At 57.5% G+C, this 56,392-nt stretch carries 55 protein-coding genes and 1 pseudogene (2 of these 56 running past the window's edge); 23 read left to right on the top strand and 33 right to left on the bottom strand.

Going from position 1 to position 56,392, the window contains the following annotated elements:
- From RHM68_RS11780 to RHM68_RS11815, 8 genes are all read right to left on the bottom strand, one after another.
- On the bottom strand, positions 1–242 hold the start of the coding sequence (locus RHM68_RS11780; RefSeq protein WP_322223132.1) for a hypothetical protein. Its footprint begins 505 nt before the window's first position; 242 of the gene's 747 nt are visible here — the first part of the coding sequence; the start codon lies at positions 240–242; the stop codon falls past the left edge of the window.
- A gap of 44 nt (positions 243–286) precedes the next feature.
- Positions 287–967, bottom strand: a complete 681-nt coding sequence (locus RHM68_RS11785; RefSeq protein WP_322223134.1) for a C39 family peptidase — start codon at positions 965–967, stop codon at positions 287–289.
- 65 nt (positions 968–1,032) lie between these two features.
- Complete coding sequence (locus RHM68_RS11790) at positions 1,033–1,986, bottom strand: heme utilization protein (protein ID WP_322223136.1); 954 nt, start codon at positions 1,984–1,986, stop codon at positions 1,033–1,035.
- A gap of 62 nt (positions 1,987–2,048) precedes the next feature.
- Positions 2,049–2,627, bottom strand: coding sequence for an adhesin (locus RHM68_RS11795; RefSeq protein ID WP_322223138.1), 579 nt, complete (start codon positions 2,625–2,627; stop codon positions 2,049–2,051).
- Position 2,628: 1 nt separating this feature from the next.
- Positions 2,629–3,084: a hypothetical protein gene (locus RHM68_RS11800; protein WP_322223140.1), complete on the bottom strand. Its 456-nt coding sequence runs from the start codon at positions 3,082–3,084 to the stop codon at positions 2,629–2,631.
- 358 nt (positions 3,085–3,442) lie between these two features.
- On the bottom strand, positions 3,443–3,967 hold the full coding sequence (locus RHM68_RS11805) for an AAA family ATPase (RefSeq protein WP_322223769.1): 525 nt from the start codon (positions 3,965–3,967) through the stop codon (positions 3,443–3,445).
- Entirely contained in the window at positions 3,964–4,527 is a 564-nt protein-coding gene (gene pnuC, locus RHM68_RS11810; protein WP_322223142.1) for a nicotinamide riboside transporter PnuC, read from the bottom strand. The genes RHM68_RS11805 and pnuC overlap by 4 nt, the downstream gene beginning before the upstream one ends.
- Positions 4,528–4,730: 203 nt before the next feature.
- Complete coding sequence (locus RHM68_RS11815) at positions 4,731–6,365, bottom strand: methyl-accepting chemotaxis protein (protein ID WP_322223144.1); 1,635 nt, start codon at positions 6,363–6,365, stop codon at positions 4,731–4,733.
- Positions 6,366–6,657: 292 nt separating this feature from the next.
- Between RHM68_RS11815 and RHM68_RS11820 the strand changes: the two genes are divergently transcribed.
- On the top strand, positions 6,658–7,488 hold the full coding sequence (locus RHM68_RS11820) for an undecaprenyl-diphosphate phosphatase (protein ID WP_322223146.1): 831 nt from the start codon (positions 6,658–6,660) through the stop codon (positions 7,486–7,488).
- The gene (locus RHM68_RS11825; RefSeq protein ID WP_322223148.1) at positions 7,485–7,913 is read left to right on the top strand and encodes a DUF1294 domain-containing protein; all 429 of its coding nucleotides are present in this window, start codon (positions 7,485–7,487) and stop codon (positions 7,911–7,913) included. Before RHM68_RS11820 ends, RHM68_RS11825 begins: the two co-directional genes overlap by 4 nt.
- 10 nt (positions 7,914–7,923) lie before the next feature.
- Here the strand turns inward: RHM68_RS11825 and RHM68_RS11830 are convergent, their stop codons facing one another.
- Both RHM68_RS11830 and RHM68_RS11835 read right to left on the bottom strand, forming a co-directional pair.
- Entirely contained in the window at positions 7,924–8,283 is a 360-nt protein-coding gene (locus tag RHM68_RS11830) for an MmcQ/YjbR family DNA-binding protein (RefSeq protein WP_322223150.1), read from the bottom strand.
- Positions 8,280–9,188 (bottom strand): LysR substrate-binding domain-containing protein, encoded by a 909-nt coding sequence (locus tag RHM68_RS11835; RefSeq protein ID WP_322223151.1) that lies wholly within the window; start codon positions 9,186–9,188, stop codon positions 8,280–8,282. Before RHM68_RS11835 ends, RHM68_RS11830 begins: the two co-directional genes overlap by 4 nt.
- A 128-nt stretch (positions 9,189–9,316) precedes the next feature.
- Between RHM68_RS11835 and RHM68_RS11840 the strand changes: the two genes are divergently transcribed.
- The gene (locus RHM68_RS11840) at positions 9,317–9,928 is read left to right on the top strand and encodes an FMN-dependent NADH-azoreductase (protein WP_322223152.1); all 612 of its coding nucleotides are present in this window, start codon (positions 9,317–9,319) and stop codon (positions 9,926–9,928) included.
- Positions 9,929–10,176: 248 nt separating this feature from the next.
- Entirely contained in the window at positions 10,177–11,214 is a 1,038-nt protein-coding gene (locus RHM68_RS11845; RefSeq protein WP_322223153.1) for a dienelactone hydrolase, read from the top strand.
- A 15-nt stretch (positions 11,215–11,229) separates the two neighbouring features.
- On the opposite strand, the gene RHM68_RS11850 is transcribed toward RHM68_RS11845, so the two are convergent.
- The 5 genes from RHM68_RS11850 to RHM68_RS11870 all read right to left on the bottom strand — a co-directional run bounded on the left by RHM68_RS11850 (position 11,230) and on the right by RHM68_RS11870 (position 16,136).
- Complete coding sequence (locus RHM68_RS11850) at positions 11,230–12,267, bottom strand: DNA topoisomerase IB (protein ID WP_322223154.1); 1,038 nt, start codon at positions 12,265–12,267, stop codon at positions 11,230–11,232.
- A 74-nt stretch (positions 12,268–12,341) separates the two neighbouring features.
- Positions 12,342–13,421 (bottom strand): molybdenum ABC transporter ATP-binding protein, encoded by a 1,080-nt coding sequence (gene modC, locus RHM68_RS11855; RefSeq protein WP_322223156.1) that lies wholly within the window; start codon positions 13,419–13,421, stop codon positions 12,342–12,344.
- Between the two features lie 3 nt (positions 13,422–13,424).
- A complete protein-coding gene (modB, locus tag RHM68_RS11860; protein ID WP_322223159.1) occupies positions 13,425–14,105 on the bottom strand; it encodes a molybdate ABC transporter permease subunit in 681 nt (226 codons plus the stop codon).
- Entirely contained in the window at positions 14,106–14,873 is a 768-nt protein-coding gene (modA, locus tag RHM68_RS11865) for a molybdate ABC transporter substrate-binding protein (protein WP_322223162.1), read from the bottom strand. It abuts the gene before it with no gap.
- Positions 14,874–15,071: 198 nt separating this feature from the next.
- Complete coding sequence (locus RHM68_RS11870; RefSeq protein ID WP_322223164.1) at positions 15,072–16,136, bottom strand: nitronate monooxygenase; 1,065 nt, start codon at positions 16,134–16,136, stop codon at positions 15,072–15,074.
- 670 nt (positions 16,137–16,806) lie between these two features.
- Between RHM68_RS11870 and RHM68_RS11875 the strand changes: the two genes are divergently transcribed.
- Positions 16,807–17,790: an MDR family oxidoreductase gene (locus tag RHM68_RS11875; RefSeq protein ID WP_322223166.1), complete on the top strand. Its 984-nt coding sequence runs from the start codon at positions 16,807–16,809 to the stop codon at positions 17,788–17,790.
- A gap of 60 nt (positions 17,791–17,850) precedes the next feature.
- A pseudogene (locus tag RHM68_RS11880) lies at positions 17,851–18,290 on the top strand (GyrI-like domain-containing protein).
- On the opposite strand, the gene ada reads toward RHM68_RS11880, so the two are convergent.
- The 4 genes from ada to RHM68_RS11900 all read right to left on the bottom strand — a co-directional run bounded on the left by ada (position 18,287) and on the right by RHM68_RS11900 (position 20,824).
- Positions 18,287–19,354 carry a bifunctional DNA-binding transcriptional regulator/O6-methylguanine-DNA methyltransferase Ada gene (ada, locus tag RHM68_RS11885; protein WP_322223168.1) on the bottom strand — a complete coding sequence of 356 codons (1,068 nt, stop codon included), beginning with the start codon at positions 19,352–19,354 and terminating at the stop codon, positions 18,287–18,289. The pseudogene RHM68_RS11880 and the gene ada overlap by 4 nt on opposite strands.
- A gap of 88 nt (positions 19,355–19,442) precedes the next feature.
- Entirely contained in the window at positions 19,443–20,123 is a 681-nt protein-coding gene (gene alkB / locus RHM68_RS11890) for a DNA oxidative demethylase AlkB (protein WP_322223170.1), read from the bottom strand.
- 191 nt (positions 20,124–20,314) lie between these two features.
- Positions 20,315–20,491, bottom strand: coding sequence for a hypothetical protein (locus RHM68_RS11895; protein WP_322223172.1), 177 nt, complete (start codon positions 20,489–20,491; stop codon positions 20,315–20,317).
- A gap of 30 nt (positions 20,492–20,521) precedes the next feature.
- Positions 20,522–20,824 carry a DUF1883 domain-containing protein gene (locus tag RHM68_RS11900; protein ID WP_322223174.1) on the bottom strand — a complete coding sequence of 101 codons (303 nt, stop codon included), beginning with the start codon at positions 20,822–20,824 and terminating at the stop codon, positions 20,522–20,524.
- Between the two features lie 212 nt (positions 20,825–21,036).
- On the opposite strand from RHM68_RS11900, the gene RHM68_RS11905 reads away from it, so the two are divergent.
- Together RHM68_RS11905 and RHM68_RS11910 are read left to right on the top strand one after the other, a co-directional pair.
- On the top strand, positions 21,037–21,393 hold the full coding sequence (locus RHM68_RS11905; protein WP_322223771.1) for a hypothetical protein: 357 nt from the start codon (positions 21,037–21,039) through the stop codon (positions 21,391–21,393).
- A gap of 75 nt (positions 21,394–21,468) precedes the next feature.
- Positions 21,469–21,699, top strand: a complete 231-nt coding sequence (locus tag RHM68_RS11910; RefSeq protein ID WP_322223175.1) for a hypothetical protein — start codon at positions 21,469–21,471, stop codon at positions 21,697–21,699.
- An 11-nt stretch (positions 21,700–21,710) separates the two neighbouring features.
- Here RHM68_RS11910 and RHM68_RS11915 read toward each other — a convergent pair whose 3' ends face one another.
- Both RHM68_RS11915 and RHM68_RS11920 read right to left on the bottom strand, forming a co-directional pair.
- Positions 21,711–21,992 (bottom strand): hypothetical protein, encoded by a 282-nt coding sequence (locus RHM68_RS11915; protein ID WP_322223178.1) that lies wholly within the window; start codon positions 21,990–21,992, stop codon positions 21,711–21,713.
- 140 nt (positions 21,993–22,132) lie between these two features.
- Positions 22,133–22,321 carry a hypothetical protein gene (locus RHM68_RS11920; RefSeq protein ID WP_322223179.1) on the bottom strand — a complete coding sequence of 63 codons (189 nt, stop codon included), beginning with the start codon at positions 22,319–22,321 and terminating at the stop codon, positions 22,133–22,135.
- 290 nt (positions 22,322–22,611) lie between these two features.
- On the opposite strand from RHM68_RS11920, the gene galU reads away from it, so the two are divergent.
- Together galU and gorA are read left to right on the top strand one after the other, a co-directional pair.
- Positions 22,612–23,451 (top strand): UTP--glucose-1-phosphate uridylyltransferase GalU, encoded by an 840-nt coding sequence (gene galU / locus RHM68_RS11925; protein WP_201196763.1) that lies wholly within the window; start codon positions 22,612–22,614, stop codon positions 23,449–23,451.
- Positions 23,452–23,582: 131 nt separating this feature from the next.
- On the top strand, positions 23,583–24,941 hold the full coding sequence (gene gorA, locus RHM68_RS11930) for a glutathione-disulfide reductase (RefSeq protein ID WP_322223182.1): 1,359 nt from the start codon (positions 23,583–23,585) through the stop codon (positions 24,939–24,941).
- Here the strand turns inward: gorA and RHM68_RS11935 are convergent.
- Positions 24,938–25,954: a DNA-binding protein gene (locus RHM68_RS11935; RefSeq protein ID WP_322223184.1), complete on the bottom strand. Its 1,017-nt coding sequence runs from the start codon at positions 25,952–25,954 to the stop codon at positions 24,938–24,940. The genes gorA and RHM68_RS11935 overlap by 4 nt on opposite strands.
- Before the next feature lie 176 nt (positions 25,955–26,130).
- Between RHM68_RS11935 and RHM68_RS11940 the strand changes: the two genes are divergently transcribed.
- The 4 genes from RHM68_RS11940 to ltrA all read left to right on the top strand — a co-directional run bounded on the left by RHM68_RS11940 (position 26,131) and on the right by ltrA (position 31,362).
- Positions 26,131–27,075 (top strand): site-specific integrase, encoded by a 945-nt coding sequence (locus tag RHM68_RS11940; RefSeq protein WP_322223186.1) that lies wholly within the window; start codon positions 26,131–26,133, stop codon positions 27,073–27,075.
- A 133-nt stretch (positions 27,076–27,208) separates the two neighbouring features.
- Positions 27,209–27,772 (top strand): alkyl hydroperoxide reductase subunit C, encoded by a 564-nt coding sequence (ahpC, locus tag RHM68_RS11945; protein WP_322223188.1) that lies wholly within the window; start codon positions 27,209–27,211, stop codon positions 27,770–27,772.
- Positions 27,773–27,896: 124 nt separating this feature from the next.
- Positions 27,897–29,462, top strand: a complete 1,566-nt coding sequence (ahpF, locus tag RHM68_RS11950) for an alkyl hydroperoxide reductase subunit F (protein WP_322223190.1) — start codon at positions 27,897–27,899, stop codon at positions 29,460–29,462.
- Between the two features lie 478 nt (positions 29,463–29,940).
- A complete protein-coding gene (ltrA, locus tag RHM68_RS11955; RefSeq protein ID WP_322223192.1) occupies positions 29,941–31,362 on the top strand; it encodes a group II intron reverse transcriptase/maturase in 1,422 nt (473 codons plus the stop codon).
- Between the two features lie 98 nt (positions 31,363–31,460).
- Here ltrA and gloA read toward each other — a convergent pair whose 3' ends face one another.
- Positions 31,461–31,982, bottom strand: a complete 522-nt coding sequence (gloA, locus tag RHM68_RS11960; RefSeq protein ID WP_322223195.1) for a lactoylglutathione lyase — start codon at positions 31,980–31,982, stop codon at positions 31,461–31,463.
- Between the two features lie 140 nt (positions 31,983–32,122).
- Here gloA and RHM68_RS11965 point away from each other — a divergent pair, with 140 nt between their 5' ends.
- Positions 32,123–32,647: a DUF4946 domain-containing protein gene (locus RHM68_RS11965; RefSeq protein WP_322223197.1), complete on the top strand. Its 525-nt coding sequence runs from the start codon at positions 32,123–32,125 to the stop codon at positions 32,645–32,647.
- Positions 32,648–32,910: 263 nt separating this feature from the next.
- On the opposite strand, the gene RHM68_RS11970 is transcribed toward RHM68_RS11965, so the two are convergent.
- The gene (locus RHM68_RS11970; RefSeq protein ID WP_322223201.1) at positions 32,911–33,276 is read right to left on the bottom strand and encodes a histone-like nucleoid-structuring protein, MvaT/MvaU family; all 366 of its coding nucleotides are present in this window, start codon (positions 33,274–33,276) and stop codon (positions 32,911–32,913) included.
- Between the two features lie 233 nt (positions 33,277–33,509).
- On the bottom strand, positions 33,510–35,045 hold the full coding sequence (locus tag RHM68_RS11975; protein ID WP_322223203.1) for a cyclic diguanylate phosphodiesterase: 1,536 nt from the start codon (positions 35,043–35,045) through the stop codon (positions 33,510–33,512).
- Between the two features lie 499 nt (positions 35,046–35,544).
- Here RHM68_RS11975 and hppD point away from each other — a divergent pair, with 499 nt between their 5' ends.
- The gene (gene hppD, locus RHM68_RS11980) at positions 35,545–36,621 is read left to right on the top strand and encodes a 4-hydroxyphenylpyruvate dioxygenase (protein WP_322223205.1); all 1,077 of its coding nucleotides are present in this window, start codon (positions 35,545–35,547) and stop codon (positions 36,619–36,621) included.
- A gap of 65 nt (positions 36,622–36,686) precedes the next feature.
- On the opposite strand, the gene rarD is transcribed toward hppD, so the two are convergent.
- The 3 genes from rarD to RHM68_RS11995 all read right to left on the bottom strand — a co-directional run bounded on the left by rarD (position 36,687) and on the right by RHM68_RS11995 (position 40,117).
- Positions 36,687–37,568, bottom strand: coding sequence for an EamA family transporter RarD (gene rarD / locus RHM68_RS11985; RefSeq protein WP_322223207.1), 882 nt, complete (start codon positions 37,566–37,568; stop codon positions 36,687–36,689).
- 109 nt (positions 37,569–37,677) lie between these two features.
- Positions 37,678–38,691, bottom strand: coding sequence for an aldo/keto reductase (locus RHM68_RS11990; protein ID WP_322223209.1), 1,014 nt, complete (start codon positions 38,689–38,691; stop codon positions 37,678–37,680).
- A gap of 115 nt (positions 38,692–38,806) precedes the next feature.
- Positions 38,807–40,117 carry an MFS transporter gene (locus RHM68_RS11995; RefSeq protein ID WP_322223210.1) on the bottom strand — a complete coding sequence of 437 codons (1,311 nt, stop codon included), beginning with the start codon at positions 40,115–40,117 and terminating at the stop codon, positions 38,807–38,809.
- A gap of 169 nt (positions 40,118–40,286) precedes the next feature.
- Here RHM68_RS11995 and RHM68_RS12000 point away from each other — a divergent pair, with 169 nt between their 5' ends.
- The 4 genes from RHM68_RS12000 to RHM68_RS12015 all read left to right on the top strand — a co-directional run bounded on the left by RHM68_RS12000 (position 40,287) and on the right by RHM68_RS12015 (position 45,809).
- A complete protein-coding gene (locus tag RHM68_RS12000; RefSeq protein ID WP_322223211.1) occupies positions 40,287–41,399 on the top strand; it encodes a sugar diacid recognition domain-containing protein in 1,113 nt (370 codons plus the stop codon).
- Positions 41,400–41,536: 137 nt separating this feature from the next.
- On the top strand, positions 41,537–42,679 hold the full coding sequence (locus RHM68_RS12005) for a glycerate kinase (RefSeq protein ID WP_322223213.1): 1,143 nt from the start codon (positions 41,537–41,539) through the stop codon (positions 42,677–42,679).
- Positions 42,680–42,955: 276 nt separating this feature from the next.
- Positions 42,956–44,581, top strand: coding sequence for a methyl-accepting chemotaxis protein (locus RHM68_RS12010; protein ID WP_322223215.1), 1,626 nt, complete (start codon positions 42,956–42,958; stop codon positions 44,579–44,581).
- A 40-nt stretch (positions 44,582–44,621) separates the two neighbouring features.
- A complete protein-coding gene (locus RHM68_RS12015; protein ID WP_322223217.1) occupies positions 44,622–45,809 on the top strand; it encodes a pyridoxal phosphate-dependent aminotransferase in 1,188 nt (395 codons plus the stop codon).
- A 77-nt stretch (positions 45,810–45,886) separates the two neighbouring features.
- On the opposite strand, the gene RHM68_RS12020 is transcribed toward RHM68_RS12015, so the two are convergent.
- The 5 genes from RHM68_RS12020 to RHM68_RS12040 form a co-directional block, all read right to left on the bottom strand.
- Positions 45,887–46,870 carry an NAD(P)-dependent oxidoreductase gene (locus tag RHM68_RS12020; RefSeq protein ID WP_322223218.1) on the bottom strand — a complete coding sequence of 328 codons (984 nt, stop codon included), beginning with the start codon at positions 46,868–46,870 and terminating at the stop codon, positions 45,887–45,889.
- Between the two features lie 26 nt (positions 46,871–46,896).
- On the bottom strand, positions 46,897–48,195 hold the full coding sequence (locus tag RHM68_RS12025) for an MFS transporter (RefSeq protein ID WP_322223219.1): 1,299 nt from the start codon (positions 48,193–48,195) through the stop codon (positions 46,897–46,899).
- 76 nt (positions 48,196–48,271) lie between these two features.
- On the bottom strand, positions 48,272–49,219 hold the full coding sequence (locus tag RHM68_RS12030; RefSeq protein WP_322223220.1) for a sugar kinase: 948 nt from the start codon (positions 49,217–49,219) through the stop codon (positions 48,272–48,274).
- The gene (locus tag RHM68_RS12035; protein ID WP_322223221.1) at positions 49,212–49,994 is read right to left on the bottom strand and encodes an AP endonuclease; all 783 of its coding nucleotides are present in this window, start codon (positions 49,992–49,994) and stop codon (positions 49,212–49,214) included. The genes RHM68_RS12030 and RHM68_RS12035 overlap by 8 nt, the downstream gene beginning before the upstream one ends.
- Before the next feature lie 92 nt (positions 49,995–50,086).
- A complete protein-coding gene (locus tag RHM68_RS12040) occupies positions 50,087–51,112 on the bottom strand; it encodes a LacI family DNA-binding transcriptional regulator (protein ID WP_322223222.1) in 1,026 nt (341 codons plus the stop codon).
- 270 nt (positions 51,113–51,382) lie between these two features.
- On the opposite strand from RHM68_RS12040, the gene RHM68_RS12045 reads away from it, so the two are divergent.
- From RHM68_RS12045 to RHM68_RS12055, 3 genes are all read left to right on the top strand, one after another.
- Positions 51,383–52,255, top strand: coding sequence for a hypothetical protein (locus RHM68_RS12045; RefSeq protein WP_322223223.1), 873 nt, complete (start codon positions 51,383–51,385; stop codon positions 52,253–52,255).
- A gap of 205 nt (positions 52,256–52,460) precedes the next feature.
- Positions 52,461–54,599 (top strand): hypothetical protein, encoded by a 2,139-nt coding sequence (locus RHM68_RS12050; protein WP_322223224.1) that lies wholly within the window; start codon positions 52,461–52,463, stop codon positions 54,597–54,599.
- A 253-nt stretch (positions 54,600–54,852) separates the two neighbouring features.
- On the top strand, positions 54,853–56,392 hold the 5' portion of the coding sequence (locus RHM68_RS12055; RefSeq protein WP_322223225.1) for an autotransporter outer membrane beta-barrel domain-containing protein. The gene runs 899 nt beyond the window's last position; the window shows 1,540 of its 2,439 coding nt (coding positions 1–1,540); its start codon is at positions 54,853–54,855; the stop codon falls past the right edge of the window.

Raw genomic sequence — 56,392 nt, forward strand, 5'->3', positions numbered from 1 at the left:
GGTTGTACGGTTGCAGCCTGAATTTGCATTGAGGTCGTTGCCCCAATCAGGTCGCCGCTGGCGTTGCGCCAGGTGCTACTCATGATCACGCCGAAGCTGATAATGCGCCCCGGCATGACAAAACGACCGCGTAGCTGGGAGAGCTCCTGGTCGTTGACCTCGATGGGTCTGAATCCTGCATTGACGTTGCCCGATACACTTGCTGCCAGGCAGGCGACGGCCAGCCAGTATGAGGTTTTCATCTACTGCTCCCGGAGCTTCCTGCCCCTTTTATCATTATTGGGCGCTAAAAGAAGTCGCTCTGAATGAAGCCGAAATCCATCAGTTCGGCGTCTCTGATCGGGCTGAATTCATCGAGTTTATTCTTGGCCGTCAACGGGGCTGGTGGGTTGAGCAAAGCATTAGCTTTGACGTATCCAGGACCTACGATGGCGAAGACGATGCCGTTCCAGCCTTTGACAAATTCATCATGGGCGTAGCGTTTATGGCCCAGTACCGGATCGCCGATATAGACCCAGTCCTTATCTGCCCGCTGCATCACCACGAAGTGTTTGTAACCGCGAATCTCCATCAGAACCACAACCGGAATCGAGACTGCGTCCAGCTTTTCGGGCGGGATCTTGTAGCCCCTGGCGCGCATGCCGATGCTTTCTATGTAGCGCTTCATGTCCAGCATGGAAAAGCCCTGAGTACGAACAAGGTTCTGGTCAGCGTTGACCAGCATGCCTTTGATGACGTGCTCCTCATCGACGTCTAGCCAATAGGCCTGGCGTAACACCGTTGCCAGTGCGGACGCACCGCAGCTGAAATCGGTTTTCTGTTCGACGATGTCGCTGAACTTGCGCTCACGAATACTTTGCACATGCTTATAGACCAGCATGCCGCCGGGGAGGGCGGGCACGGGCATTTGGGCAGCCTGAGTCAGGCTAGACAGGCAGAGCAGGACGGTGAGTGCGGCCATACGCATGATCGATACGCCTTTATCCGGACTGTAGAAAAGCCCCGTTTCCGGGGCTTTGACGACGATCACAATTACATTTTGCTGACCGAAGAGATGGCCAGCGAGTTGCTTTGTTGGTTACCCGAACCCGCTGAGACGTTGGCGCCGCCGTTGCCGGAGAAGTTGTTCATCGAGTTGGTCATGCTGGCGTTGTTAACCACTGGGTTTTTCCAGCCATCCGGAGTCAGGACTTGTTGAGTAGTGACGCCGGACAGACCGAAGACGCCTACTGCAATGAAGTCAGAGCTGGTGTCTTTGCCATGATGTTCATCACCGCGACCGCCACGGCCGCCTTCGGTGGTTGCTTCACCGATGGCCACGAACTCACCAGCGGCATGCACAGTACCGGTCAAGGTCGAAGTTTTGTAGGTTTGTACGCCTTTGTTGTCCACGACCAGATTGGTTGAAGACTGGTTAGCCGCCGCCGCTGCTTGGGCTACGCGACCACCGGACGAGGCGATTGCCAGGTTGTTTTTCTGTTGGTTAAAGTCGCCGGCGGATACGTTCATGCCGATGTTGCCGGAACCGTTGTTGCCAGAGTTGTTAAGTGTGGCGTTGTTTTGAGTAGACGAATTACTCACATAGTTGTTGTTGTTGACCTGAGTCGCGCTCGAAAGAGCGGTCGAGGTGCCGAAAATAAAGCTCTCGTCCGAGGAGGCGATCGCGGCGGCGTTGTCTTGTTGGTTGCCGTCGCCGGCTGCACTGTTGGCGCCCATATTGCCGTTGGAGCCATTCAGCGAAGCGTCGATCTTGGCGTTGTTGTTGGTGCCTTGGTTGGTCACCACATTGGTATCGCTTTTTTGTGCATCCAGTACGGTAGCGCTGGCGCCTGCACCGATTTGCAGCAGTTGTTCCAGAGTCGGCCCTTTTGGTTGATGACCATGGCCGTGTTCGCCGCCTTCATTACCACCGCCTGCTTGTGCTGCCATTGCCATCACTGCTGCCAGAGCGAAAACCAGTGGTTTAAGAGCCATTGTAGGTTTCATGGTATTTCTCCGATCTCATTAGTTGGTTAAGTGTTGGAACGTTTTGTTGCACTGCAATTGGGTCAGTCAGCGACCCGGATGCTCAGGGTGTTAGCCATTCGGTTCCCCACCCCGGCACTCTGGTTCACCTGAATCACTCCCCGGCTGCCGGTGAAGGCCTGGTCACTGATAGCGACCTGGCGGCTGCCTTTTGAAGCGTCAGTTGCTCCTGAGCTTGGTGACAGCGCCACGTTCTGTTGCGAAAGGGCACTGTCGTCGACGCTTTGCGGTGCAGCTCCGACGCTGATCCGCATGGCGTTGGCCATCTGGTTATTGGCACCGGCACTCTGGTTGACGCCCAGCGCTCCGTTGCCATTGATGAAAGAAGTACCGCCGATGGTGGCCGTCGCATTCACCGACGGATTGGCAGCGGTATTGATTTTCTGGATCACACTGGTCGTCGCCGAAGCGTTGGTACCAGTGGCAATGGCGCGCACGTTGGCCTGTTGTGATTGGTCACCGGCGGCCTGGTTGAGGCTGAAGTTGCCGTTGTACTGCGCGCCGGAATTCAGCAGGTTGGCGTTGTCCTGTACCGCTACGCTGGAGTCGGCCATGGCGCTGGTAGTGGCAAGCAGGGCAATGAAGATCAGGGAGCGATTCATGTCATTGGCCTCCTGCGATTCTGCCCAGCGGGGCGAGGCCGGTGCTCATGGCGCGGTTGATGGTTCCTGAAATCGAGCTGCCGCTGCCGACACCGCCACCCGCGGCGCCACCGGGCATGCCGGGTACACCATTGGAGTTAGTCACCGAGTTGACGCCTGACAAGGTGCCGTACTGGTTGATGTTGCGGTTGATCGATGAACCGCTGGCGACGCCGGCGAAATCGCCATCGCTCAGTTCGGCGTTGCTGGCCGCCGTGGTAACGGCTACCGAAGGATTGGCGTTGACGGTGGTTGGGTAAGGGTCTTTACCGCCGTTGCGACCAATCGGAACAGCCTGGACCTGACGGTTGAGAACGATCACGCCATTCCCGTCGGCCATGACAGGAAGACTGGTCATCGAGCTGACGGCGCAGCCGATCAGCATCAGATTCGTCAAGCCTCTATTGAGAGTTCCCACGACGGCAATTCCTTCTTCGGTGGGCTGGCCTTTGTCAGCGTTGTGAAGAAGAGAGCGAAAGCTGTGCCGCTTTTTGATTATTGTTTTAATTCAATGAGTTGGCTGGTCAGGCGAGGAGGAGGATGTCGCGACTGTTTCACGGATGAGACAGTACGCAGCCCTGGTAATGGCCTGATGCTGTCGCACAGCTCTAGATCAAGGGTTTTCAGCGGGGTGTATCAGTACGTTAACAACTGGCGGGGCGTGAAGGTTGGGGGCGCTGAAACGGGCGGTTCAGGCGGTGATGGGTGTAACAGAAACGGACGTTTCCCCCCCAAAGCAGCCACGACGGACGCAAAATCCGCCCCAAAAGACTGGCTCAGGAGGTGAGCAGTCGGCTGACCGTGTGCAACGCTTGCGCCTGGCGTTCGCTCCAGCTCCCGTGCAGTAACTGAAATGGCTGGTCATGCTGTTCGAGCCATGAACGGGTGGCATTGAAAAAGGCCAGGCGCTGGCTCAGCTCGGGTTGGCAGCGTTGACCATCGTCCGTCCACTCCACCTGTTCAGGCGACAGCAGCAAGTGCAGATCATAATGTCGGGCCAGCAGCGCCGGTTCGAGCCAGCTCGGGCAATCGCCGAACAGGGCTTTGCTCCAGAGGATATTGCTCAGTAAGTGAGTGTCGAGAATCAGCAAGCGAGGCTGCCTGGCCCGGGCTTCGTCTTCCCATTGCAGTTGCCCGCGGGCGATGTCCGGAACGTCTGCCAGGCAGGTGTCTCGTGGATTTTGCTCGATGAACCAACGGACATATTCATCGACCAACTCGCCACCGAACTGTGCCTTCAGTTCAGCGGCCAGCCAGCTTTTGCCGCTGGATTCTGGACCGGTGAGCACCAGCACTTTCATGTGCGCAATGCCGGATCGGTGCGCCACTCCCGCCAGCCTTGTACCGCCAGCAGTGTGAACAGGCCGTAGAGCGCGGCGGTGAGGTACAGGCCTTTATAAGTGAATAGGCCGACGAAGATCACATCCACGGCGATCCATAGTGGCCAGCATTGCACGCGCTTTTGCGCCATCCATAACTGCGCCACCAGACTGAAACCAGTCAGCGCGGCATCAAGCCAGGGTTGGGCGGCATCAGTCCAGTGGGCCATGGCTGCGCCCAACAGCAGGCTGCCGACTGCGCCCACTGCCAGCCCCTGCAATATCGAACGGCGATTCAGGGTGCTGATGTCGCGCCCCTCATGCGTCGCGCCTGCGCGCGTCCATTGCCACCAGCCGTAGAGTTGCAACGCGGCATAAATCACTTGCAGCAGCATGTCCGAATACAGCTTCACGTCGTAGAAGATCCAGCTGTAAAGCAGCACCATGACCAGCCCAATCGGCCAGCACCATGGGTTCTGTTTGACGGTCAGCCAGACGGCGATGACGCCGAGGGCGGCGGCAAACAGTTCAAGCCCGGACATGGAGATACCTTGGGGAAGTCGAAGAAGGGGGCGGATTGTACCCAGAGAGCAAGGGAGTGCGTTAGTGACCCGCCATCCACGACAACCCTGACGGGTGGCGAGGGACAGTTCCCTCGCTACCCGTCAGGCGTCATGTCGAATCTATAGGCATCAGGGCTTGCGCCGTGTCTACCCCAAACGCAGGCGGCTGAGGTAGACAGCGCTTAAACGCGAAACTGCCTAAGTAACCCACTCAGCTCTTCACTCACCGCTTTGAGCCGAACACTGGCCAGGCTTGACTGCTCGGCTGCCAGGGCTGTGCTGTGCGACAGCCCGGCCGCCTGGGTGACGTTCTGGTTGATGTCTTCCACCACGTGTGCCTGCTGCAGGGTTGCACTGGCGATCGACGCATTCAGTCCGTTGAGGTTACGCAACGCCTGGCCGATGGCACTCAGACTGGCCCCCGCCAGGCCTGCCTGTTCGATGGTCAATTGCGACGCTTGGCTGCTGTCGCCGATCACCTTGACCGCCGCTTCGGAATGGTTTTGCAGGCGCTCGATCATCGACTGAATCTCAGCCGTGGATTTCTGCGTGCGTTGAGCCAGTAGGCGCACTTCATCGGCCACCACGGCAAACCCTCGGCCTTGCTCGCCGGCACGGGCGGCTTCAATAGCCGCGTTGAGCGCCAGCAAGTTGGTTTGCTCGGCAATCGAACGGATGACTTCCAGGACGCTACCGATCTGGGTGCTTTCGGCAGCCAGCGTTCGAATGACTTCCACCGCCTGATTAATCGTGCCCGAGAGCTTGTCGATCTGTTGCAGGCTGCCATCGATGTTGATTTGTCCCTGCTGCGCCTGGGACTCGGCGTTACGCATTTCGCTGGCGGCATGCTCGGCATTTTTAGCCACGTCCTGTACGCCGTAGGTCACTTCATTGATGGCGGTGGCTACCAACTCCATTTGCTGGGATTGCTGTTGGCTACGTTGCTGAGCTTGGACGGCGTCGTCGCCCAATTCGCTGGAGGTCTGGCCCAAGGCGCTGGCGGACACCTGTAGCTGGCTGATCACCTGGCGCAACTTGGTGGTGAAGGCGTTGAAGTGCCGCGCCAGTTGCGTGACTTCGTCCTGGCCGTGGGTATCGAGGCTGCGGGTCAGGTCGCTTTCGCCACTGGCGATGTTAGCCATGGCGTTCACCGTTTCCTGCAACGGACGCACAATGCTGCGGGCAATCATGATCACCAGCAGCGCCATGATCAGGGCAATCGCCAAGCCGACGATCGAAGCCTCCCAGACCTGGCCGTAGAACTCGGCCTGCAAGTCATCGATATAAACGCCAGAACCGATCACCCAGCCCCAAGGCTCGAACAGTTTGACGTATGAGGTTTTTTCCACTGGCGCATTGGCACCTGGTTTCGGCCAACGATAATTGACCATCCCGGCGCCCTTGGCCTTGGCGATGGTGACCATTTCGTTGAACACCGCAAAGCCGTCCGGGTCACGGATCGCCGAGAGGTTCTGACCTTCGAGTTTAGGGTTGGCCGGGTGCATGACCATCACCGGCGTCAGGTCGTTGATCCAGAAATAGTCGTTCTGGTCGTAGCGCAGGCCACGAACCACGCTCAGGGCTTGTTTTTGCGCAGCGTCGCGGGTGAGGGTGCCGGCGGTTTCAAGGTCGTGGTAGTAGCTCAGAATGCCGCTCGCGGTCTGCACCACGTGCTGGGTTTTCTGGGTCTTGGCGTGGTAGAGGTCATCGTGAATCTGCTTGAGCATCAACACGCCCAGCGTCAATAACATCACGACGGCCACGATCAAGATGAGCCACAAACGTCGGCTGATCGACACACTGCGCAAGCTGTTCATAACGCTGTCACTCCGATTTTTTTTCTTGTAATAGACGATTGCCAGCATCCAACCATGCTTTGCTGATCGAGCCTATGCGACGCAAGTCCAATTACGCTGCGGCGTTATTCAGGCCTGTCTGATAGGATTTCGGCCTCGCGCGGAAAAACCTGAATCCAACTTGATTTTTCACGGGATTTTTACCGTTTTGTGTGGATCCTGTGCGCGCACAACTTTAGCGACGTCGAGCGCATGTCGCGTTCGAAAAAACATTAACGAGGCCTGCGATGACGCAGTGCTTTTTGGGGGATTGATGGATCTTTGGACCGCCTTGCAGGCAGTGATTCTTGGCGTTGTAGAAGGGTTGACGGAGTTTTTGCCCATTTCCAGCACCGGGCACCAGATTATCGTGGCGGACTTGCTCAATTTTGGCGGTGAGCGGGCCATGGCCTTCAATATCATCATCCAGTTAGGGGCGATCCTGGCCGTGGTGTGGGAGTTCCGCCGCAAGATCCTCGACGTGGTCATCGGCTTGCCGACTCAGCCCCGCGCCCGGCGTTTTACTGCGAACCTGCTGATTGCCTTCCTCCCGGCAGTGGTCCTGGGGGTGATTTTTGCCAATGTGATCCACGAATATCTGTTCAATCCGATCACCGTGGCCACGGCGTTGGTGGTGGGTGGGGTGATCATTTTGTGGGCTGAACGCCGGCAACACGAAGTGCATGCCGAAACGGTTGATGAGATCACTTGGAAGGATGCCCTGAAAGTCGGTTTTGCCCAGTGCCTGGCGATGATCCCCGGTACTTCACGCTCCGGCTCGACCATCATTGGCGGTCTGCTGTTTGGCTTGTCGCGCAAAACCGCCACCGAGTTTTCGTTTTTTCTGGCCATGCCGACCATGGTCGGTGCTGCGGTGTACTCGGGCTATAAATACCGTCATCTGTTCGAGGCGGCAGACTTTCCTGTGTTCGCCATTGGCTTCGTCACCGCGTTCATCTTTGCGATGATCGCGGTCAAGGGGCTACTTAAGTTCATCGCCAGCCACAGCTACGTGGCGTTTGCCTGGTATCGCATCGCATTCGGCCTGTTGATTCTCGCCACCTGGCAGTTTGGCTGGGTGGATTGGGCCGCTGCCAAGCCATGAGAGATTCCAGCGCGTGCAACAGCCCCGGACGCCGGTCTGGGGGCGCGATTCAGTACCCTCGGTTGAAACTGCTGGTGTTCGCAGGCCTCTGCGCGCTGCCGTTGTACGGGTCGCTGGCGTTGTGGCTGCACGGGGTGTCGCTGATTCCCCTCATGGCCTATGCCATCGTCAGCGTGCTGGCGTTTTTTCTGTACTGGAGCGACAAGCGCAAGGCTCGCGTCGACAGTTGGCGCACGTCGGAGAAGGTTTTACACGCGGTGGAATTGGCGGGCGGCTGGCCCGGCGCCTTGTTGGCTCAGCAAGTGTTTCGGCACAAGACTCGCAAAGTCTCTTTTCAACTGCTGTTCTGGATCGTCGTGTTACTGCATCAGGTGTTCTGGATCGATCAGTTGTTCATCGGCGCTCATCTGCTGGCGCTTTTTTAGAACAGTCGATTCAAAGCAGCAGCCCGACCTGGGTCCGCTTGGGCAACTTGCTCACCACCAGTTGATGGGAGCGTTGCAGCAAACCTTGCAGCTCTTCGGCCCTCAGCGGGTAGGGGGCCTGCATGATGATCCATTGTGCTCGAGCCAGGTAGGGCGCTGGATGGATGCCCGGCCGGTCGCAATGCCCCAGAAACAGGTCCTTGTCGACCTTGAACGCCAGGGACTCGCCGCGCAGGTTCTGTAACGCAAACATCTTGTTCCCGGCAATCGAAAACACCCGCACGCCCCCCCATTTGTAGTCCTCTCGGGCTCCAGGCAGGGCTAGGCAAAAATGGGCGACGTCCTTTTCGCTCATGCGTTGTGCCGTCATAAGAGTCTGCTCCCACAGGCATTGAATGATTCGACCAAATGGTCGATCCAGGCGCGCACGGCCGGCATCACCCCGCGCCGGTGAGGATAGACCGCGTGCAGCCACCCGCCGGGTATCGACCAGTCAGGCAGCAGTTGCACCAGTGAGCCGTCTTTCAGTGCCTGCTCGCAATACATCATGGGCAATAGCGTAAAACCCTGGCCGGCAAGGGTGCAGGCTTTGCGGACGATGAAATCGTCGATACCCAAGCGTGCTTCGAACGTGAGGTCGTAGTGCTTACCCTGCTGATCAAGTAAACGTAGATGGACCAGGCGATCGGGCTCGAGGGCGCCGAGCGCCGGCAGGTTTTTCAGGTCGTCGGGGTGATTTATTTGCTGTCCCGTCAGGAGCGCCGGACTGGCGACCAAGAGCATCTGCGCCTGACGCAGGCGTCGAGTGACCAGCAGCGGGTCTTCATCCCCCGACTCGCGAACCCGCAGGGCAACGTCGATGCCCTCGGTCACCAGGTCCACACGCCGGTTGACCAGGATGACTTCAAGTTGAACCTGAGGAAACTTCTCAATGAAGTCGCTGATGACCCCGGCCAGAATCTCATGCGCCAGCCCCACCGGGCTTGAGACGCGCAACCGCCCCTTGGGCTCGCTGGACATGCTGGCCACCGCTTCATCGGCCATTTCGGCCTCCAGCAGCATTGCCTGACAGTGGCGCAAGTAACGCTCGCCCACGGCGGTCAGCTTCAGTTGCCGGGTGGTGCGTTGCAGCAGGCGAGCGCCCAGGCGTTCCTCTAGCTCGGCGATGCGTCGGGACAACCGCGACTTGGGAATCCCCAGTAAACGGCCTGCGGCTGCGAAGCCGCCGGCTTCGACCACCTTGGCGAAATAGTAGAGGTCGTTGAGGTCTTGCATAGCGTTTCCCGATTGTTCTATCAGTGAGACAAACTATCGCATTGTTGCCTGCTAATCGACTATTGGTTTCATGCGTAGGATCGCCCCCATCAGATCGCCCTGTGGCGATCCTCACTTGGAGATCCCACATGAAACTGTTGCATATCGATTCAAGCATTCTGGGCGACAACTCGGCTTCCCGTCAGTTAAGCAGCGAAGTGGTCAACGCCTGGCAAGTCGCCGAGCCTACTGCTGTTGTGACTTACCGTGATCTCGCCGCCGACGCTATCAGTCATTTCTCTGCACTGACCCTGGTCGCTGCCGGCACCACCGCTGAGCTGCGTGACGCGGCTCAACAGCACGAGGCCGAACTCAGTGCTTCGACGCTGGCCGAATTCATCGCCGCCGATGCTGTGGTCATTGCCGCGCCGATGTACAACTTCACTGTTCCGACCCAACTCAAGGCCTGGATTGACCGCATCGCGGTCGCCGGTCAGACCTTCCGCTATACCGAAGCCGGCCCCGAAGGTCTGTGTGGTGGCAAGAAAATCATCATCGTTTCGACCACCGGTGGCATGCACGTAGGCCAAGCGAGCGGCGTCGCTCACGAAGACTATCTGAAAGTGCTGTTCGGCTTCCTGGGCATCACCGACATCGAGTTCGTGCGTGCGCACGGCCTGGCCTACGGCGATGACGTCCGCGCCAAAGCCATGAACGATGCTCATGTGCAGATTCGCGAGCAACTGTTCGCCGCTGCGTAAGGCTTTAGTAAAGTCTTTAAACAGCTCAGGCACACCCCCAAAAACTCTGTATTCTGGTGATCGTAATAACCAGATACAGAGTTTTTTGTTTTTGGTGATTTTCAGCTTTTGGCCCAGGTTATGCAGTCGAGGGTTAACGTCCCCGCTCTGCAACGATACTGGTGGCCGTAATTACGGGCACAAGGCTGTGTCTTCGGCACTTGAAGCAGAACGGGCTTCCCGGTCATGTAATAAAGGTGGGGCATCCTATGGTGCGTCTTTGTGCAACATTCCTGATTTGTCTGCTCAGCAGCCTGAATTCAGTGCACGCCGCGCCTGCGCCACATCCCCATTGGAGCGTCGGCTTTCATGAGATGACGTTTCTTGATCCGCTGGATTTGCAGCCGATGCGTGCCATCGCCTTTTATCCTTCCAGCGACAAAGAACACTCCAGTACCCTCGAAGGCTACGCAGTGGCGGCAGGTGAAGACACCAAGATCGCCATTGGCCGCTTTCCGATGTTGATGCTGTCGCATGGCAACACCGGCACCCCATTGGCTTTGCACGACTTGGCCACGTCACTGGCGCGCAAAGGATTTGTGGTGGTGGCGGTGTTTCATCCCGGCGACAACTCCACGGACCACAGCCGTCTGGGCACGCTGAGCAACCTCTACGGTCGACCACTGCAAATTTCCGAAGCGATTACTGCGACTTTGGGCGATCCCATGCTTGCGCCGTTCGTCAACGCCGATCAGGTGGGTGTCATCGGTTACTCCGCAGGAGGCGAAACGGCACTGATACTCTCCGGCGCTACTCCCGATCTGGATCGCCTGCGCCGCTATTGCCACGAGCGTCCCGACGACCGTGATGCTTGTAACACTCAAGGTGAATTGATTGTTGATCGTGATGATTTGGCGCCCGTGGCCGACCCGAGGGTGCATGCCCTGCTGCTGATGGCGCCGTTGAGCCTCAAGTTCGGTCGTCACACCCTGGCCGGTGTTCATGTGCCGGTGCTGCTGTACAGCGGCGACGGCGACATGCTGGTGCCCTTCGACAAAAACGCCGCTGCGTTGGCGCGTAAATTACCGGTCGCACCGGACTTCAAGCTGCTGGTGGGCGCCGGGCACTTTGTGTTCATGGCACCTTGTACCGCAGAACAGATCGCCGCCATGCCGGCCCTGTGCACGGACGCTGATGGTGTCGATCGAGAAGACATTCACCGCAATCTGGTGTCCGAAGCCGGGCGCTTCTTCTCCCACTCTTTGGGTAAGCCGAGCCGAGCGGGCTTACAGACTGCCGACCAATAACGGTCGCGATTCAGGTCAGCGTATGTTGGCTGCTTCGGCCATTTTCTCGAGAAAAACCGCGAGTCCGACTTCTTCGGCTCGCAGCCCTTTGCGCAGCCTTGGTCGAGGTAGTTCGGCCAGGGCACCCAGCAAAAAGCCATCGACCACCGCCGGATGGATGTAGCACTTGCGACAGACCGCCGGGGTGTTGCCCAACTGTTTGGCGACGTTTTTTACCATCTCCATTACATGCCGTTTGGCATCGGACTCTGGCTCCCACCGTAACTTTCGTAACACCGCCAGCGCCTGTGCGCTGCCGGCCCAGGTGCGGTAGTCCTTGGCCGTGAAATCGGCGCCGGTGAGCGTTTGCAGGTACGCGTTGACGTCAGACGAGCTGACGGTATGCCGCTCGCCGTTTTCGTCCAGGTACTGAAACAGGTTTTGCCCCGGGATTTCCAAACAGCGTTTGACGATGCGCGCCAGGCGCCGGTCTTTGACGGTGATCTGGTGCTCGACCCCGCTTTTGCCGCGAAATTGAAACAGTATCGCACTGCCGTTGACCTCGACGTGTCGGCTGCGCAAGGTGGTCAGTCCATAAGAGCGATTGTCTCGCGCGTACTGAGTGTTCCCGACCCGGATTAGCGTTGCATCCAGCAGCGTAATCACGGTGGCCATGACTTTGTCGCGGCTGAAGCCGGGCGCTGCCAGCAGTGCTTCCAATTGTTTACGCAGTTTCGGCAAGACCCGGCCGAAATCCCGCAGGCGGGAATATTTGTCGGCATCGCGTACTTCGCGCCAGCGGCTGTGATAGCGATATTGTTTGCGGCCCCTGGCATCGCGTCCGGTCGCTTGCAGATGCCCGCGCGGGTCCGCGCAGATCCACACATCGGTATAGGCCGGAGGCACCGCGAGGGCGTTGATGCGTTTGATCTCTACAGGGTCGGTGATGCGTTGGCCCGCCTGATTGATATAGCAGAACTTGCCGCGCTGTTTCTTGCGGCTGATGCCAGGCTGTGTGTCATCGACGTAGTGCAGGTCGGGTGGCAATACACCGGTCAACGCGGGGGCGGGCATGGCAGTGGTCCTTGGCAGCGAATCAGGGTCGTTACAGCCATTGACCACGTGCGACGGCGAGGGTGCCAGCGGATTTAAGCCAGCACCGCGACTGCCTTGATCTGCGCCCAGAGCTGTTGGCCGGGGTACAGGCCCAATTGGTCGCGGGAGTAGCGGGTGATGCGCGCCAGCAGCGGCGTGCCAGCAGCATCCAGACGGATCAGAACGTGGGCGGCGTTGTCTGCTCCCAGTTCGCTGACCACGGTGACGGGCAGGCGATTGAGGATGCTGCTCTGCTCGATGCTTTGCAGGCTCAAGCTAACGTCACGCGCTTGTACTTTGCAGCGCAGGACATGGCCTTGAACCATTGGCGAGTGGGGGACGCGGATGCTCAGTGCGGTCTGCGGCAGTTGCAGGGTCAGCAGTTGATAGGCGGCATCGTAGGCGCTGACGTGGCCCTCGATCACCACCCCGGCGTCGTCACCCAGCGCCAGTGGTAGATCGAGCCTGGCGAGGGTTTCGCCAATCGGACCGCTGGCCAAGGCCTTGCCGTCGCTGAGCAGGACGATGTGGTCCGCCAGCCGCGCGACTTCATCCTGCGAGTGGCTGACGTACAGCACCGGAATGTCCAGTTCGTCGTGTAACCGTTGCAGGTAGGGCAGAATTTCGTTTTTACGCTGGCTATCCAACGCCGCCAATGGCTCATCCATCAGCAACAGTTTCGGGCTGGTGAGCAGAGCGCGGGCGATGCCAATGCGTTGCCGCTCTCCGCCGGAAAGGTTCTGGGGATGACGCTCCAGCAGGTGGCCGATCCCAAGCAGCTCGGTGGCGTGCGCCATATCGACCCGGCGCTGCTGTTTGGGTATGCGTTTGAGGCCAAACTCCAGGTTGGCCAACACCGAAAGGTGCGCAAACAGGCTGGCCTCTTGAAAGACGTAACCGAGCGCACGTTTGTGTGCTGGGACGAAAAGCTTCTGGCTGCTGTCCTGCCAGACCTCTTCGTTGACCTTGATGAAACCCCGGTCGGCCTGCTCCAGGCCGGCAATGCAGCGCAGGCACGTGGTCTTGCCCGAACCGGAGTGGCCATACAATGCGGTGATTCCGCGACCGGGCAATTGCAGCGCCAAGTCCAGGGCAAACTCCGAGTAATTCAGTTTCAAGCGCACTTCAATCATTGATCAGCTCCAGCCCGCTTTGGTTTTTCGGCTGGAATAGAGCGCCAGCAACACCACAAAGGAGAACACCAGCATCGCCCCGGCCAGCCAGTGGGCCTGAGCATATTCCATGGCTTCGACGTGATCGTAGATCTGCACCGACACCACGCGGGTTTTGTCGGGAATATTGCCGCCGATCATCAGCACCACGCCAAACTCACCGACCGTGTGGGCAAAGCCGAGAATGGCCGCGGTGACGAAACCGGGGCGGGCCAGCGGCACGATTACGCTGAAAAACGTGTCCCAAGGATTGGCGCGCAACGTGGCTGCCACTTCCAGTGGGCGAGTACCGATGGCGGAAAAAGCGTTTTGCAGGGGTTGCACCACAAACGGCATCGAGTAGAGCACTGAGCCAATCACCAACCCAGCAAAGCTGAAGGTCAACGTGCCGAGCCCCAGTGATTGGGTAAATTGGCCAACGAACCCGTGAGGCCCGAGCGCCAACAGCAGATAAAAGCCAATCACCGTGGGTGGTAGCACCAGGGGCAGGGCGACGATTGCCCCGACCGGGCCGCGCAGCCATGAACGCGTGCGCGACAGCCACAACGCTATCGGTGTGCCGATGACCAGCAGGATGGCGGTCGTCAGGGACGCCAGTTTGAGGGTCAGCCAGATGGCAGAAAAATCGGCACTCGATAGCGTCATTTAGAGTTGGTAACCGTAGGATTTGATAACCGCAGCGGCTTTCGGCCCTTTGAGGTAGTCAACCAATGCCTTGGCGGCCGGGTTGTCTTTGCCTTTGTTCAGGATCACTGCGTCTTGTTTGATCGGGTCGTGCATCTCGTCTGGAACGATCCAGGCCGAACCGCTGGTGACTTTGCCGTCTTTGTAGATCTGCGACAAGGCTACGAAGCCTAGTTCGGCGTTGCCGGTGGAAACAAACTGGTAGGCCTGGGTAATGTTCTGCCCTTCAACGATTTTAGTTTTAACCTTATCAGTCAGTCCCAGCTTGGCGAGTACCTGAGTGGCCGCGAGGCCATAGGGGGCGGCTTTCGGGTTGGCGATGGACAGGTGTTGATATTGGTTGTCGCTCAAAACTTTACCCTTGGCATCGACGTATCCGTCCTTGGCTGACCACAACGCCAGGGTGCCGATGGCGTAGGTAAAGCGTGAGCCTTTGACGGTGTCGCCTTCGGCTTCGAGCTTTTGCGGTGTGGAGTCATCGGCCGAGAGGAACACTTCGAATGGCGCGCCGTTTTTTATCTGGGTGTAGAACTGACCGGTTGCGCCATAAGCGGCCACCAGTTTATGTCCGGTGTCTTTTTCGAAGTCGGCCGCAATGGCCTGAATCGGGGCGGTGAAATTGGCCGCGACCGCCACTTGGACTTCGTCCGCCTGGGCAGACCCGAACGCGAACACAGCGAGCAAGCTCGCCAGGCAAGTGGGGGCAAAACGTGAGGCACGAATGATCATGAAGCGACTCCGTGGGGGCAAGTGCAGAAGGCAGTTAATACGGGGGTGGTTGACTGCGCTGATGCGAGGGGTAAACGCTATATAGCGGAATATATAGCGGAATATATAGCGAAATACCGATAAACGGAACGTGTCGTGTCGTGAATGCACTTTGCGTTGTTTAAGGTGTTCGCCGCGTCACAGCAGGTTTTGCCTGACTTAGCGCTGAATCAATTTGGCCAGTGCCTCCTCCGCCAGGCGTCGTGTCAGCTCGGCTGTGGGCAGTTCAATGCCCAGGGTCAATGCCTGGCCGGCCCACAGGTTGCTGAAATTCGCTTCGTCTTTGGCGCGCAACGGCATTAACGCGCCACCGGCCAATGGAAACGCCGGAGCGGTCGGGCACATCGGTCCGAGTTCGCGCATTAGCCGATTGAGAATTCCTCGTGCTGGCCGACCGGTGAAGAGGTTGGTGACGGCTGTCTCACTTTCTCTGGCGGTGCGTAATGCCTGGTAATGGGCGCCGCTGATTTTGGCCTCGGGCGTAAACAAATAGGCGGTGCCCAGTTGTACGGCAGACGCCCCCAGGAGGAATGCTGCCGCGATACCCCGCGCGTCCCCGATGCCACCGGCAGCAATCACCGGCACGCTTACGGCATCGACGATTTGCGGCACTAGCGCAAAGGTTCCCACCTGGCTGTTCAAATCAGTGCTCAGGAACAACCCGCGGTGACCACCCGCTTCGTACCCCATGGCAATGATTGCATCGCAGCCATGCCTTTCGAGCCAGACGGCTTCTTCGACGGTGGTCGCCGAGGATAGAATTTTTGCTCCGGTGGCTTTTACTCGATCCAGCAACGATTTTTCCGGCAGCCCGAAGTGAAAACTGACGACTTCGGGACGAAACGCTTCGACTACCTCGCACGCGGCGTTATCGAAGGGCGTGCGATTTGATACCGGTGTCTGTGCGTCAAAATCGGCACCCAGTTCCCGGTAATAGGGTTGCAGTAGGTTTTTCCAGTCTTGCGCCCGTTGTTCATCGGGCACCGGCGGCTGGTGGCAAAAGAAGTTGACGTTGAACGGGTGGCACGTGTGTTCACGGATCGTTGTCAACTCCGCGCGCAACTGCTCGATACTCAACAGGGCGGCGGGCATTGAGCCCAACCCTCCGGCGTTGCTTGCTGCAATCACCATGGCCGAGGTGGTGGCGCCTGCCAGCGGGCCCTGAATGATCGGCAGTTCGATCCCTAGCAGTTCAAGAATGCGGGCGTCTGGCCATTGGCTCATTTGAATGATGCTCCGGCGTCAATACAGGAAGCCGGATTTGTACCAGCAATGAAGGGTGCCAGGCCAGGCGATTTTTTACGTTGTCCGATGCTGGCGATGTGTATCTGCGGCAGCAAGCGATGGCCAACGTCATGGTCGCTCTCATGGGTGTTCAATGCTATTTCAACGACGATTCGGCCCGCCGCCGCCGCCACTGCCATATGAGCGACTCATGGCCTGTGATGAGTTTTGATAGTTATTCAGCCGTTGGGTGCCCGCCGAGCGTGCGGCTGATTCGCGGTTGAGGTTCTGGACCTGAGCGGTGTTTGTCGGACTGGCCCTCGTCGTGCCCCCCTTGGGCATGGATTGCGGGCCGTTGACTCATATTTACCTGACTTTTCTTGATAGCGGAGGTCTGCGGGATGGTCGCGGCAATGGTGGCCTCCCTGGCTTGAGGTGTTCCTGCCACGGACGCTTTAACGTTCGAAGGTAAGCGAATGTAGTCGATGCATGCTCAGCTCCAACGGCCCGGCGGGTTTTCAGCTATCTCGGGGTCGAGAAAAAAGCATAGTCGCAGGCCATGCAAACGCCCGGCAGATTTCAGGATTGGATGAAAGTCGGGTAGGGCAATGTGTTGCTTTGTGTTATTTCAAAGGCATGACGGCTTGAGTTAACCCTGGGGGAGGCGGCGATGTTTAAAGGCATTTTGATCGACAAAGACGACAGCGGTTACCGGGCCGCACTGCAAGACATTAGTGACGATCAATTGCCCGAAGGCGATGTGACGGTGCGCGTTGCCTATAGCACGCTGAACTTCAAGGATGGTCTGGCGATCACGGGCAGCAGTCCGGTGGTGCGTAAATTCCCGATGGTGCCGGGGATCGACCTGGCGGGCACCGTCGAAGTCAGCGGGCATCCGGACTACAAGGTGGGTGACCAGGTTTTGCTCAATGGCTGGGGCGTCGGTGAAGGACATTGGGGCGGTCTGGCCCAGAGAGCACGGCTCAACGGTGACTGGCTAATTGCGCTGCCAAAGGCGTTCACGCCAGCGCAGGCAATGGCCGTCGGCACCGCCGGTTATACGGCGATGCTGAGTATCCTGGCGCTGGAGCACAACGGGGTGACGTCTGAGCGTGGTGAGGTGTTGGTCACCGGAGCCAACGGCGGCGTGGGAAGCTTTGCCATCGCACTGCTGAGCAAACTCGGCTACCGCGTAGTGGCCTCTACCGGCCGTACCTCGGAGCACGCCTACCTCACGCAGCTGGGCGCCAGCGAAGTAATTGATCGCGCCACGTTGTCCGAACCGGGTAAGCCCCTGGCCAAGGAGCGCTGGGCAGGGGTGATCGATTCGGTTGGCAGCCACACGCTGGCCAACGCTTGTGCCGGCACTCGGGCCAATGGCACGGTGGCCGCTTGCGGTCTGGCTCAGGGCATGGATTTCCCCGCGTCCGTCGCGCCTTTCATTTTGCGCGGCGTCACCCTGGCTGGGATCAACAGCGTGACTCAACCCAAAGCCAAACGGGAGTTAGCCTGGAAGCGACTCGCCGAGGACCTGGACTTCACCTTGCTGGCCTTGATCAGTCACGAAATTGCTTTGAGCGAAGCCATCGAAGCCGCGCCGCGGTTGCTGGCCGGGCAACTGCGGGGAAGGGTTGTGGTGGATGTGAATCGCTGACAAGGTAGGCGCCTTTACGGCGCTGTAGGGCCGTAAGCCTAAAAAAAGGATGATTCACTCATGGAAATCAAGCAGGTTTACGTAGCGCCGTTCTCCGTTTCCGGGCTGCGGGTACGAACCCATAACAGCGCCGAACGAACACCCGCAACGGCTAAAATTGGTCCGATGTGGGGGCGTTTTTATAGTGAAGGATTAATTGAACGTATTGCGCCGTCGTCAGCCGGCTCTCCGGTCTACGGCGTGTACTCCGGGTACGAGTCTGATGCTTCGGGGGCGTTCGATGTGACGGCGGGCATTGCTGTCCTTGACCCTGTCCAGGATTACCAGACGGTCCGGATTGAAGACGGTCAGTACCTAGTGTTTGAGGGCAAGGGATCGATGCCTGGCAGCGAATTTGGGACTATTTCCAGACTAACCCGCAGATCGAGCGGCGGTTTGCCACTGACTTCGAAGCCTATACCGGCCCGGAGTCGGTGGCGGTGTATATCGGCATCGTCTAAGGCTGCGCTTCGCGCTCCAACAACTGACGCTTGCGCTCCACGCCCCAGCGATAGCCCGACAGGTTGCCATCGCTGCGGACCACTCGGTGGCAGGGAATGGCTACCGCCAAGGTGTTCGCGCCACAAGCCTGCGCCACCGCGCGCATGGCTTTCGGTGCGCCGATACGTTGGGCGATGTCAGCGTAACTGGCGGTGCTGCCGACTGGGATCTCCCTCAGCGCTTGCCAGACCCGCTCCTGAAATGCCGTGCCGCGCACATCCATGGGCAAGTCGAGGCCAAGGGCCGGTGCTTCGATGAACCCAACGACCTTGGCGATCAACTGTTCGAAGGCATGATCGGCGCCAATCAAATTGGCCCGTCGAAATGAGTCCTGAAGCTCGCAAACCAGTTGGTGCGGATCGTCTCCCAGCAAGATTGCGCAGACACCTCGTTCACTTTGCGCGACCAATATTGCCCCTAGGGAGCATTGGCCGACGGCGAAGCGAATGTCTGTGTTTTGGCCGGCCGCGCGGTAGTCGGTGGGTTTCATGCCCAATAAATGGTCCGCCGCTTCATAAAAGCGGCTATTGGAATTGAAGCCTGCACCATACAGCGCGTCGGTGACCGAACTACCGCTCGCCAGGTTTTCGCGAATCCGGCGTGAGCGATGGGCGTTGGCGTACCCCCTGGGTGTCAGGCCTGTCACGGCTTTGAATACCCTATGGAAGTGAAAGCTGCTCAGGCCGGCCGCTTCGGCCAGTGCGCTCAGCGTCGGCGGGTTTTGCGCCGATTCGATCTGTCGGCACGCAGAGGCCACCGTGTTGGCGTGCTGGGCTGCGGCATCGCTTTGATCCTTGGTCGCCCGTTTGCTGGGACGATACCCGGCGGCCTCGGCTTGCTCGGATGTGTCGAAAAACTCGACGTTCTGCGGTTTTGGCAAGCGCGCCAGACTGCTGGGGCGGCAGTACACCCCTGTGGTTTTCACACCATAGACAAACTGGCCATCAGCCCGAGGATCCCGGGCGACGAGGGCGGCCCAGCGTGGATCGTTTTCGATGGTTGAGGTGCTCGAAGGGGGTGTCATGAGTTGATGTCCGTTGCCCAAGTTTGACTCAGGTTAACCAGCCGGCAGCGTTGCCGCACTCCGGGGCTTGCGGTCGAATTCGACGCGTTCATCGCGCGGTGCGAAACGTAAAATTGATCCGTTGCTCGCCCAGTCGCGGGTGGTGTCCATCCTTGATCGGCAAAATGCCGTGGTAACGCAAGCGATCCACGCCGCCCCAGACCACTATATCGCCATGTAACAGTGGCACGCGGAGGCTTTTGTCGCTGCGCTCGAAACCGCCAAACAAGAACATCGCGGGTAATCCCAAGGACACTGAAACAATCGGGGCGGCGTAGGAACCTTCGTTTTTGTCCTGATGCAACGACATCTTGGCGCCTGGGATATAGCGATTGATCAAGCATGAATCAGGTACGAAATCGGTAAATCCTGCCTCGCGCGCAGCTGATTGCGCTAACTCGACAAACACCTCGGGCATCGCCGGCCAAGGGAGACCGGTGGCCGGATCTGTGTGGTTATAGCGATAGCCGCTGCGATCAGTGGTCCAGCCTAATGTGCCGCAACTGCTCAAACCCACGGACATGGTGAACCCCCCCGGCGTGACCATTTGCCGAAAAGGTGCCTCGGCCAGTACCGCTTGCAGCGCCGGTAGCAGGCGGTCCAGCAAGGGCAGGGCAAAGCCTCTCAGCACCCAGGATTGCTCGCCAATCTGCTCGCGTCGGGCTTGTTGCTCGGGTTCGGCGTCGGCGAACAAATCGAGGGTGATTGGGCTCATGGGGTCATCACGCATCGTGAAAGATGACTTCGAGGGTATGTCACCGCGACAACCACTCAGAACGCGCCCGACCAGCGGCATGACCGCAATCGAGCATCAAAGGTTGGTGGCCCGCTTGGGTCGCGCAGGAGGAGCGAACGCTCCGGCGCTTGCAGTTGAAATTCAGGAGCAGGGAGCCGACGTCCATTTTGTCGCTCCGCGTCGTTTTACAGTGCCTTGCTGACGGTGATGTCGCTGATCACATCATCAGTGGAGCCATGGATGACGTCGAGCGCGGCCTTGGCTTCTTCTTCGGTGCCCTGTTCAAGCTGGGCAAATTCGAAGCGGCGTTCACCGTTAAGTTTGTATTTGATGACGTACTTGGTTGTTTGGGCCACGGTCATGATTGCCTGTTTGCGTGCGTCGGACGTTACTCAGCTCAATTTAGTGCTGGAGCGGCGGATGATCTTGATGGAGTGGGTCAGTGTCGGCTTACGCGTTACGCTGATTGCCTTGCGGCTGACCATGTCGATAGTGATGTTCCAGAAACCGGTGCTTGGTGCAGTGATTCGTGCCGGGAATGTATCAAATGCACCGCCGTGGTAAGTATGACGTCCGCCATTCTTGAAGCTGCGGAAGTTGGCGTCGTTCATCAAGCGGATGTTGCACGTTTGGGAGCACTGGATGACGACGATGTCGTCTTCGTTGAGGTGCTCGCGCTGGTGGATAAATTTCATGAGGCGCCTCCAGAAGGGCTTTTTCTACAAAATCAAAACGATAGCAGGTCGATTGGGCGCAGTTTATCAGCCCGAACGGGTTATTATCCGGCTGTCGAGGTCAGCTTTGACAATTAAAAACAGTTATTCGGAATTCTATGAGCGATAAAAGCAACGAGCCTCGGAGAAAAACAGCATTTACGCTGTCGGAGGATCTTTATCGGAGGTTTTTTATGAAATGGGGTGTGTTGGTTTTGCCGTTGGCGTTGGCGGTGAGTGGTTGTGCATCTGTTACAGAGATCAATGCTTCGCTGCCCACCATGAACGTGATTTCAGGCAAGAAGCCCCATGAGTACGCGCAATGTCTGGTCGGGAAACTGGCCAGCAGTCGTGGGGCCTTGCAGCTTGAGCCGCATAAGGATGGCGTGCGAGTGATCGTTCCCGGTAAATTTTCCTCCGGACCAGCGGCGGTTTTCGATATTGAAGAGCGCTCCGGCGGCAGCAGTATCAAGCTGCACGAGCGCATGTCCAATGTGCCGGTACGTCCGAAGGATGTACAGGGCGCCGCCAACGCGTGTATTTCCGGCTGATAGACTGTCGAGCATCAGCACCGATGCCGTCAAAGCACACCTGCTTCGACGGCATTGTCATTTTTGGAGTTGCGCATGAAGCGAGAGCAAGTACGGGCACGGCATGCAGAGGGCCATATCTCTGCCACGCACGTCATTCAGAACCCGGCGAATCCGGGGGAATGGATCGTGTTTTTCAAGAAAAGCGCCGGGCGTAGTTACTTTCTGGTGGATGACAATGACGAAGTCGAATCCTTTAATCGTCTGGATGATTTGATCGAGACAATACGTGGCCTTGGAATCAAATTCGCCGAAATCCACATGTAGGGCGCGCCGCCTTACTTGCAGACCACCACGACGTTGCGGGTCTTGTAGTTGCCGACATCGACGCCCAGGGTCTTGTCGCTTTCTTTGGTTGAAGGCGTACCCGCGGTGCTGACGATCCTATAGCCAGTGCCCGCGCAGGAGGCATCTGCTTTTTCATAGCAGGCTGCCCAGTTGTTGGCTTCGCCGGAGCAGTCGATGGTCAGGCCCTGCTCGCCGTTCTTCAGGTAAGTATGTTCAGACGTGGCACAGCCAGTCAGTGCCAGTACCGCAATCAGTGCCAGAAATTTATTCATATGCTTGTCGTCGTCAGGGAGTGGGGCTAAACGCTGTGACAGCGCCGGTATCGAAAGGTTATAGCGAATGGCCATTTCTTTGCGCTGAATTACAAAAAAGCCCTGCATCAAGGCAGGGCTACGGTTTCATCCGGTACGGCTCAGGGTTTATCTTTGCCGCGCCGCTTGGGTGCTGCGGGTTGGTCTTGCAGCACCGTAGCCACTTCGATCGCCAGCGCTTCGGAGGGGAAGGGGCCGGCAATATTCTCGCCAGTGGCATTGTCGACCCACCACTGGCCGTCTTTAGCCTGATTGATCAGGTAACCGTTTACGCTTTTTGCTGCCGACATGTATCTGCCTCGTTGGCTGGTTCAATCGCGCAATGATACTGCCAAATGCTCTCATCAGGTGATGATGGGCGTATGGTGGGTGGATTGACTGCTTGGTTGAGGCCGTGCAGCTCTACTGGTTTGTGCTATCTATTTGGCCGGTGCCATGACTTGTGTAGCGACTTGTGGAACTATCGGCAAGAATATTTCTCTATGAAGGCATCGGTTAGCCAGTGCGGGGCATTGTAAGGTGCTCGCCGCCTGATTAGACTGCGCCGAAACTCGTACACACAGCCCTTTCAAGGACTTATATGATCAAGAAATGCTTGTTCCCAGCAGCCGGTTACGGTACTCGCTTCCTGCCAGCGACTAAAGCCATGCCCAAAGAAATGCTGCCGGTGGTAAACAAGCCACTGATCCAGTACGGCGTCGAAGAAGCACTGGACGCAGGCTTGACCGAAATTTCCATCGTGACCGGTCGTGGCAAGCGCGCTCTGGAAGACCACTTCGATATCAGCTACGAGCTGGAAAACCAGATCAAGGGCACTGACAAGGAAAAATACCTGGTCGGTATCCGCAAGTTGCTCGACAACTGCTCGTTCTCCTACACTCGCCAGACTGAAATGAAAGGCCTGGGGCACGCGATCCTGACCGGTCGTCCGCTGATCGGTGACGAACCGTTCGCCGTGGTATTGGCGGATGACTTGTGCGTCAACCTTGAAGGTGACGGCGTTCTGACCCAGATGGTCAAGCTGTACAAACAGTACCGCTGCTCGATCATTGCGATCCAGGAAGTCGATCCGCAGGAAACCAACAAGTACGGCGTTATCGCCGGCGACTTGATCGGTGATGACCTGTACCGCGTTCGCAACATGGTTGAGAAGCCAGCCCCTGAAGATGCACCGTCGAACCTGGCGATCATCGGTCGCTACATCCTGACGCCGGACATCTTTGACCTGATCAAGCAGACCGAGCCAGGCAAGGGTGGCGAGATCCAGATCACTGACGCTCTGATGAAGCAGGCGCAAAACGGCTGCGTAATTGCCTACAAATTCAAAGGCAAGCGTTTTGACTGCGGTGGTGCTGAAGGCTATATCGAAGCAACCAACTTCTGCTTCGAGAACTTCTACAAGACTGGCAAGGCTTACTGATAGCGCTTGATTTGTCTGCACTGAGAAAGCCACCTCCGGGTGGCTTTTTCGTTTTCTGGCGCCATATTGTTTTGCAACGCTTGCCCAAAGGATGTCGGTCGGTATGCTGGCGTCCTGCCTAGGAGAAAGAAATGGCCTACGATTTTGACCTTTATGTGATTGGTGCCGGTTCCGGTGGTGTACGTGCTGCGCGTTTCGCGGCCGGGTTCGGCGCGAAAGTCGCCGTGGCCGAGAGCCGATACCTGGGTGGCACTTGTGTGAATGTGGGCTGCGTGCCGAAAAAACTACTGGTCTATGGCGCGCACTTCGCTGAAGACTTCGAGCAGTCTTCCGGTTTCGGTTGGTCCTTGGGCGAAGCAACGTTCGATTGGGCAACGCTGATTGCCAACAAAGATCGCGAGATTAGTCGTCTTAACGGTATTTACCGCAATTTGCTGGTCAACAGCGGCGTGACCTTGCATGAAGGTCACGCCAAGATCATTGGCCCCCATGAGGTCGAGATCAATGGTGAGCGCTATACCGCCAAGAACATTTTGATCGCTACTGGCGGCTGGCCGCAGATCCCGGATATCCAGGGGCACGAGCATGCGATCAGTTCCAACCAGGCGTTCTTCCTCAAAACGTTGCCTAGGCGGGTTCTTGTTGTTGGTGGTGGCTATATCGCGGTGGAGTTTGCCGGGATTTTCCACGGGCTTGGGGCTGAAACCACGCTGTTGTATCGCGGCGATCTGTTTCTGCGAGGCTTTGATGGGGCCGTGCGCAAGCACCTGCAAGAAGAGCTGACCAAGCGTGGGATGAACTTGCAGTTCAACGCCGATATCGAGCGCATCGAGAAACAAGCCGATGGCAGTTTGAAGGCAACCCTCAAGGACGGCCGCGAGCTGGAGGCTGATTGCATTTTCTACGCCACCGGTCGTCGTCCAATGTTGGATAACCTGGGGTTGGAGAACACAGGCGTGAAGCTCGACAAGAAGGGTTTTGTCGAGGTCGATGAGTTGTATCAGACCGCTGAGCCTTCGATTCTCGCGCTGGGTGATGTCATTGGGCGCGTTCAGCTGACACCGGTTGCGTTAGCCGAAGGTATGGCTGTCGCACGTCGTTTGTTCAAGCCTGAGCAGTACCGAGCGGTGGATTACAAAATGATCCCGACCGCCGTGTTTAGCCTGCCGAACATCGGCACCGTCGGTATGACCGAGGAGGAAGCTCGCGAAGCCGGGCATGAGGTGGTGGTTTATGAAAGTCGCTTCCGTCCAATGAAGTTGACCCTTACGCAATGCCAGGAGCGCACGCTGATGAAGCTCGTGGTGGATGCTGGGACGGACAAGGTGCTGGGTTGTCACATGGTTGGCCCCGATGCCGGCGAGATCATTCAGGGCTTGGCGATTGCCTTGAAAGCGGGTGCCACCAAGCGCGATTTCGACGACACCATCGGCGTGCATCCAACGGCCGCCGAAGAGTTCGTCACCCTACGTACACCGGTCTTGGGTTAATCGCCCTTTAGGGTGTTTGTTGTGTCTGGCGCTGCCGCAACGGCAGTGGCCAGGCGCAATTGCTCGAGGGATGTCTGGGTTTGAGCAAGTTCGGTCTCCAGTCGTGCGTTTGCCTGTGACTGTTCATCGACATTCTGCTTGAGTGACTGGCTGTCCAATAGCGCGACGCGTAAGCGTTCCTGGAGGAGGGTGCGTTCGCTGTCGACACGGTTGGCGTGTTCCAGCAATTGATCCTGTCGATTGTTGGTTTGCTTGAGTTGCTCCTGCAACAAACTGAGTTCTCTAAGCGTTCCACGGTTCTCCGTCAGCAGGCGCTCATTGTCGCGGTGCAGTTGGGTGATCTCATCCTGACGCACCAGCGCGCTTTGCTGGGCTTGACGCAATTCCATCTGAATCTGCTGAACCTGGCCTTCATGGCGGCGCTGCTCTTGCTCGCGCTGATCTTTGACCGCGTTGCGATAGTGCTCCAGTGCATCACGGGCGTGCAGGTGCTTATCTTCCAGGGAGTGAATCTGCTCGTCTTTGTCCTTCAAGCGTAATTCGAAATCGGCCAACGCCTGATTCAGTCCTGCGTTGCGGGTTTGCTCGGTCTGCAGCATGGACCGGGTTTCTTGCAGTGCGGTGGATTCCTGGGTCAGTGCCAGACTTTGAATCTCGTACTGCTGATGCAGTTCGCCGTTGGTCTCGCGGGCTTCATTTAGTTGCGCGTCCAGTACCTTTTTTTGTTGATCAAACTGCGCGCGAGCCTGGTCGATGGGTGCTTGCGCCTGCTCTTTGAGTCGCTGTGCCAGGCGCGATACCAAATCCATCAACTCATCATCAATAGGCTCCGCAGACGTTTCGTGGCGTTCGGCGCCGCCATCGAGCTCCTTCAAGTAGCGATGAATCGTGGTTTTCGAGCCGGTATTGCCCATTTCGATCCGTACCGCATCGATGCTTGGGTTTTCGCCGCGGGCGAGGATTGCCAAGCGTGCCGCTTGCACTACCGCTTTATTTACACCGCCACGAGCCATGTGTTCTCCTACGATTTCGTACTGTGGTACATACCACCAAAGTATGCAGTGTACCATGCTCCTGTAAAAGTTAGAGCTATTCTATTTCTAGCACGGGATATACTGGAGTTATCCCGTGTGATGAGTGGTTCACTGAGGTTTGCCCGCCAAAGCAGTACGTTTTCGAGAGTTAAGCCATGACCGAGTTGGATCGCTATCTGCAAGCTGCCACCCGCGACAACACCCGTCGCAGCTATCGAGCAGCCATCGAGCACTTCGAAGTCAGTTGGGGTGGCTTTCTGCCCGCTACCGGCGATAGCGTGGCGCGTTATCTGGTGGCTCATGCCGGCGTGTTGTCGATCAACACCTTGAAACTGCGCTTGTCGGCCTTGGCGCAGTGGCATAACAGTCAGGGGTTTGCCGATCCCACCAAGGCGCCGGTGGTGCGCAAGGTCCTCAAGGGCATTCGTGCGTTGCACCCTGCACAAGAGAAGCAGGCGAAACCCTTGCAGCTTCAACATCTGGAGCAAGTGGTTGTCTGGCTGGAGCAAGAAGCACAAACCGCCAAGGCCCACGATGATCAGCCAGGGTTGTTGCGGGCAAGGCGCGATAAGGCGCTAATCCTGCTGGGGTTTTGGCGCGGCTTCCGTAGCGACGAGCTATGTCGCGTCCGTATTGAACATGTGCAAGCCACCGTGGGCTCCGGCATCACCCTGTACTTACCGCGCAGCAAAAGTGATCGAGAAAACCTGGGGAAGACTTACCAGACCCCGGCTTTGCAGCGCCTGTGCCCGGTGCAGGCTTATATCGAGTGGATCAGCGTCGCCGCGTTGGTCCGTGGACCGGTGTTTCGCGGTATTGACCGTTGGGGCAATCTGAACGAAGAGGGTCTGCACGCCAACAGCGTGATTGCGTTGCTGCGTCAGGCTCTGGAGCGCGCGGGCATTCCTGCTGAGCACTACACCAGTCACTCCTTGCGTCGCGGTTTTGCCACGTGGGCTCATCAGAGCGGCTGGGATCTTAAGTCGTTGATGAATTACGTTGGCTGGAAGGATATGAAATCAGCCATGCGCTATGTTGAGTCCAGCCCGTTTCTCGGGATGATCCCCGTTGCCGAAAAAGCGCTTGGCACGGCAAATTGAGTTTTTAGCTATTAGTAATCTCGGCTTATAGCGAAAACCAATGAACAGCATCAGCTTTGCCAATGAGCCAGATAGCGATTGAGCGGGTAGGATCTCCCCCATCAAATTTCTAACCCCTGACGGAGAATCACCGATGCCTATCATCAACAGCCACGTTAAACCGTTCAAAGCCAACGCCTACAAAAACGGCGAGTTCATCACCGTTTCTGACGCTGACCTGAAAGGCAAGTGGTCGGTCGTGTTCTTCTACCCAGCAGACTTCACGTTTGTTTGCCCAACCGAACTGGAAGACCTGGCCGACAACTACGCCGAATTCCAGAAACTGGGCGTCGAAATCTACAGCGTTTCCACTGACACCCACTTCGCTCACGCTGCCTGGCACAACACTTCGCCAGCGATCGGCAAAATCCAGTACACCATGATCGGCGACCCAACCCTGACCATCTCCCGCAACTTCGACGTATTGATCGAAGAAGCAGGTCTGGCTGACCGTGGCACTTTCGTGATTAGCCCTGAAGGTCAGATCAAAATCGTCGAACTGAACGACGGCGGCGTGGGTCGTGATGCTTCCGAGCTGCTGCGCAAAATCAAGGCCGCTCAGTACGTTGCTGCTCACCCAGGCGAAGTCTGCCCAGCCAAGTGGAAAGAAGGCGAGGCTACTTTGGCTCCGTCCCTCGACCTGGTTGGCAAGATCTAAGTCTGTGATGAGCTCCACCAGGGCGGACTCCCGCACCTAAGTAAGCCGCACCGCCCAATAAAAACGCCCGGGCGAGATTCGCTCGGGCGTTTTTTTTTAAGAATTCAAGAAGGAAATCGCCCGTATGTTGGACGCCAATCTTAAAGCCCAGTTGAAGTCATACCTGGAACGGGTCACCCAGCCGATCGAGATCGTTGCTTCTCTCGACGACGGTGCGAAATCCCAGGAAATGCTCGCGTTACTCAAAGACGTTGCCATTCTTTCCAATCACATTACGTTGCTCGACAACGGTAACGATGCTCGTAAGCCATCGTTCTCGATCAACCGCCCGGGTGCCGATATCAGCTTGCGTTTCGCCGGTATCCCCATGGGCCACGAATTTACTTCGTTAGTGCTGGCCTTGCTGCAGGTCGGCGGCCACCCCTCGAAGGCCAGTGTCGAAGTGATCGAACAGATCCGCTCCCTCAAGGGTGATTTCAGCTTCGAGACCTATTTCTCGCTGTCTTGCCAGAACTGCCCGGACGTGGTCCAGGCGCTGAACCTGATGGCTGTGCTGAACCCTAATATTCGCCACGTTGCCATCGACGGCGCGTTGTTCCAGGACGAGGTCAACGATCGCAAGGTCATGGCCGTGCCGAGTGTTTATCTGAATGGCGTGAACTTCGGCCAGGGCCGCATGGGTCTGGAAGAAATTCTGGCCAAGCTCGATACCGGGACAATCGCCAAGCAAGCAGAAAAAATCAGCGCCAAGGACGCCTTTGATGTTTTGGTGGTTGGTGGCGGTCCAGCCGGTGCTTCGGCGGCGATCTACGCGGCTCGCAAAGGCATTCGCACCGGTGTGGCGGCGGAGCGTTTTGGTGGCCAGGTGCTGGACACCATGGCGATCGAGAACTTCATCTCCGTACAGGAAACTGAAGGGCCGAAATTGGCGAGTGCTCTCGAAGAACACGTCAAGCAATATGATGTCGACATCATGAACTTGCAACGGGCCACGCAGTTGATTCCGGCCAAGAGTGCCGGTGGCTTGCACGAAGTTCGTTTTGAAAGCGGTGCCACCCTCAAGACCAAGGCGCTGATACTTGCCACGGGTGCCCGCTGGCGTGAAATGGGTGTGCCGGGCGAGCAGCATTACAAAGCCAAAGGCGTGTGTTTCTGCCCTCATTGTGACGGTCCCTTGTTCAAGGGCAAGCGCGTTGCCGTCATCGGAGGCGGTAACTCCGGGGTTGAGGCTGCTATCGACCTGGCCGGTATCGTCAGCCACGTTACGTTGCTGGAGTTCGACAGCAAGCTGCGCGCCGATGCAGTGTTGCAACGCAAGTTGTTAAGCCTGCCGAACGTCGATGTCATCACCAGCGCACTGACCAGTGAAGTCAAAGGCGATGGCCAGAAAGTGACAGGACTGGTGTTCAAAGACCGCAACTCCGACGAGTTCGTGATGGTCGAGCTGGAGGGGATCTTTGTACAGATCGGTCTATTGCCCAACACGGATTGGCTTAAAGGGACCATCGAACTGTCACCTCGCGGCGAGATCATCGTTGATGCTCGTGGTGAAACCTCGATGCCGGGCATTTTTGCTGCCGGCGACGTGACTACCGTGCCGTATAAGCAGATTGTGATTGCGGTAGGTGAGGGCGCCAAGGCCTCCCTGAGCGCCTTCGATCATCTGATTCGAAGCTCCGCCCCAGCGTAAACGCCAGCGCTGAAAACACAAAACCCCATGAGTGATCATGGGGTTTTTCATGGTGCGCCAGGCATGGCGCGTTGCGCGCAAGCGCAACCAGTTTGGCTGTGGTGGCCACGCTGGTGACTTGGAGGTGCAAGTCCTCTACACACCCGGCAAGGGGAAGTGTTAGCCGAAGGCAAGGGTGTCGCGGGTGACTGCGAATCTGAAGGAAGCCTTAGGCAAAATGCTGGCCTGACGAACAGGAAGCGGATGAGGCGGCGTAGCGGGGTAAGGTGGCCATGATTACCAAAGCCCGATACTTGCACGGAACGCTACGACGTAGATCCGACAGGCATAAGCAGGAAGGTCGCGCGAATTACCCTGGGAGATCTGCACGTTTGCCATTGTGCTACCGAGCGTCGTGAGGCGACGGGATGAGCGTGCAGAAGTCAGCCGAGGCCGTAGTAAGTGACGAATAACCCCGTCACCAAGGGCTGAACAGGTTATGCCGCCAGTAGGCGTCAGAGTCTCGTCGAATGTCGAAAAGCAGAAATTTCTCCGAGGGAGAACTGTGACCCCAAGTTCCGGACAGAATCCGCGGGCGACGGCTGGCAGTGCGCAGGCATCGGCGGCGTCTGTGGCGTGGACGAACGCGGAGCCGGACACGCTGATGGAGCGGGTGCTTGCACCGGCAAATCTCAAGCGTGCGTATCAACGCGTGGTCAGCAACAAGGGTGCGCCGGGTGCCGATGGCATGACGGTCGACCCATTGGCTGACTATGTGAATCAGTATTGGCCGACCCTCAAGGTGCGGCTGCTGGCCGGCGAGTATCACCCGCAAGGTGTGCGCGCCGTCGAAATCCCAAAACCCAAAGGCGGAACCCGTCAGTTGGGTATCCCCAATGTGATGGATCGTCTGATCCAGCAGGCTCTGCTGCAACAGCTCACGCCAATCTTCGACCCTCTGTTCTCGGACTACAGCTACGGCTTTCGTCCAAACAGAAGCGCTCACCACGCCATCGAAACAGCCCGTGCCCATGTGGCGGCGGGCCACCGCTGGTGTGTGGAGCTTGATCTTGAGAAGTTCTTTGATCGGGTCAACCACGATGTATTGATGGCTTATGTAGAGCGTCAAATCGAAGACAAGCGTGTGCTCAGGCTCATTCGCCGTTACCTCGAGGCCGGCGTGATGTCAGGCGGTATCGCCAGTCGACGGCAGGAAGGGACGCCGCAAGGCGGCCCGCTCTCGCCGTTGCTGTCGAACATCCTGCTCAACGAACTCGATCGCGAGCTGGAACGGCGGGGTCATTGCTTCGTGCGCTACGCCGATGATGCGAACATTTATGTGCGCAGTCGTCGTGCTGGGGCGCGAGTGATGGCCAGTGTTGAGCGCTTTCTCAATCGGCGTCTGAAACTGACGTTGAACCGGGAAAAGAGCCGTGTGGCAAGGCCTTGGGCCTGTGACTATCTGGGTTATGGGATGAGCTGGCATCAACAGCCGAGGCTAAGAGTGGCGACGATGAGTCTGGGTCGTTTACGCGACCGACTCAGAGACCTGCTGCGCGGAGCGCGGGGCCACAAGATGGCGAACGTCATCGAGCGGATAAACCCCGTACTACGCGGTTGGGCTGGCTACTTCAAGCTGAGTCAGAGCAAGCGGCCCCTTGAGGAACTGGACGGCTGGGTGCGGCATAAACTTCGCTGCATCATCTGGCGTCAATGGAAGCAGCCCTCTACGAGGGCGCGCAACTTGATGCGCTTAGGACTCAGCGAAGCGCGTGCCTGCAAATCAGCGTTCAACGGTCGAGGTCCATGGTGGAGCTCGGGAGCGCCACATATGAATCAGGCGCTGCCGAAGAAACTGTGGGATGGACTCGGGCTGGTCTCGATACTGGATACGATAAACCGGCTTAGCCGTATAACCTGAACCGCCGTATACGGAACCGTATGTACGGTGGTGTGAGAGGACGGCGGCTGTGAAGCCGCCTCCTACTCGAATTGTGGGCGGTGGGCTTGCGATAAGTGTTACATCGGGGACGGCTGAATGATCTCTACCCAATACGCATCCGGGTCCTTGATGAATGCCAGGCTCTTCATACGACCATCGTTAAGGCGTTTCTGGAAATCGCAGCCGAGGGCTTCGAAACGCTCGCATGCGGCGCGGATGTCCGGCACCGAGATGCAGATGTGGCCAAAGCCACGCGGGTCGGTGTTGCCGTTGTGATATGCGAAATCCGCGTCGTTCTCTGTTCCGTGGTTGTGGGTCAGTTCGAGAATGCCGGGGATTGATTTCATCCATTCGGTGCGTGCCGCAGCATCAGCCGGAATCTGGCTTTTATCGACCAGTGCCAGAAAGTACAGACTGAACTCGGCTTCAGCAAAATCGCGTTTTTCTACCAGGGAGAAGCCCAGGATACGGGTGTAGAAATCCAGGGATTTGGTGATGTCCTTGACCCGCAACATGGTGTGGTTGAAGACGAATTCCTGGGTGGCTGTGTCGGGTTGGGCGGTGACGCCGGGGAAAGTGTTCAATTCGTGCAGGCTCATGGGCCCTCCGGAAAAATAGGCTGGCGAATAGGTTGCAATGATACGCAAGGGCCTCGGCGTCGCCAAACCTAAACCACGGGCTTGCCTGGCGGCCGGACGAGGCTCAAACTTTGTGGTTCAGCTCCTCATTGGCCCTCGTAATGATCCGACCGTATAAATCGCTGTTTGTCTTCATGAGTTTGCTTGCGCTGACGGCTTTTGCCAAAGCGGATACGCCCAGCATCATTTGGCCGAGTGGTTGGGAGGTCGAGATCGTGCCGCCAAATGACGCCACGCCTCAGGTTTCCCGGCAGCGTGCGGTGAAAAACGACGGCGATGGCAACCAAGTGCTTGTGATGGAACTCACCGTGACGTCCGTGGACAGCGACCATCGAGTCAATTTGCAAGGAGTCTTGCTGGAAATGCGCAAGTCAGTGCAGAAAGACTTTTTCCAAGGCGGCTATCAAAGTGTCTGTAACAAGATTCACCCGGCCACTTTGAGCCAACTGCAAGCGATGGAAACCACTTGCACTGTCACCGAGAACGGCAGGCATGTGCTGTCTCAAACATTGGTCGCGGCAGTGGGGGCTGATAAAGCCTATGTTCTTTCCTACGCGGGGCAGGCAGCGGTTTATAAGGCAAGTCAGGACGAAATAATCGCCGCACGCAACAGCTTGAAACTTTAACCACGGAATTGGATGAGGGTTCGGGTCTGCGAGGATGTGGATTTTAGATGCCCGAAAGGATTAAACACAAAGTTGCTGCCAACTAGTGGATCGTCTGAAGCGAGCGGCGTTGTGTTGGGAGTGTCACTGCTGTTTCCATTTCAGGGTGTGATATGAGTGCATTACAGCGTATTTCAAATTTTATCGACGAATATCGTTACATTTATTAGATGCCAGCCATGAAAAAGCCCTGTATTGACAGGGCTTTTTTTGATTGCGGAGGGTTAGCCACGCAACCAGGAATCCACGGTGGTGGCACCGTATTGTTCTTTCCAAGCCTTCAGGCCGCGGTGATTACCACCCTTGGTTTCAATCAACTCGCCGGTGTGTGGGTTGTGGTAGACCTTGACTACGCGAGCACGACGGGTTTTGGGCACCGCTGCTTGTTGCAGAGAGGATTTTGCCGGGTTCGGATCGAGGATTGAGACGACGTCACGCAGGCTTTTGCCATAGCTTTTCATCAGCCCCTGAAGCTTTTCTTCGAATTCGATTTCTTTTTTGAGCCCGGCATCGTTCTTCAGGGACTCCAGCTGCTTTAGCTGTTCTTGAAGGGCCTTTTCAGCGGCGCGAAATTCAGCGAGTCTGGACAATATCTTTACTCCAATAGTGTGTTTGGCTGATACCAACCGCAAACAAAGCTATAAGCCAAGAGCCTTGAAGCGACTCGGTGATAGTGACTCACCTGCCAATCTTGCGCAGGCAACAAAAAGTGTAGTAGTTAATTGCTCAAGAGTAAATCCTGTCTTTTTCCCGATGTAACAACAGCAGTCTTTTGATTCAATTTGGTGCGTTTTATCGATATCAGCTAAATGAGTACGGCTGTTTAATGTTGGCTTAATGCATTAATGAAATCTGAGCCCGGCATCGGCCTGCCGAACAGGTAGCCTTGTAGGAAGTTAACCCCGTGTGCGGTCAGGTAGTCACTTTGCTCTTCGGTTTCCACACCTTCAGCAACAATTCCCAGATCAAGCTTGACCGAGAGTTCGATAATGCTATCGAGGATGTGCCGTGACAGGGCGTCAACACCGATCATCGCTACAAAACTCTGATCGATTTTCAGAAAGTCGACATTGAATTGACGCAGGTAACCCAGACTTGAATGACCGGTGCCGAAGTCGTCAATCGCAATTTTCACCCCCAGTGCGTGAAGCTGCTCAAACAATTGGAACGTGATCGGCGTTGGCTCGATGAGTTCACGCTCAGTGAGTTCCAGCACCAGGCTGACACTGCCAGGTGCAAAACTGCTGAGAAATGCGCGGCAATCCGCCACCAGTTCCAGGTCCTTGCAGTGTCTGGCGGTGATGTTGATGCCGAGGTGAAACGGTCCCTCGAATGCCGGTAAAAGCGGTGCCAGCAGTGCTGCAGTTTGCTGCATCAATGAGCGAGTCATTGGCACAATCAGCCCGGAGTGTTCGGCAAACGGGATGAACAAATCAGGACGCACCAGGCCTTCCTCCGGGTGATTCCAGCGCATCAATACTTCGGCGCCGCTCCATTGTTTTGTGTCGCCACTCACCACCGGCTGAAAGTAGGGAATGAATTCCCCCGCCTTCAAGGCACGTTGCATTTCATGGCTCGGTGATGTTGAACGTTTTTGCAGCAGGTGCCCGATCGAACCGGATACCACACCAAAGAACACCAGCAAACTGAAGAGCGGCGGGTATTCGCGGCGCATGTAGCGCCAGGTTTCCCTCTCGGGAAAGCCGGCTGCGACAGTAAAGGCGTAGTGCGAAGACGTCTGTAGGCTTTGCGCCACCGACAGGACGGGTAGAGGTGTGTTGTGAACCTTTCCGTCGGCGGCTAACCAATCATCCCCCACTTGCAACAACAACGAGGTCTGGCGGCCTATCAACCGCAGGGCATTGCTCAAGTGATAGCCGTCCAGCGTGGTGAGCACTCCGCGGTTTTCGTCGCTGAGCCGGTAAACCAGCAACGCGGTATTGGGCGTGACGGGGTTGCCGTTCATCAGCCACAACTGGCCATGGGTATACTCGCCAGGGTTGACGGGCTCCTGATACTCACCAAACAGCGAGCTGCAATAAAGGTTGTTGTCGAGTACAAGATTGGTCGAACGCACGAATGGCCGGCGTGTGACTTGTTCGCGCAAGGCCAGTTTGGCGTCATTGCAACGGCTGCCGGCGAGTGGCAATAGCTCTCTGGCTGCTTGAGCGGTGTTGTCGAGCATCAGGTCGAATTGGCGAACGGCTTCTTCAGCGGTTTGCAGGGTGCTGTACTGGAGCGCGCGTCCGGCTTGCATGTAAAGGATGGCGAGGCCCAATAGCATCGGTAGCAAACCGCTGAGGAGCGTCACTGTGAGCCGAGTGCTGCGCGTTTGGCGGAGTTTGACGTTCAGTGGCATTCGCGGAACCTGTGACAAAGGAGTAGGGCGCTCGGACGTTGGCAGGTCGGCGTCAAGCTTCCCTATAAGCGTTCAGTCAGTGGCCATAATAGTTTGCCTTTGGCGCTGGCGCCTGCCTGATAGGGGCGCACGTTGAGGCTGTTGAGTGACGCCGTGTTTCGCGACCGGCAGTGCTGGGAGGCACATTTGGACGTAGCAACGCCTACGTAACAAACCGCTTGCACAGGTCACGAAAAAGGGGATTTTATACAGAGGGCGGACAAACCGTTTTACGCTGTGTAGAATCCGGTTACGCATACAATAATAATCGTTTTCTGCCCGCAGAAGACTCGCCCGCCAAAGCCTTGGGTCGATCATGCAGATATTTGGGTTTCAACTGATCTACGGTGACTTCCTCGCCCGCAGCGTGCGGGGCATCTCCTGCGCGCCACCCGCCGCCCTCAGCATTGCTAGCAACTAACGATTGGTTAATTGACAAGAAAATGATGAGGCGCCGACCATGGCAGATTTATACGAAAACCCGATGGACCTGATGGGCTTTGAATTCATTGAGTTCGCATCGCCCACGCCCAACACCCTGGAGCCGATCTTCGAGATCATGGGCTTCAGCAAGGTGGCAACCCACCGCTCCAAAGACGTACACCTGTATCGCCAAGGTCAGATCAACCTGATTCTCAACAACGAACCCCATAGTGTGGCCTCGTACTTTGCAGCCGAACATGGTCCTTCGGTGTGCGGCATGGCGTTCCGGGTCAAGAACGCTCAGCAAGCGTTTTCCCGCGCTCTTGAACTTGGCGCGCAGCCGATTCATATCGAAACCGGCCCGATGGAGCTGAACCTGCCGGCGATCAAAGGTATCGGTGGTGCGCCGTTGTACCTGATCGACCGTTTCGGTGAAGGCAGCTCGATCTATGACATCGACTTCGTGTTCATCGAGGGTGTGGACCGCAACCCAGAAGGGGCGGGCCTTAAGATCATCGATCACCTGACCCATAACGTGTATCGCGGGCGCATGGCTTACTGGGCCAGCTTTTACGAGAAGCTGTTTAACTTCCGTGAAATCCGTTATTTCGACATCAAAGGCGAATACACCGGCCTGACATCAAAGGCCATGACTGCGCCCGATGGCATGATTCGCATCCCGTTGAACGAAGAGTCGTCCAAGGGGGCCGGGCAGATCGAAGAGTTCCTGATGAAATTCAATGGCGAAGGCATTCAGCACGTGGCCTTCCTCAGCGATAACCTGATTGACACCTGGGACCGCCTGAAGAAAATCGGCATGCGCTTTATGACGGCCCCGCCGCAAACGTATTACGAAATGCTGGAAGGCCGTCTGCCGAACCACGGCGAGCCAGTCGATCAACTGCAATCGCGCGGCATTCTGCTGGACGGCTCGTCCGAGTCGGGTGACCGGCGTCTGTTGCTGCAGATCTTTTCGGAAACCCTGATGGGCCCAGTGTTCTTCGAATTTATCCAGCGTAAAGGCGACGACGGTTTCGGTGAGGGTAACTTCAAGGCGCTGTTCGAATCCATCGAGCGCGATCAGGTGCGTCGAGGTGTGCTTGCAACTGAGTAAACCGCTTCAGCTCTAAAAAACGGTGGTAGTGAGTGTGCTCGCTACACCGTTTTTTTTGTGCGGACTCAGGGGCGGCGATGGCGCAATAGATGTTTATACCCTTCAAACACCAACACCACGATCGCCAGCCAGATCGGAATGTAGGTCAGCCATTCACCGGCCTTGATACTTTCTCCCAGCAGTAACGCGACGCCCAGCAGTAATACCGGTTCGACATAGCTCAGCAAGCCGAACAGGCTGAACGGCAGCAGTCGGCTGGCAATGATGTAGACCACCAACGCTGAGGCGCTGATCACCCCGAGCAATGGAATCAGAAGTGATAACCAAGGGTGTTGATTGAACACAGCAACGCCCTGTTCACCGCCCTGTACGAACCAGAAAGCCACCGGCAGCATCAGGGTCATGTCAATCCACAAACCACCCAGATGGTCGGTCTTGATGCGTCGGCGCACCACGAAATAAGTCGGATAGCCGATGGCGACCAGCAAGGTGGCCCAGGAAAAACTGCCGACTTGATACAACTCGTTCAGCACGCCGAGGCTGGCCAGGCACACGGCGACCTTTTGCAGATAAGACAGGCGTTCGCCGTAGGCGATTCGTCCGGTTAATACCATCGTCAGCGGCAACAGGAAATACCCCAGCGACACGTCCAGGCTATGACCGTTGAGCGGTGCCCACATAAACAGCCAGAGCTGCACGCCGAGCAGCGCCGAAGAGACGATCAGACCCATCAGCAGCTTTGGCAGAGCACCGATACGCCGCAGGGTATCGGCCACTCGTCTCCATTCGCCGGACACTCCCATAAACACCGTCATGCAGGGCACGGTCAGCAGCATCCTCCAGCCGAAAATTTCCACGCCACTCAAGGGCGCGAGCAACGACGTGTAGTAATACATGACAGCAAACAGCACCGAGGCCGTGACTGATAGAGCAATACCTTTAGACAAACTGTCCTCGCGGGGTTGAACGTGAAACGGGGGCGCAGAGGATACGTGGTTTTTGAGCCGAATATTGACCGAGTGATCAACACCGGCTCACTGATGGGTCTTTAGGAACTCAAGCGGCGCGCGGTTTACGTCCTGAGACAAAATGGCTGACGTCGTTGAACCCAGGTGTAGAGGAATGCCCTGGCGTTACCAGCGAATCGATGAACGCCTCGTCCTGCGCCGTGATCTTCACCGCTTGAGCCAGGGTGTAGGCGTCCCATTGTTCTTCGGTACGCGGTCCGACGATGGCTGAGGTGACGGCGCTGTTGTTCAACACCCAAGCAATGGCGAACTCGACGATGCCCACCCCACGACCTTGGGTGTACTGCTGAATTTGCTGGGCAATACGCAGTGATTCGACTCGCCATTCAGTTTCCAGGATGCGTTTATCCTGGCGACCGGCGCGGCTGTTCGCGTCCGGTGTCACGTCAGGTGTGTACTTGCCGCTGAGTACGCCACGGGCCAGAGGACTGTAAGGCACCACGCCAAGGCCGTAGGCGTGGGCGGCGGTGATCTGCTCGGTTTCTGCCTGGCGGTTGACGATGTTGTACAGCGGCTGACTGATCACCGGCCGATCAACACCAAGCTTGTCGGCAACGCGAATGACTTCAGCAATGCGCCAGCCCCGGTAGTTGGACAGGCCCCAGTAGCGGATTTTGCCTTGGCGAATCAGGTCGCCGATGGCCGAAATAGTTACCTCAAGCGGCGTGTTGTGGTCTTCGCGGTGCAGGTAGTAAATGTCGACGTAATCGGTGCCCAGGCGCGTGAGGCTGGCGTCGATGCTGTTGAAAATGTGCTTGCGGCTCAGGCCGCTGCGGTTTGGCACGCCGTCCACTGGGCCGAAACCGACTTTAGTGGCCAGCACCCATTCATGGCGGTTACCGGCAATCGCTTCGCCGACGATTTCTTCAGAACGGCCACCGGTGTAGACGTCCGCGGTGTCGATGAAATTGATGCCCTGGTCCCAGGCCTTGTCGATGATCCGCATGGAATCTTCGGCGCTGGTCTGTTCGCCAAACATCATAGTGCCCAACGTCAGGGTAGAAACGTGTAACCCCGAATGACCCAGTGTGCGGTAACTCATGACGAAATCCTTTTGCCGATGGGAAGGGCGTCAATCAAATACCAGAACGCTGATCGGGAGCAATCGGAAAATAGACTCAGTTGATCGTTCCCACGCAGTGGGAACGATCATCAAGTCAGGCGCGCAGCGTGCGCGTCATGCGCAACGCCAGCAAGCTACCGCAGACAATCACCCCTGCCAGTACATACAACGCCGCGTCGGTCGAACCGCTGCTGTCTTTGACCCAGCCCACCAGATACGGGCTAAGGAAACCGGCCATTTGCCCCATCGAGTTGATCAACGCCAAACCACCCGCCGCTGCGCCCGCACTGAGCAGAGCGGTCGGGACCGGCCAAAACATCGGTAGCCCGGTGAGGGCGCCCATGGTGGCGATGGTCAGGCCGAGAATGGCGATGGCCGGGTGCGCAGCGAAGTTCACTGCGATGAGCAAACCGACGGCGCCCATCAGCATCGGCACCACCAAATGCCAGCGCCGTTCTTTGCGCAAATCCGCCGAACGTCCCACCAGCAACATGAACACTGCTGCCAGCAAGTACGGAATCGCACTCAGCCAGCCGATTACCAGGTTATCGCTGAACCCCAGGTTCTTGATGATCGACGGCAGCCAGAAGTTGATCGCGTAAACGCCGCTTTGAATACAGAAATAGATCAGGCCGAATGCCCAGATCGCGGGGTTCTTGAATACCGCCGCTAGCGAGTCTGTGGTGGTTTTCGGTTTGTTGACGAGGTCTTCGGCGTGGTCGGCTTCAAGCACGGAACGCTCGTGTGAGGTCAGCCACGTGGCGTTGGCAAAGCTGTCGCTAAGCAGGAAGTACGCCAACGCACCGAGGATCACCGTCGGTATGCCTTGCAGCAGGAACATCCATTGCCAGCCGGCCAAACCGGCCTGGCCTGCACCAAAGTGGTTGAGGATCCAGCCAGAGAACGGGCTGCCCAAGAGGCCCGAGACCGGAATCGCCGACATGAACAACGCCATGATGCGGCCCCGGCGGAAGGTCGGGAACCACTGCGAAAGATAGAGCACGACACCGGGGAAGAACCCGGCTTCGGCGGCGCCAGTGAACAGGCGCAGGGTATAGAACTCAGTCGGTGTGGTGACGAACAGCAGGCAGGTTGACAGCGAGCCCCAGACGACCATCATCAGCGCGATCCAGCGTCGAGGACCGAACCGGGTCAACGCCAGATTGCTCGGTACGCCACACAGCACGTAGCCAATGAAGAATATCCCGGCCCCGAGGCCATACACGGTTTCGCTGAATTTAAGTGCGTCGAGCATCTGCAGCTTGGCAAATCCAACGTTAACCCGGTCGAGGTAGTTGAACAGGTAGCAGATGAAAATGAAGGGGATCAAACGCAGGGTGATGCGTTTGTAGACGGCGTTTTTATCGTCAGCGATGGCCTGGGTAGCTGCGGCGCTCTGTGACATGGGGCTCTCTCTTTATTATGATTTTTTGCGATGCAAGGGTAACGTTGATCGCCCTGTGAGTCTCGACCACCCCTTGGGTGGTTGTCTTTGTGCCTGAGCACAGGGTTTTCGGCCAAGGCCTGTGCGGGTGAACAACCCGTCCCCTTACGCTTTTAAGGATAACCCCCCAATGTTCGAACTCGATCACGACCTGGCTCAGGACATCGTCGACCGGGCCATGGCCATCCTGCCTTATAACGTCAACGTCATGGACAGTCAGGGCCTGATTCTCGGCAGCGGCGAGCCCGAGCGCATCAACACCCGCCACGAAGGTGCGCAACTGGTGTTGGCGAATGGGCGGGTAGTGGAAATCGATGCGCAAACAGCGGTTCACCTTAAAGGCGTGCAGCCGGGGATCAATCTACCGCTGTTGCTGGATCAGCGGTTGATGGGCGTGCTGGGCATCACCGGTGACCCGGAGCAACTGCGTACTTACGCCGAACTGGTGCGCATGACTGCCGAAATGTTGGTCGGTCAGCGCAATCAGCAGGCCGAACAGCAATGGCGGCGCCAGCGCTGCGACGATCTGCTGGCGTTGTTGCTGAGCGAGACTGGCGACTCGCCACGGTTGGTGGACGAGGCGCAACAATTGGGGCTCAAGCCACAACTGACGCGGGTCCCGTATCTGTTCGAGCTGGGCATGGAGCACGGGCGGGGCCCGACCGTCGAAGCCCTCAGTGCCTGGTTGACCAGTCGTTACCCCGACAGTTGGTGCATCAGTTCTGCCAAGTCGTCGCTGTTGTGGTGCCGGCCGGCGACTCAGGCCATCGAGCATGATCGGTTGCTGGAAAAACTCGATGGCCTGGGTTGGAACATTCTGCGCATCGCCGTCGGTGGTCAGGCCGATGGGCTGGCGGGGTTGCGTCGCTGCTATCGGCGGGTCGGCGACCTGCTGGCGTATGGGCGTGATGTGTTGCCGCGTTCGCGCTTATTGACGCTGAACCGCTATCGCTTGCCGGTGATGCTCTGGCGTCACCGCAATGACGATGCGCTGGACGAACTGCTCAAGCCATTGCGCAAAGTCATCGCCAAGGACAACAACGGCCAGTTGCTGGCGACCCTGCGCAGTTGGTGCGACCACGACGGCCAGAGCCAGGCGTGCGCCGATGCACTGGGCATCCATCGCAATAGCCTGCGCTACCGTATGGAACGAATTGCTGAACTGAGCGGTGTCGACCCGTTGCGGCTGGACGGCATGCTGGCGCTGTACCTGGGTGTGCAACTGCTTCCACAGACTGACTGATTTGATCTCTGGTTCATTCGGGGGCAGGCCAGCTTTGTGGAAATGAACAATAAACATCCCGCCGGCTTGTGCAGCGGCCCGGCGTCATCGCTTGGAGCAGCTGGCAGCATGGAGCCCATTGGAACTGGAGAGTTTGCATGAAAATCGTCATCGCCCCCGATTCGTTCAAGGACAGCCTGAGTGCCCAGGGCGTAGCCGATGCCATTGCACTTGGTTTGGCCGAGGTCTGGCCGGACGCGCAATTGGTCAAATGCCCAATGGCCGACGGTGGCGAAGGGACGGTCGAGTCAATTTTGGCCGCCTGCGAGGGTGAGCTGCGCCACACACACGTGCGCGGCCCCTTGGGCATCACGGTCGCTGCCGCGTGGGGCTGGCTGCCGCACAACCACACTGCAATCATTGAAATGGCCGAGGCCAGCGGTCTGCAACGCGTCCCTCCAGGGCAGCGCGATGCCTGCATCAGCAGTACCTTCGGCACCGGAGAATTGATTCGCGCGGCGCTCGATGCCGGGGCACAGCGGGTGATTTTGGCGATTGGCGGCAGTGCCACCAATGACGGCGGTGCCGGCGCGATGCAGGCATTGGGCGTCAAGCTGTTGGATGCCCAAGGACAAACGTTGGCACCGGGCGGCCTGGCCCTCGCCGAACTGGCGCACATTGATCTGCGCGAAATCGATGCGCGTCTGGCCAGCGTGCGCTTCGACATCGCCGCCGACGTCAACAACCCGTTGTGCGGCCCCCAAGGTGCCTCGGCGATTTTCGGCCCACAGAAAGGTGCCTCGCCGGAGCAAGTCCAGCAACTGGATCGGGCCCTTGGGCACTTTGCTGATCTGTGTGGGCAAGCCCTTAAAAAAGACGTGCGCGATGAACCCGGCAGTGGTGCCGCGGGTGGGTTGGGGTTTGCGGCCAAGGCCTTTCTGGGGGCGCAATTTCAGGCCGGTGTGGCAGTGGTCGCTGAACTGGTGGGGCTGGCGGAGGCTGTCAAAGATGCGGATTTTCTGATTACTGGCGAAGGTCGTTTCGATGCGCAAACTTTACGCGGAAAGACGCCGTTTGGCGTGGCGCAGATTGCCCGGCAACAAGGCGTGCCGGTGATTGTGATCGCCGGCACCTTGGGAGAGGAATATCAGGCGTTGTATGCGCACGGGATTGATGCGGCTTTTGCGTTGACCAGTGGGCCGATGACGCTGGAGCAGGCCTGCACCGAGGCGCCTCGATTGTTGCGTGAGCGAGCCAGCGATATTGCCCGCGTTTGGCGCCTGGCCAGCCGCTTGGCCTAAGCTGATTTTCAGGGGGGTGGAAACGGCCTTTCACCCTGGGTGTTCATGTCGTTGCGGATACAATTCGCCCGATGTGTTTCATCATTGAAACACTAGTAACCTCTTGAAATATATTTCTTCTTTACCCTGCGAAAAAACTAAAGTCCTGCCGATAATGCTTATAGGCGCGCAGAAAATCTGGTTGAACACTGGCGCCAAGCTGACACGGCAGGCTCGCCTGGCTGACAGCGATTTTGGCAAGGATGCTCGACGCCCCATTTACCCGAGAATCATCCTATGTCCCTGCGTAATCTGAATATCGCGCCTCGAGCTTTCCTGGGTTTTGCCTTCATCGCCTTGTTGGTCGTTGTCTTGGGTGTGTTTGCCGTGAACCGCATGTCGATCATCCGACAGGCCTCTGTGGACATGTCCGGTAACCAGCTGCCCAGCGTGAGCTTTTTGGGCAACATCACCGAGAACGTCCTGCGCTTGCGCATTCTCTCGTTCCGTATCTTGATCAACCGCGACGTTGCCTCGTTGCAGGACGCTGATGTTCGTATCGCTGCGTTGGTGGATAAAGTCAAACAGGCGCAATCCAGCTACGCGGCATTGCCTGCCGGCGGTGAAGAAGCGGCGTTGTACAAGACCTTCGCTGTCACGCTGGACAACTACCTGCAAGCACAGCGCGAGATGATGGATTTGTCTCGGCAGAACAAGCTCGATGAGATGCACAACCTGATCAATACGCGAATCAAGGAAGGCACCGACCAGATGGGCGAACAGTTGAATCGACTGATCGCGATCAACAAGGCCGACGCCGAGACTGCCAATACCGAGGCCGGCAATCAGTACGCTTTTGCCATCAACGGTATTGTCACGGTGTCAGTGATTGCTGCGCTGCTGACGGTGCTGCTGGCCTGGTTGCTGACCCGCAGTATTGTTGCGCCGCTGAACCGTGCGGTGTTTGCCGCCGAAACCATCGCCAGCGGCAACTTGACCAAAGTCATCGAAGTCGACGGCAAGGATGAGCCGGCTCGCCTGCTCGGCGCCTTGGCAGTGATGCAGACCAACCTGCGCCAAACCATCGAGCAAATCGCTGGCTCCGCGACCCAACTGGGCGCTGCTGCCGAGGAACTCAGTGCGGTCACCGAAGAAGCGTCCCGTGGTTTGCAACAGCAGAACAATGAAATTGAACAAGCCGCGACCGCCGTCAACGAAATGACCGCCGCCGTGGAAGAAGTGGCGCGCAATGCGGTATCGACGTCCGAGGCGTCGAACCAGTCGACGTTGGCCGCCCGCGAAGGTCGCGACCGTGTCGTGGAAACCGTCGGCGCTATCCAGACCATGACTCAAGATGTGCAGAATACGTCGCTGATGATCGAAGGTCTGGCGGCTCAGGGTCGCGACATCGGCAAGGTACTGGACGTGATCCGCGCCATCGCCGAACAAACCAATTTGCTGGCCCTCAACGCCGCGATCGAAGCCGCGCGTGCCGGTGAGGCCGGACGTGGTTTTGCCGTGGTGGCAGATGAGGTCCGCGCGTTAGCCCATCGCACCGCACAATCGACCCAGGAAATCGAAAAAATGGTCGCCGGGATTCAGAACGGTACGGGCGAAGCAGTGTCGTCGATGCAACAAAGCAATCAACGCACCCAGACCACGCTTGAGCTGGCACGTTCTGCCGGTGTTTCGCTGGAGCAGATCACCCAATCGATCCATCAGATCAATGAACGCAACCTGGTGATCGCCAGCGCATCGGAAGAACAGGCGCAAGTGTCCCGCGAGGTGGATCGCAACTTGGTCAACATCCGCGACCTCGCCATTCAGTCTGCCGCCGGTGCCAATCAGACCAGCGCTGCAACGCATGAACTGTCGCGTCTGGCAGTGGATTTAAATGCGATGGTGGCGCGTTTTGTAATTTGAGATAGGGTGTGCGCTGGAGCCCGCGCGACAGGAGACATACATGCGCTTTTCAGCCCTGACCCAACGAATCACCGGTGACGGAGCTACGGCCTGGCAGATTCATGATCGAGCGCTGGAAATGCGCAAGCAGGGCGTCGATATTTTGCTGTTGTCAGTCGGTGACCCGGACTTTGATACACCGGCACCGATTGTTCAGGCGGCTATCGACAGCCTGCTCGCTGGCGACACACATTATTCCGACGTGCGCGGCCTCGGGGCGTTACGCGCCAGCATCGCCAACCGTCATCGGCGGCGCAGTGGTCAGGCGGTGGAGACCGACCATGTGATCGTGCTGCCCGGCGCGCAATGCGCGGTGTACGCGGTAGCACAATGCCTGCTTGATCCGGGCGATGAAGTCATCGTCGCCGAGCCGATGTATGTCACCTATGAAGGCGTGTTTGGGGCCTGCGGGGCGAAGGTGGTGCCGGTGGCGGTGCGTCCCGAGAACGGCTTTCGGGTCGACCCGGCGGACGTCGCAGCACTGATCACGCCAAAGACCCGTGCGATCCTGCTCAATAGCCCGAACAATCCGTCCGGTGCCAGCCTGTCGTTGATGATCTGGCAAGAACTCGCGGCGCTGTGTGTTCGTCATGACCTGTGGCTGATCAGCGACGAGGTCTACAGCGAATTGCTCTATGACGGTGAGCACATCAGCCCGGCCAGCTTGCCGGGCATGGCCGCGCGCACGGCGACCATCAATAGCGTGTCGAAGTCTCACGCCATGACCGGTTGGCGAGTGGGGTGGGTGATCGGCCCGAAACCGTTGGTTGAGCATCTGATGCACCTGACGCTGTGCATGCTGTTCGGCATTCCTGATTTTGTGCAGAAGGCTGCCCAAGTGGCGCTGGACGCAGACCTGCCCGAAGTGGCACTGATGCGCGAAGAGTATCGTCAGCGTCGTGACCTGGTCTGCGCGCGCCTGCGGGGTTGCCCGGGGATTCTACCGATCAAGCCTGATGGCGGGATGTTCGTGATGGTTGATGTGCGTCAGACCGGGCTGGGCGCTCAAGATTTTGCCGAGCGACTGCTGGATGGTTACGGGGTGTCGGTGCTGGCCGGTGAAGCCTTCGGGCCGAGCGCGGCAGGGCATATTCGACTGGGGCTGGTAGTGAATCAGGTGAAACTGGCGGATGCGTGTCGACGGATTGCCTTGTGTGCGGCGGATTTGATTGAAGCACGGCGAGCTTGACCGTCGCGCCTACAGGGATTTGTGGCGCACACAAATCCCTGTAGGCGCGCGATAGCCCTTGACGGACGCCACATTGCTTAAGCCTGCCACGCTCCGGCATTTACCAGATTTACGGGTCGCTCACCCGCCAATGCCATTAGCAGATTGTCCACTGCGCAACTGGCCATCGCCTCCCGGGTCTCATGGGTTGCCGAGCCTATGTGCGGCGTAGCCACGACGTTGTTCAACTGCAACAACGCAGAGTCAACGTTCAGCGGCTCACGCTCGAACACATCGAGCCCTGCCGCGCGAATCTGCCCCCTGCTCAAGGCTTGAATCATCGCGGCTTCGTCCACCACCTTGCCCCTGGAAATGTTGATGAAAATGGACGTTGGGCGCATCAAGGCAAATTGTTCGGTGCCAATCAAACCCTCGGTTTCTGCCGTCAGTGGCAACGTCAGGCACACAAAATCTGCCTGTTGCAACAGGTCGGGCAGGCTGCGGTACTGCGCGTTGAAGCGCTGTTCCACCGCAGGCTTCGGTGATTGGCTGTGATAGATCACTGGCATGCCAAACCCGAAATGCCCGCGTTGGGCCAAGGCTTCACCGATGCGGCCCATACCAATGATGCCGAGGGTTTTGCCGTGTACATCGGTCCCAAACTGCGCCGGGCTAATGTTGCGGTTCCATTGGCCGGCGCGAACCAGGCTGGCCAGTTCCACCACGCGGCGAGCGGTGGCCAGGATTAGCGCGAAACCGGTGTCGGCGGTGGTTTCGGTCAGGACGTCCGGGGTGTTGCTGAGCAGGATCCGCCGCCGGGTCAGGTAGTCGATATCGTAGTTGTCGACGCCCACCGAGACACTAGCGATGGCTTGCAGGTGGGGCGCCAGATCAAGCAATGCAGCGTCCAGTCTCAGGCTCGCGCCCAGCAAGCCCTGAGCCTTGGGCAGGGCTTCGCGAAGTTGCGCCAAACCCTCGGCATCAAGGTTGTCGATCAGGGTCACCTCGGTCTGCTCGTGCAGGCGGGCCATCAGCAACGGCGAAAGTTTCTTGTACAGCACAACCTGCTTTTTTATCGTCATCGTCATCGTCTCAACTTCAATTCAATTCAAGGGTGAGCCGCCATCGGCCGTTTCACAACAGCCTTGGCCACGACCCGGTCACTGGCACCGGGCTTGAGGAAAATCGTCAGCACCACTGAAAGCATCAAGGCGCCGCTCATCAACAGATAAGACGCGCCGGGCGAACCGGTGGTGCTGTTCAAATAACCGACCAGATAAGAACCACCAAACGAGCCGAGTGCGCCCATGCTGTTGATCAGCGCCATGGCGCCACCGGCAACGTTGGCCGGGAGGATTTCCGGGACGATCGCAAAGAATGGCCCGTAAGGCGCGTACATGCAGGCGCCGGCGATCACCAACAAGGTGTAGGACCACCAGAAATGCTCAGCACCCAAAACGTAGGAGCCGTAGAACGCAATCGAGGCGATCAACAGCGGCGGCCACACAAAGCGTTTGCGCTTCTGCAATTTGTCCGAACCCCAGGACACCGCTAGCATGCCGATCACCGCCGCCAGGTACGGCAGCGCCGAAAGCCAGCCGGCTTCGATCATGTCCATCTGCAAACCCGCCTTGAGGATCGACGGCAGCCACAGCACGAACCCGTAGACGCCAATGCTCCAGCAGAAAAACTGCAAGGCCAGTACGATCACTTTCGGCGAGCGGAAGGCTTCTGCGTAGTTCTTTACCGCTTTGATACCCACCTGTTCGGCAGCCAGAGCGCTTTCCAGATCCTGCTTTTCCTGGTCACTGAGCCACTTGGCCTGAGCCGGACGCTCATCGGCCAGGCGCCACCAGATAAAGGCCCAGATCACCGCCGGCAGTCCTTCGACGATAAACATCCAGCGCCAACTGAAGTGCTGCACCAGATAGCCCGAAACCACCGACATCCACAGCATCGTCACCGGGTTGCCGAGGATCAGAAACGTGTTGGCTCGCGAGCGTTCGGCGCGGGTAAACCAGTGGCACAGATACACCAGCATCGCCGGCATTACAGCGGCTTCGACCACGCCGAGCATGAAGCGAATAACGATCAGCCAATAGGCGTTGGAGACGATCCCGGTCAGGGTAGCGAGGCCACCCCAAAAAATCAGACTGACGAAAATCAGCTTTTTTACGCTGTGTTTCTGCGCGTACATCGCGCCCGGCACCTGAAAGAAAAAGTAGCCGAGGAAGAATAGCGCCCCTAGCATCGACGACAGGCCCGGAGTGATCATCAGGTCGGCGGCCATCCCCGAGGCGGCGGCGAACCCGTAATTGGCGCGGTCCAGATACGCCAGGCTGTAGGTGATAAAAACGATGGGCATGATGTACCACCAGCGACGGGCGGCAAGTGTTGCAGTTTTCATGAGGGTGCTCCTGAGCTTGTTGTTTTTGTCGCAGCAGGTAACGGTGTTCGCTCCCACGCTTGGCGTGGGAATGCCTCTAGGCATACTCGGGTATAGAAGCTTGCAATTGGGCTCGGGTCGGCAACCCCTCCATATCCCCTCGACTTTGCACCGCTCGGCTACCAATCCAGTTGGCCCGCTGCACGGCGTCGGCAAAGCTGTGGTTTTCCAGCAGGGCGCTGATCATGCCGACGGCAAAGCCGTCGCCAGCACCGACGGTGTCGACTACGTTGGTAACCGGCACACCGGCCACAAACCCTCGATCCAATTGCGTGCGGTAGTAGGCGCCGTGCGGCCCGAGCTTTATCGCCACCGCTTCGACGCCAAGGTCGAGGTAAAACGCTGCAATGTCAGCCGGATCGTCGAAGCCGGTGAGCAAACGGCCTTCACTCAAGCCCGGCAGCACCCAGTGGGCGAGGGCCGCGAGGCGATTGATCTCGTTGATCATCTGGTGCTCACTGGCCCATAGGCTCGGGCGCAGGTTCGGGTCGAAAGACACGCTACGACCGGCCGCACGCATGCGGGTCATCAACTCGAACGACAATTCCCGAGCGCTGACCGACAGTGCCGGCGCAATGCCGGTGGTGTGCAAGTGCCGAGCACTGAGCAATTGCGTGGTAATCGACTGCACCGACAAATGACTGGCTGCCGAACCACGTCGGAAATACTCGACCACCGGGTCGCTGCCATCATCGGCACGCGACTTGAGCTGAAAACCGGTGGGGTGCGCCGGGTCGATCTCGACATGGCGGCAATCCAGGCCTTCTTGCTCCAGCGTATCGATCACAAATCGACCCAAGGAATCAGCGCCGACCCGGCTGAGCCAGGCAACCTTGAACCCGAGCCGCGACAAGCCGATAGCGACGTTGCTGTCGGCCCCGGCAATGCGTTTATGAAAATGGCCGACGTCGGCCAGGTCGCCGTTTTGCTCGGCAACGAACATCGCCATGGTTTCGCCGAACGACAGAATATCGATCTCAGACATGCGTGCTCTCCAACCGTGATTGACCGAGGCGGGCGAGGGTGGCGACATGTTCTGTGGTCAGTTGCACCAGGTCATCGCCTTGCAGCGGATATTCCGCCGCCCGCATGACGCCTTGGGCCATGTGACGCAGCAGTTGTTCCCATAAATGCAGGTCGGCGGCGCCGGGCGGTATTGCCACCCATTTACCGTCGGTCCGGCGGACTACGGCTTTGCAATGCACGTAACCGACATGCCGCCCGAGCAACCGCGCAGCGCTGGCGGCGGACTGGTCCTGCCATTGCCAGTTGCCGATGTCGAAGGTCATTTTGATCGGCAGGCGGTGCTGCTCGACGTCATTGAAGAAACGCTGGAACGGTTCGATACGCCCGCCGTGCAACGTTTGGTCGTTTTCCACCAGCAGTTGCACCGGGCTCTGGCTCAGTTGCCGCGCCAATGCCTGGAGATCGTTGTTGTCGGTGAAATAGCCGAGGGAGACTTTCAGCCATTTAGCGCCGAATGTCTGGGCCCGTTGCAGGGTTATGGCCAGCTCGGGATTGGGTTTCGATTGACCGGCGCGCCACAGCTCGATGGGCGAGGAATAGATGCTTTCCAAGCCTTGAGCCTGAGTGGCGTCAGCCAGTTGCGTCGGGTCTTCAACCGTCAACAATTCTTCGCGCCATTCGATACGCGTGGCGCCAGCGGCGGCCAATACGTCGATGAAACTGCCTTGGCCGCGTTGGCGAACAAGATCGGCGCCGTAGCTGGACAGGCTGATAGAAACGGGGGCTTTATTCATTGTTATTTACCTCTGAAACCGGTTTCATTTTTGTTCGAAAAAAGGGATCAATGAGTAAGGTGTTCTTGAGGGCCGCGAAGGTCTCAGAGCGATCAACCCTGCACTCCGAATGTTGATCCGCGCACCACCAGCCGCGGCGAAAAATCCAACATCCGCACCGGCCCGGTATCCCCGCGCAACCGCTTGAGCAAGCACTCAAACGCACTCGCACCAATCTCCGCCGTCGGCTGGGCAAGGGCAGTAATCCCGCTGCCTACCAACGGATACCAATCGAGATCATCGAGCGCGATCAGCCCAATCTCCTCAAACAGGTTGCACTTCAGCTCGCGCAACGAATGGGTACTGGCCAACGCCGCAATCCCGTTGGCGCAGAACAGCGCTTTCGGCCCAGGGCCGGGTGTGTCGAGGAAGGTTTTCAAACGTGACGTCAGGTCGCTGCCAGTTTCGACCACAGCACCTTGCAGCGCCGCACGCTGATCGATCTGTGCCTTGAAACTGCTCACCCGCTCAACCCGCGAACTGGTGCCGTCGAACGGCTCAGTCACCAGCAACACATCGCGGTAGCCGCGCTCTTCAAGGTGGGCAAGGGCCATCTCGATGGCGGCCGGATTATCCAGCCCGACCAAATCGCTCTCGAGCTGCTCAACCTTGCGATCCACCAGCACCAACGGCATTTCCCGATGCAGCTCCCGCAGCTCATCACGGTGATGGCCCAGGGTATTCACGATCAGACCTTCGATGTTGTACGAACGCAGCAACGCCAGGTGCTGACGCTCCTGCTCGTCATCGCGGTCGGTGTTGCACACCACCAGGCTGTAGCCGTGCTGGCGGCAAGCGGTTTCCACGCCATGCATCACGGCAATCGAATAAGGGTTACGGATATCGGCCACCAGCATGCCGATCAGGCGGGTTCGCCCGCGTTTAAGACCACGGGCCATTTGGTTGGGGCGGTAGCCCAATTCGCTGATGGCTTGTTCGATGCGCAAGGCAGTGTTGTCGGAGAGCAGGGCGCGGTCGTCGCCGATAAAGCGCGAGACGCTGGCCTTGGACACGCCGGCGTGTTCGGCGACATCGAGCATGGTGACGCGGCTGCGCTGGGCGGCGGAGAAATCGTTCACGGCGGGGCGACCTTGTTATTGGAATTATTTGAGTTTCAGTTTGTATGGGGCTGAAACCGGTTTCAGAAAACCTCACAAGGCAGCGCTGCGTCAAGCCTGCTTTTGCATAGATTTACTCAAAAACGCCGCGAAAACCGACAAGCGGTCAGGAAATCTGTCAGATCTGACAGTAGGCAGCCTCTGCGTTTGACCGTCTAATTTCCTAACTGAGGAACAGAAAAAAAAGGCTTTAAATACACGCAAAAAAGCCGACGTGACGGAGTGAGGCAGATGGTTTCTAAAGAAGACTCAAGCAGCGCTGCAATGTCATCCGGCGTCGGCGTGCTGGCATTTCCGCTGACGATAGATGGCGTCGATCCTGGCGATCCGCTGCAACTGATTCCTGCGGGAGCCTCTACCACCGGCGCGATACTGAGGATTCCACCCTGGGCTCCCTCCACCATCGCTGGAAGCAGCGATCTGCTGGAAATATGGGCGCTCGAACCTGGTGCCACGGCGGAAGTCCTGTTCTACAGCAATCTGTTTTCTGTACCGGTCGAGTTTCCCTCATCGATTGATTTGTCTGCTCAATACTTGCAGCGTGCCGGTCAAATCCAATTGAGATATCGCGTGACGCTGGGTGATAACCAGAATGACGACTCGTCCGCGCCACAACGGTTCACCGTCAGTCCTCCCGTTGTGGTCAATCTGCTGGCACCGCAATTTATAGTGGAGTCGTCACATAACGATGATTTTGAAATCTGGGGCTATCTGAACTGCAGAGTGGTGCCTCGTCTATGGGATCGGGTGCTACTGCAGGTGCCTGCTCAACCCGGACGCTTTGAGGTCAATGACGAATTAATTCTGGATTGGCAGGGTTTCAGAAACCTCAACGGTACCGACCCCATTGCGGGCACTGCGGGACGGTTTTCCAAATTTTTGACCCAGGCAGAGGCCAGCTCTCTTACCGGTTTCATTTTTGTAGTGGGTAGCGACAAGTACATTCAATACATCGAGCCCATTACGTTCGGTTCAGCACAAGCCTTTTATACGGTGTACCGAGGCGGCGTCCCGCTGGGCCGTTCACGAGCAGACACGGTACGAATTGATCGTAAAATTTCAGGGGAAGGGTTGTGTGATGCGAGCTTTGATCCTTACCCCTGAACAATTGGGCAACGCAAGTAAATAGACACGTAAATACGCGTGAACATTTATACCTTACAACCCTTGCACGACATCCATGCCGAGTGTTGTACAGGGTGCTGAATAACTATTCAGCTCTCGGAGCATGCAGTTTGAAGTTGCGCAGTTCTCCATGAAATAAACGCCTGTACAGATCGGCAATAAAATCATCGATGGAGACACTCAAATGAATCAGAAATTGAATGATATTGGCGTTCTCGCGGAACAGCCGCAAGTCATAGGTAATCTGGCTGATGGCCGTCTGACCTATAAGCAACTGAGAGAAGATGGCACGATAGAAGTTACACTATCAAATATCGCAGACGATGACTCAACACGTGTAGAACTTCAAATGTTTGCAATAGGTGGGTCTCCGATCCCTGAGTCTGAACTTTTCGTTGTTGCCAGCAAGGATAAGGCAACCGAACCAGGAGGCGTGTGGAGTTTCCCCCTGGTGTTCACCGTCGATGTCAGGGGGCTCTTCGATGTGTTTGATGCAGCGGGTAACTATGTGGGACGCGAACTGGCGTTTGTTGTTTATGAACCCAGTGGCAACCCCGACACATCAAGCCCACACGCCGTTATTTTTGTCGATCTGACAGCGCCATGGCAGCGGCAGCCGGGAACTGGCAATCGCACGGGAGCCCGGCCGCCACCCCGGCTAGCCAGCACACCGCCAGTGCCCACCGTCATTAATGATGCCTGGCTTAATGACCCTGCCAACGCGGGTGGTTTAAACCTGGTCCTCTCGACGGCTTATACAAAGTTTGAAGCGGGCGTGGATCAAGCGACGGTCTATATTTCCCGACAAACGACTTACTCGCTCATGCGCGCTGAAACACCGGCCTATGCAGGGCCATTAAATGCCGGTGGTATTGTCAACGTGCCCCTGGCCTTCCTCAGGTTGTTGATCGATGGCAATCATTTTATTGCCTACGACCTCAGGGATGGCCCTGGAAATATCAGCAACAACTCTCTGATCACCCCCGTGTTTCAAGTGACCAAAGCGCCAGCCCCCGTACTCGGCCTACCCAGGATTCCGGTGACCGGGACAGATGGCAATACTCCCATTATGCTCTCGACCGTAGGCGCTCCGCCGCCCTCGCGCGCAGTGATGGAAATTGATATTCATGGCACCTGGTTGCCCGGTGATCGCATCATCCCTTACATGCAGAGCGTGAACACCTCCAACCAAGTGTCGTTGCCGGAGCAACCGGTTCCCGCCCCCGGCGGCGCCACCGTAATGCGCTTCGAGCTGGGCTACGACAAAATGAATGAGGTCTTCGACGGCGACGATGGCCAGGACGAAGTTCAGTTCGAATACTGGTATGAGCTGGCGCGCAGCTCTATTACGCCCAATCCTACTTCAAGATCGGCATTCGGACTGGTTGACTTCTCTTACGCCGGCCCCGAACAGCCAAACTTGCCGGACCTCCAAAACCCGAACATACCGACGGTTATCGTGCAGGGAGCAGGCACTGCAACTCCGCCTCCGAATACGCTGGGGCCAGAGCAGGCAGGCCTGGATGCACAAATGCAGGCCCCGCTCATTTCCACCCCAGAGCGGCCGGTTACCGGGCGCGAAATCTATACGTTTTATTACCAAGGCAAGCAAGTGGGCGTTCGCAGCCCAACGGCCGGGCAAACCACCCCTGTGACCTGTCCGCTGCCATGGCAGACCATCCGCGATGAGGGTAATGGCACGGGCGTTAATGCAAGAAAGGCCTATGTAACCATCGAGTTGCCGGGGGGCAACAACGTGATGCGGCAGACGCCGGATACCAATGTGAACGTCACGGCGATCGTCATCAACTTGCCGGTACCGCAGGTGATTGTTTCGGCGTACATGTTGGTTGTTCCTGGCCAGACGCCTATCCTCGTACCTGAGCGAATCGCTACTTTGGTCAACTGTCCATCCCTGAATCATCCTGCTGTGGTAGGTGGAGCCGCTCCACCCTATCTGCCGCGCCGACTGCGTATCAGAATCCGCCGCGACATCAATATTCCGACTGGGACACCCGTGACGGTCGCGTTTGAAGGGCGCACGACAGATACCTTGACCGGTGCGCTGATTACTGGCACTGAAATGACCGTAACGCAGAACATGCCGGCGACGGGAGATCTGGAGGTCTTTCTCACGGATTATCCCAGGATCCGACTTATCCAGTTGCCGCCTACGGGGATCCCTCCACAGCGTCCAGCCAATCGATTCGCACGCATTGCGTACACGGCCAATGGTGTTACGGCAGTCGTCACTCTAACGGTTTCACTGTTGAACTCCAGCCTGGTGTATTGCGAGCAGGAGCGTCCGGAACCAACGCCTTGATTTGACTGGAAACCTGATTTCCCGCCAATGGGAACAATGTCTTTATTGTTCCCATTGGACGGGAATTTTAATTCGGCATAAAAAGCACTATTTCCTAAGAAGCTATCAGAAAAATCGCACGCAATAAGGGATATGTCCTACAGCGTATGAAGAAGGCAGATCTTAGTATGGCGGCCGTTTACAAGTTTGGCTCATTCACTAAGCGTCTTTGGAGTTAACCTCTATCCGAGACGCATTCGCGCAGGAAGTTGCTATGTCGTCTAGATTAATCCAAGTTTCCAAGGTAGGGGGCGATGCACTTGTTGCGTCCATTGTCGTACTTTTTACTGCCTCTATTGTCCAGGCGGCTAATTTACCGCCCAATACTTCGCAGACCATTGACGCTTCAACTCCGGTGGAAACCTGGCAACTGCAAAACAACGCGTTACTGACGGGCACTAACGCCCAAACATTGCAAATCACCGCCGCGGCTGGCAGCACCGTTAACCTGACCGGCTCGGCAGTTAACTCTGCGTCGGGACAAGGTATTACTTTGAGCAGTGCTACGGCATTGCTAAACAACACCACCGTGATTAGTAACGCCGGCATCGGTATAGCGGGCCTGCGAAATGTACAGAGCCCTGGCGGCTCGCGGATCAGCTTGAGCAACAACAGTATGGCGCGCGGTCTGCTTGGAGGCGTTGCAGGCAACCGTTTCAGTGATATCTCCATTCAAAACTCCACAGTGCAGGGCACCGGCGCGACGAGTTTCGGCGTGCGTTTGCTTGAAGGCTCCCTGACTGCCAGCGGCAGCAGCATCATCGGTGGGCAGAACGGTATTATCGTTGGCAACGATACAGCGGCCGCAAACGTTACCCCAAGCTCCATCATCCTGGATGGCACCCGAGTGGAGGGCACGACAGGTTCTAGCATCATTGTTGGCTACGCTCCCCAAACCACTCAGGCGCGCGCCAATATCGAGGTTCGCAACGGCTCGACATTGGTCAGCGGCAACAACACAGTGGTGCAAGTCAGTAACGGTGCTTCGGCGACGCTGCTGGTCGATAACAGTGCCTTGACGGGCAATGTCGTGGTCGATCAGGGCAGTTCCGGTAGTGTGACTTTGCAAAATAACGCATCGCTTACCGGTGACATGCAAAACGTCAACACCGCCACGCTCAACAATCAGGCCCAGATGCGGGGCAATGTACTGGGGGCGAACAGTGTTTTGATCGACAACGGCTCGACGCTGACGGGAAACCTGCAAGACATTGGCAGCGCGACGCTCAACCATCTGAGCAGCATGACCGGCAACGTCACAGCAGCGTCGGGTTCGGCCTCCAGCCTGACGCTGGACAATGGTGCGAGTTTGACTGGCCAGGTCAATAACGTTGCCAATTTTTCCATCAGCAACCAGGCTTTGTGGCAAATGACTGACAACCAGTCAGTCAACAACCTCACGCTTGATGGCGGCCGAGTGCGGCTTGGCAGCAATCAGGAATATTTTCAGTTAAACGTCGCGAATCTGTCCGGTAATGGCACGTTCGAGATGAATACCGACTTCAACCAACGCATCACGGATCTGTTGAACGTCACGGGCAGCGCATCAGGCAGTCATCAGTTGCTAGTGGCGAGCAGTGGTGCCGATCCGACGAGCGACGTGCCAATCAAAGTCGTACAAACCGCAGGCGGTAGTGCCCAGTTTGGGCTGGTCAACGGCCCGGTCGACGTAGGTGCGTTCACCTATGGTCTGGTCAAGAAGGGGGAGGATTGGTATTTGCAATCCGACAGGGAGGTTGTCAGCACTCCGACCC

It is taken from the genome of Pseudomonas sp. DC1.2, assembly GCF_034351645.1.
Lineage (GTDB): Bacteria > Pseudomonadota > Gammaproteobacteria > Pseudomonadales > Pseudomonadaceae > Aquipseudomonas.

Coding starts and splice junctions, on each gene's coding strand:
- RHM68_RS11785 (WP_322223134.1), bottom strand. CDS start 967: ATGCGTATGGCCGCACTCACCGTCCTGCTCTGCCTGTCTAGCCTGACT.
- RHM68_RS11790 (WP_322223136.1), bottom strand. CDS start 1,986: ATGAAACCTACAATGGCTCTTAAACCACTGGTTTTCGCTCTGGCAGCA.
- RHM68_RS11795 (WP_322223138.1), bottom strand. CDS start 2,627: ATGAATCGCTCCCTGATCTTCATTGCCCTGCTTGCCACTACCAGCGCC.
- RHM68_RS11805 (WP_322223769.1), bottom strand. CDS start 3,967: ATGAAAGTGCTGGTGCTCACCGGTCCAGAATCCAGCGGCAAAAGCTGG.
- pnuC (WP_322223142.1), bottom strand. CDS start 4,527: ATGTCCGGGCTTGAACTGTTTGCCGCCGCCCTCGGCGTCATCGCCGTC.
- RHM68_RS11815 (WP_322223144.1), bottom strand. CDS start 6,365: ATGAACAGCTTGCGCAGTGTGTCGATCAGCCGACGTTTGTGGCTCATC.
- RHM68_RS11820 (WP_322223146.1), top strand. CDS start 6,658: ATGGATCTTTGGACCGCCTTGCAGGCAGTGATTCTTGGCGTTGTAGAA.
- RHM68_RS11825 (WP_322223148.1), top strand. CDS start 7,485: ATGAGAGATTCCAGCGCGTGCAACAGCCCCGGACGCCGGTCTGGGGGC.
- RHM68_RS11830 (WP_322223150.1), bottom strand. CDS start 8,283: ATGACGGCACAACGCATGAGCGAAAAGGACGTCGCCCATTTTTGCCTA.
- RHM68_RS11835 (WP_322223151.1), bottom strand. CDS start 9,188: ATGCAAGACCTCAACGACCTCTACTATTTCGCCAAGGTGGTCGAAGCC.
- RHM68_RS11840 (WP_322223152.1), top strand. CDS start 9,317: ATGAAACTGTTGCATATCGATTCAAGCATTCTGGGCGACAACTCGGCT.
- RHM68_RS11845 (WP_322223153.1), top strand. CDS start 10,177: ATGGTGCGTCTTTGTGCAACATTCCTGATTTGTCTGCTCAGCAGCCTG.
- RHM68_RS11850 (WP_322223154.1), bottom strand. CDS start 12,267: ATGCCCGCCCCCGCGTTGACCGGTGTATTGCCACCCGACCTGCACTAC.
- modC (WP_322223156.1), bottom strand. CDS start 13,421: ATGATTGAAGTGCGCTTGAAACTGAATTACTCGGAGTTTGCCCTGGAC.
- modB (WP_322223159.1), bottom strand. CDS start 14,105: ATGACGCTATCGAGTGCCGATTTTTCTGCCATCTGGCTGACCCTCAAA.
- modA (WP_322223162.1), bottom strand. CDS start 14,873: ATGATCATTCGTGCCTCACGTTTTGCCCCCACTTGCCTGGCGAGCTTG.
- RHM68_RS11870 (WP_322223164.1), bottom strand. CDS start 16,136: ATGAGCCAATGGCCAGACGCCCGCATTCTTGAACTGCTAGGGATCGAA.
- RHM68_RS11875 (WP_322223166.1), top strand. CDS start 16,807: ATGTTTAAAGGCATTTTGATCGACAAAGACGACAGCGGTTACCGGGCC.
- ada (WP_322223168.1), bottom strand. CDS start 19,354: ATGACACCCCCTTCGAGCACCTCAACCATCGAAAACGATCCACGCTGG.
- alkB (WP_322223170.1), bottom strand. CDS start 20,123: ATGCGTGATGACCCCATGAGCCCAATCACCCTCGATTTGTTCGCCGAC.
- RHM68_RS11895 (WP_322223172.1), bottom strand. CDS start 20,491: ATGACCGTGGCCCAAACAACCAAGTACGTCATCAAATACAAACTTAAC.
- RHM68_RS11900 (WP_322223174.1), bottom strand. CDS start 20,824: ATGAAATTTATCCACCAGCGCGAGCACCTCAACGAAGACGACATCGTC.
- RHM68_RS11905 (WP_322223771.1), top strand. CDS start 21,037: ATGAAATGGGGTGTGTTGGTTTTGCCGTTGGCGTTGGCGGTGAGTGGT.
- RHM68_RS11910 (WP_322223175.1), top strand. CDS start 21,469: ATGAAGCGAGAGCAAGTACGGGCACGGCATGCAGAGGGCCATATCTCT.
- RHM68_RS11915 (WP_322223178.1), bottom strand. CDS start 21,992: ATGAATAAATTTCTGGCACTGATTGCGGTACTGGCACTGACTGGCTGT.
- RHM68_RS11920 (WP_322223179.1), bottom strand. CDS start 22,321: ATGTCGGCAGCAAAAAGCGTAAACGGTTACCTGATCAATCAGGCTAAA.
- galU (WP_201196763.1), top strand. CDS start 22,612: ATGATCAAGAAATGCTTGTTCCCAGCAGCCGGTTACGGTACTCGCTTC.
- gorA (WP_322223182.1), top strand. CDS start 23,583: ATGGCCTACGATTTTGACCTTTATGTGATTGGTGCCGGTTCCGGTGGT.
- RHM68_RS11935 (WP_322223184.1), bottom strand. CDS start 25,954: ATGGCTCGTGGCGGTGTAAATAAAGCGGTAGTGCAAGCGGCACGCTTG.
- RHM68_RS11940 (WP_322223186.1), top strand. CDS start 26,131: ATGACCGAGTTGGATCGCTATCTGCAAGCTGCCACCCGCGACAACACC.
- ahpC (WP_322223188.1), top strand. CDS start 27,209: ATGCCTATCATCAACAGCCACGTTAAACCGTTCAAAGCCAACGCCTAC.
- ahpF (WP_322223190.1), top strand. CDS start 27,897: ATGTTGGACGCCAATCTTAAAGCCCAGTTGAAGTCATACCTGGAACGG.
- ltrA (WP_322223192.1), top strand. CDS start 29,941: ATGCCGCCAGTAGGCGTCAGAGTCTCGTCGAATGTCGAAAAGCAGAAA.
- gloA (WP_322223195.1), bottom strand. CDS start 31,982: ATGAGCCTGCACGAATTGAACACTTTCCCCGGCGTCACCGCCCAACCC.
- RHM68_RS11965 (WP_322223197.1), top strand. CDS start 32,123: ATGATCCGACCGTATAAATCGCTGTTTGTCTTCATGAGTTTGCTTGCG.
- RHM68_RS11975 (WP_322223203.1), bottom strand. CDS start 35,045: ATGCCACTGAACGTCAAACTCCGCCAAACGCGCAGCACTCGGCTCACA.
- hppD (WP_322223205.1), top strand. CDS start 35,545: ATGGCAGATTTATACGAAAACCCGATGGACCTGATGGGCTTTGAATTC.
- RHM68_RS11990 (WP_322223209.1), bottom strand. CDS start 38,691: ATGAGTTACCGCACACTGGGTCATTCGGGGTTACACGTTTCTACCCTG.
- RHM68_RS11995 (WP_322223210.1), bottom strand. CDS start 40,117: ATGTCACAGAGCGCCGCAGCTACCCAGGCCATCGCTGACGATAAAAAC.
- RHM68_RS12000 (WP_322223211.1), top strand. CDS start 40,287: ATGTTCGAACTCGATCACGACCTGGCTCAGGACATCGTCGACCGGGCC.
- RHM68_RS12005 (WP_322223213.1), top strand. CDS start 41,537: ATGAAAATCGTCATCGCCCCCGATTCGTTCAAGGACAGCCTGAGTGCC.
- RHM68_RS12010 (WP_322223215.1), top strand. CDS start 42,956: ATGTCCCTGCGTAATCTGAATATCGCGCCTCGAGCTTTCCTGGGTTTT.
- RHM68_RS12015 (WP_322223217.1), top strand. CDS start 44,622: ATGCGCTTTTCAGCCCTGACCCAACGAATCACCGGTGACGGAGCTACG.
- RHM68_RS12020 (WP_322223218.1), bottom strand. CDS start 46,870: ATGACGATAAAAAAGCAGGTTGTGCTGTACAAGAAACTTTCGCCGTTG.
- RHM68_RS12025 (WP_322223219.1), bottom strand. CDS start 48,195: ATGAAAACTGCAACACTTGCCGCCCGTCGCTGGTGGTACATCATGCCC.
- RHM68_RS12030 (WP_322223220.1), bottom strand. CDS start 49,219: ATGTCTGAGATCGATATTCTGTCGTTCGGCGAAACCATGGCGATGTTC.
- RHM68_RS12035 (WP_322223221.1), bottom strand. CDS start 49,994: ATGAATAAAGCCCCCGTTTCTATCAGCCTGTCCAGCTACGGCGCCGAT.
- RHM68_RS12045 (WP_322223223.1), top strand. CDS start 51,383: ATGGTTTCTAAAGAAGACTCAAGCAGCGCTGCAATGTCATCCGGCGTC.
- RHM68_RS12050 (WP_322223224.1), top strand. CDS start 52,461: ATGAATCAGAAATTGAATGATATTGGCGTTCTCGCGGAACAGCCGCAA.